Genomic DNA, 40539 nt, shown 5'->3' on the forward strand with positions numbered 1-40539 from the left:
TCTGAGCTGCTTCAATTTCCTTAATGTCAAGATTTTTCGAATTTTCAACAATATCTTTCTTTGTCGCTGTCAATCCTGCATCTTTCTTTAATTTAATAAAGCCTTCTGATTCCAGAAGCAACAATGCTCTTGCTTCATTTGTTGTATCATTTGGCACAACCACTGTCGCACCATTCTTCAGATCTTTTAAGCTCTTTGTCTTCCCAGGGAAAATTCCAAATGGCTCATAATGAATGGTAGCTGCTGCAACCAGCTTTGTTCCTTTTTCCTCATTGAAATTATCCATATAAGGTTTATGCTGGAAATAGTTTGCATCAAGATCTCCAGAATCCAGTGCCGTATTAGGCTGTACATAGTCTGAATATTCTTTAATTTCCAGTTCATATCCATCTTTTTTCAATTCCTTAGCAGCTACTTTTAAGATATCTGCATGAGGAGAAGGACTTGCTCCGATAACTATTTTTTTTGAGTCTTCTTTACTTTCGTCTTTTCCGCCACATCCGGTCAGGGCGCCCAGACATACTGCTGCAGAAAGAACGACTGCTAAAACTTTTTTTAACTTCATACTCTCTCCTTCTTTCGTCTGTTTTAACTTTATTAACAGTTTATACATATACTCAATATTTTACAATAATTTTCGAAAGATTTCAAATGCTGAAGGCAGTGCATAGACAGTTTTTAGTTCTTTTTTGGGTACCCAGCAGAATTTTTCTACAGAAACAGGCTGTTTTAAAGTTATCCGGACTCCTTCCATATGCCATTCTATATGACTAAAGATATGTTTTCCTTTACCTGCCATAGAAATCTTTCCCTGTGTTATATGCCAGCTTTCCATTTGTTTTCGAAGATCTTCCTCATCCATTCTTCCTGGAAGATTAGGAAATTCCCATAATCCGGCTAACAGCCCTTTTTCTTCTCGTTTATTTAAGGCAATCTGATCCTCTGTTTCCAATAGAAACACTGTTTTATATTCTATCTTTCTTGCTTTTTTAGGCTTTCTCACCGGAAGACAGTCAATCATATCTTCCTTATATGCTTTACATACCGTATCCCACGGACAATTCTGGCAATCAGGTTCTCCGTTAGGTATACAGACCGTTGCTCCCAGTTCAATTAACGCCTGATTGAAATCACCCGGTCTATCTTCTGGTATATATTCAAGGATTCTTTTTCCCATTTCCTTTTTGGTCTTTTCCTTTAAAATATCAGAGTCATCTCCCCACAATCTTGCAAGAACTCTAAGAACATTTCCATCCACCGCAGGCACCTGAAGATCAAATGCAATGGAACCTATAGCACCTGCAGTATACAAACCAATCCCTTTTAAAGATAACAGTTTTTCAAAATCTGCCGGCAGTTTTCCATCATATTCTTCCACTATTGTCTGAGCAGCCTTTTTTAAATTTCTGGCACGATTATAGTATCCAAGCCCTTCCCATAATTTCATCAGTCGATCATCATCTATTTTTGCCAGGTCTTCTACCGTTGGGATTTCCTCCATAAAACGATCGAAATATGGTTTTACCGCTTCAACTCTTGTCTGCTGAAGCATAATCTCAGAAATCCATATTCTATAGGGATCTTTATTCTCTCTCCACGGAAGCAGCCGTTTATTATAATCATACCAATTTAATAATGCTTCGCTTAAATCATATCGCTTTTCCATTTCAGGTCCTTTCTTAATGACTTTTATTTTAAGCCATTATAGCAGATGATTTGCCTAAATACCATAATGAAAGATTTTCCTTCTGTCTTTACGAGTTTCCCTCCCCGATAGCAATACAGAAAATATATACTTCTTTTACCCCCAGTGTCTTTAATGCTGCAGTTACACCTTGAGCTGTAGCACCTGTTGTATAAATATCATCTACCACCAGGATTTTTTTAGGACACCCTGCCTTTCTATACGCCTCTCTGTTCCCTGTAAAAGCTTCCATAAGATTTTTCTTTCTGCTTTCAGGATCAAGAATCTTTTGAGGTTTCGTATTGATTCTTCTTTTTACTATATTTTTTTCTACCGGACATCCCAGCATTTTCCCAATTCCTTCTGCAAAAATTTCCGCCTGATTAAAGCCTCTTTGTCTCTTCTTTCTATAGTAAAGAGGAACTGGTACCACCACATCTGCATGCAAAGCTTTTAATTCTCTTATCTTTCTCTTTCTTATCTCTTCTAAATAATATCGTGCAAATATTCTTTTGTTTTTATATTTTATAGCTGCCAGGGATTTCCTGACAGGGTCTTTATAAATACACAGACCAATAGATCCATTAAAATTTTTCGGATATTTTTTACAGTCATCACAATATTCACTTTCAGGTCTCTTTAACGGTTTTCCGCAGGAATAACAAACCGGTCCCGTAATAAATATTTTCTCTTTGCTGCATAAATCACATACCCTCTGTCCTTTTTCTAAAATAGTCTTACCACACAAAGGACATACAGGCGGGAACAGAAATGATAACATAGACATGCCTCCTTCAGAACAGAATCTTTCCTACGAAACAGAAAACACCTCACTAAACTGATTAATGAGGTGCTCTTTCTTTGTTTCCAAATTTAGTATATTGTCCCAGCCATACCAGTTCCACACTTCCGGTAGAACCATTACGCTGTTTATCAACGATAATCTCTGCAATCCCTTTCTTTTCAGAGTCTTCATTGTAATATTCATCTCGATATATAAACATTACAACATCGGCATCCTGTTCAATGGAACCGGATTCTCTTAAATCAGATAACATTGGTTTTGCAGGTTTTCTCTCTTCTACACGACGACTAAGCTGAGAAAGTGCAATAACCGGTGCATTCATCTCTCTTGCCAATGCTTTTAACGAACGGGAAATTTCCGAAATTTCCTGCTGTCTGGACTCTGAACGTTTTCCACCGGACATCAACTGCAGATAATCGATAATGATCAGTTCCAGACCATGTGTCTGTTTATATCTTCTGCATTTTGAACGCAGCTCAGAAATTGTAATACCCGGTGTATCATCGATGATCAGCGGTGAGCGTCCGATAGTTCCGGCACTCTCCATAATTTTTTCCCAATCAGTCTCCTGAAGATCACCGGTACGAATAGATTGCGAGTCTACCATAGCTTCCATAGCCATCATACGGGTAACTAGCTGTTCCTTTGACATTTCCAGGCTGAATATTGCCGTTGGAATATGATCTCTGACAGCTGCTCTTTGTGCAATATTTAAAACAAATGCTGTTTTCCCCATGGCAGGACGGGCGGCTACAATGATTAATTCTGATGGATGCAGACCAGACAGCTTATAATCCAGATCCGTAAATCCTGTTGCTATTCCGGTAACTCGTCCTTCTGAACTGGCCGCTTCTTCAATGGCATCCAATGTATTTAATACTACTTTATCAATCGGGACAAAGTCTTCTCTTCCACTGGCCTGCTGCAGCAGTCCAAATACATTTTTCTCTGTATTGTCAAGAATAACCGACACATCTTCTTTTCCAAGATAACATTCTGTTGTGATTTCTTCACTGACTTTAATCAATTTCCGAAGAGTTGATTTTTCTTTTACGATTCTTGCATACTGTTTTGCATTGGCAGAAGTAGGAACTGTCTCCAGGAGATCCCTGATAAATTCCATGCTCTTCATTGATTCCGGTACATCTTTTCCCTTCAACTTATTTTGTAAGGTAACCAGATCTACCGGCTTTCCTTCTTTATATAATTCTACCATTGCCTCAAAAAGAATTCCGTTTTGTTTCTGATAAAAATCTTCCTGATCTACAATATCAATCACATCTGCTATGGCATCTCGATCCATGATCATTGCACCAATAACAGACTGTTCTGCCTCTACACTATGGGGCTGTATTTTTTTTACAAACGCCTCATCCATAAGGACTCCTTTTTATGCTTCTTCTACTTTTACTCTCAAAGTTGCTGATACTTTTGGATGTACTTTTATAACTACATCATGGAATCCAAGATTCTTAATTGGTTCACAATGCATTTTCTTTTTATCCAGATCAAATCCCAGCTGTTTTTTGGCTTCTGCTGCAATTTCTTTTGTGGAAACGGATCCAAATGTTCTTCCGCCCTGTCCAACTTTCATTTTCAGCACCAGCTGTTTTCCTTCTATTTCTTTTGCCAGCACCTTTGCTGCTTCCAGTGCTTCTGCTGCCAGTTTATCATCATTGGCTTTTTTTAATTTTAAATCATTCAAAGCTTTTTTTGTTGCTTCGATTGCAAGACCTTTTCTAAACAGCACATTTCTTGCATAACCATTATTCACTTCTACTATCTCATCTTTTTTTCCAACAGATTTTACGTCTTCTAAAAGAATAACCTTCATAACTTATATATCTCCTTTTTGTTTCATGTATTTTAATGTTTCCGTTATAATTTCTTTTGCATCTTCCAGAGATACATCTACCAGCTGGGCACCGGCAACCGTCAGATGCCCGCCACCTCCAAATTGTTCCATGATTCTCTGGACATTAATTTCATCAATAGATCTTGCGCTGACATAAACTCTTTCTTCAATTCCTGTCAGTACAAAAGATGCCTGAATTCCATCAATATCCAGAAGTTCATTGGCAACCTGAGCACCAATAACTGTAGGACTGTCCACTCCGATTCCCACCAGAGTCGTAATAGCAAATTCTCCATATAATATATCTGCATTTCGTATTGCCTTGGAACGAATCCGATAAGTCTCCATACTTTCTCTGGACATCTTTCTTACCAAAGTAAGATCCGCACCACTTCGTTTCAGATATGCTGCTGCCTCGAAAGTTCTGACTCCTGTCTTGTTTACAAAATTATCCGTATCTACAAGTATACCAAAATACATTGCATTAGCCTCCATAGGCTCCAGTTTTGGTTTGGTATCAACATATTGAAGTATTTCTGCAACCATTTCACAAGTAGATGATGCATACGGTTCAATGTAAGATAACACCGGATTTTTTATGATATCCTTATTCTTTCGATGATGATCAAGAATAACTACGGTTTTTGTCTGATGCAATAGCTGTTCACATTCTGTATAATTGGAATGATTTACATCTACTACAATTAAAAGTGTATTTTCATCTGTAATCTCAATGGCAGTATCATTATCTATAAACATATCATCATCATACTGGCCACTATTCTGAAGTGCCTCTATAACCGGACGAACGGATATGGTGACTTCATTCATTACAATATGCGCTTTTCTTCCTAAAGATAATCCGAGACGATACAATCCTATGGCTGCTCCCATGGCATCCGGATCCGGAATTTTGTGAGCCATAATGACAACATTTTCCTTAGATTCCAAAAGTTCTTTTAATGCATGAGCCTTCACTCTTGCTTTCACGCGGGTATTTCGTTCTACAATCTCGCTATTGCCGCCATAATAAGAAATGTCTTCTCCATCTTTAATAACTGCTTGATCTCCACCTCGGCCCAGAGCCAGATCCATGCCTGCACAGGCATATTCATAACTTTCCTGATAGGTATTTCCATTAATTCCAAAACTGATACTCAAAGTCATATGCATGGAATTTCCAAGATTAATCGTCTTAATTTCATCTAAAATCGAAAACTTATTTTTCTTGATCTTTTCCAGATATTTCTGCTCAAACACAACAAAATATTTATCTTTTTCGGTACGTCTGATAATACCGGATACATTCTGGATAAATTTACTGATTTTTCTATCTGCAACGGCAATCAGCATAGAACGTTTCACTTCATCTATATCATCCATAAGCTCATCATAATTATCTATGTTGATTAAACCAATTACCATTCTCTGGTTTTCACTTTGCTCTCTGTATTTTTTTAACATTGTCTGATCAAAGAAATATACTGCTATAAGAGAATTCTCACGAAGCATCTGTTTAGAATAATTTACCTCATTCTCTTCTGAAAAATCGTCAATTCGAATTCTATTCATCTCCACTTTATAGAAATACGTCTCTTCTTTTTCATCTTCTTTTTTCACATAATCAATATATGAGATCATATGATTAACATCTGACGGAAGCAGCTTCTTATTCAGATTTGGAAATACATGTGACAGACACTCTCCCTTGCGATCTCCACAAATTTTGTTAAATGCCATATTTGACCACATAATATTACCTTTTCCATCAAGTAATGCGTATGGTATCGGCAGATCATGAATCAAATGATTCTGAATCTGTCCCTGTTCAAACACAAACTCCATACATTCCTTAACGATCTCATTCTTATTATGGCTATAGCCTAATGAATGTATTGCCAGGCACACCAGTATAAATGCACCCAGTATCAATCCACATCTAAAATCTAAAAGAATGAACAGAATATCCACCGGTATCAGCAACAGCGTCAGTTTAATGGGTCCCTGCAGATACTGGTCAATTCTTGTTTTTTTAATAATGTCCATGCCCTTCTCCTGCCTAACTTTAAAAGACTTATTTTATCCAATTTCATCCCAATGATATTATGCTATGATATTATGCAATTATCTTTCATTATAACTCCCCTAACACTTTTTGTACAGCAATTAGCCAGTATTTTGTCAGATAAACTTTCTCAATTTACAGTGTAAAAGAGCTTTCCTTTGCACATCCTCTCGGAGCATTTTTTATTACATAGGAAATTTCTTTGAATTTCCTATGTAATAAAAAAACGGGCCATCATACGATGACCCTTCTTTCCTCTATCCAGTTAACTGAATTATTCAGCTGTATATGGCATTAAAGCTAAATGTCTAGCTCTCTTAATAGCACCTGTAACAGCTCTCTGATGTTTTGCACATGTTCCTGTGATACGTCTAGGTAAGATTTTACCTCTTTCAGAAACATATTTCTTTAATGTTGCAACATCTTTATAATCAATTACAGCGTCAGCTTCTGTACAGAAAGCACATACTTTTCTTCTTCTACGTCCGCCTCTTCTTCTCATTGGAGAATCGCCTTTTGTATAAGCCATGATTTCTACCTCCTATTTAACTAAACGGCAGTTCTTCCTCTAAACCGTCCGGAATATTCATAAATCCATCGCTGGATGCTGCACTTGGCTGAGGCATACTTGGCTGTGGAGCACTTGCTGCCATATTCTGTGCTGCAGCGGCTTTGCTTTCTGCAAAATCCTGTTCTTCTATTACAACATCTGTTGTATATACTTTCATTCCGTCTTTATTAGTATAGCTGCCAGTCTGAATTCTTCCAGAAACAACAATCTTTGTACCCTGTTTCAGATACTTTTCTGCAAACTCACCTGCTCGTCCGAATGCCACGCAGTTAATAAAATCTGCATCTGGTTCATTGTCTCTCTTAAATCTACGATTTACTGCTAGTGTATATCTGGAAACTGCCAAAGGTCTGTCTCCCTGTGTATATCTCACATCAGGATCCCTTGTCAGTCTTCCCATTAATACTACTTTATTCATATTCGGATCCCTCCTGTCAATTATGCATCCTGTTTAACGCATAAGAAACGTAATACAGATTCCTCAATACGAAGCTTTTCTTCCAGTTCAGCTGGAACTGTTGTTTCTCCTTCGAATTGGATGAAATAGTAGTATGCTTCTCTCATCTTCTGAATTTCGTAAGCTAACTGTTTCTTACCCCATTCATCGACGTTAGTGATCGTAGCACCTGCTGTAGTAATCATTGCCTGAGCTTTTTCAACTAAAGCTGCACGTTCTTCGTCTTCGATCTTTGCACTTAAAACTAATGCTAATTCGTATTTCATCATTGCTTTTGCACCTCCTTTTGGTCTATTGGCTCTTAACTACACTGAAAAGAGCAAGGATATTTTTATATACCACGAGAAAATATGATATCATAAAATCCGCCTATTCGCAAGCATTTTTTATAAATCCTCTGAAATTTTTCTCTACCAGCTTTCTTGGCACCATGACCTGTCTGTCACATCCCTGACATCGAAGTCGAAAATCCATCCCAACCCGGAGTATTTCCCATTGGTTACTTCCACATGGATGCGCTTTTTTTAATTTAATAACATCTCCAACATGAAATTCCATTCCTAAACCTCCTTTACTTTGCCTTCATCATATCAAAACAGCTTTCGTTCGTCTACGTCTCATAATATTTTTTATCTTATAAATCTGCCGGAAGTAAAAAAAATCGGGAAAAATCCCGATTTTTTTTACTGTTGTTTTTAAGAAGAAGTCTCTTTTTAAATTATATTTCCGGTGCTGTGGCGTCAATATCCCCAAGTTTCATTGCTTCATACTGTTCTAAGATCAGTGTCTGAATCATATTTCTTGTATCGGAATTAATCGGATGAGCAATATCACGATATTCCCCATCTGCAGCCTTACGACTTGGCATTGCGATAAATAATCCTTTCTCACCTTCGATAACCTTAATATCATGAACAACAAATTCATTATCAATGGTAATGGACACTACAGCCTTCATCTTACCTTCTTTGGCTACTTTTCTAATACGTACATCTGTAATTTGCATGTTGTCTTCCTCCTAGTTTCATATAAAATATAGCTGAAATTCGCTCTCCGGACCATCATTTATGACTTCTTCCTTGACAATGGTCGCTAAATGCTAATTATCATTATATCATTTTCATGGGTAGATGTGAACAAATTATTAGAATTATTTTCTTTTTTTATTATTAATTTTTACTATATTTTTTAAATATTCTTATTTTAAAAATACTCATGTCATATTCTATCTGCTGCTCTTGCAAGATTACATAACCTGCCTTATAATAAGGAAAACAAAAAAACTTTTTTTATTATATTTTTAGAAAGGACCCATTAAACATGTATCAAATAGATTTTAATCAACCAATTCATATTCATTTTATGGGAATCGGAGGCATCAGTATGAGTGGACTTGCAGAAATTCTTCTCAAAGAAGGATTTACCATTTCCGGATCCGATATTCACTCTTCACCTATTACCGATCGTCTGGAAGCAAAAGGTGCTAAGATTTTCTTTCAGCAGACTGCTGATAATATTACTTCCGATATTGATCTGGTTGTATATACTGCTGCCATAAATTTTGAAACCAACGAAGAATACAAAGCTGCAATTTCCAAAGGAATACCTGTTATGAAACGTGCAACACTGCTAGGACAGCTGATGCATAATTATCAAAATGCTATTGCAGTTTCCGGAACTCACGGAAAAACAACCACTACATCTATGCTTTCCCACATCCTGCTGGCAGGTAATACAGATCCAACAATTAGTGTAGGAGGAATACTTGATGCAATTGGAGGTAATATCCGTGTAGGACATTCCGATATGTTTATCACAGAAGCCTGTGAATATACAAACAGCTTTTTAGAATTCTTTCCAAAAATCAGTATTATACTTAATATAGAAGAAGATCATATGGATTTCTTCAAAGACATTGACGATATACGTCATTCTTTCCGTGAGTTTGCTCATAAGCTGCCTGATTACGGATATCTGGTACTAAACGGACAGATTGACAACATTCCTTACATTGTAGAAGGTCTTTCTGCAGAATATGCAACTTTCGGAATTGATAATGACACTGACACATTTACTGCCAAAAATATCACCTATGATGCTTTCGGACATGCCGGCTTTGACTATTATAAAAAAGGCCAGTATATCGATCACATCCAGTTAAATGTAAACGGAGAACACAATGTACGAAATGCTCTTGCTGCCATCGCTGTTGCAGACCGTCTGAATCTCTCCATGGATGCTGTTAAAAAAGGTCTCCTGAGCTTCTCCGGTGCCAAACGTCGTTTTGAACTGAAAGGTACCTGCAATGATTTTACCATCGTAGATGATTATGCACATCACCCAACAGAAATCAAGGCAACACTTAATGCTTGTAAAAATTATCCTCACGAAGAACTATGGTGTATTTTCCAGCCGCATACTTATACCAGGACCCATGCATTTCTGAACGAGTTTGCCGAGGCACTCAGCTTAAGCGATCATGTTATCATCACTGATATATATGCAGCCCGGGAAAAAGACACAGGTCTTGTAAGTTCTAAAGACATTGTTGATAAAATGGCTGCATATGATGTTGATGTTCACTATATAAAAGACTTTGAAGATATTGAAAAATTTATTTTAAAAAATTGTAAAAAAAATGATCTGTTGATAACTATGGGGGCCGGAAACGTCGATTCTATCGGGGATTCTCTCATCAATAAATAGTTATCCACATTATCCACAGGATTATACACATTTGTGTGAAAATAATTCTGTGGATTTCTTTTTTTGTTTTCCACATTAATAAAATCGATGTAAATGGCTTACTTCCGTGTTTTGTATTTTATTATCCACATTATCCACATTATCCACAGGTTTTTCCACAAAATTAATGTGGATTCCCGTCCTATTTACTTTTTTTTCGTTCTGAGTTATAGTCAGTTTATATCAGAAAATTAAAGGGGAACAATGCGATGAATTACATAAAAGTCACAACTACATATCCGACGGGAGGAACACTTCTTCCAAATGCTTTTGTTGATAACTATATGATTCGTGCCAACGGAGAGTATATCAAAGTATACATTTATCTACTTCGTATGGTTTCTGATGGAGCCAATTTCAGCATTCCTTGTCTGGCTGATGTTTTGGAACTGACAGAACGCGATGTGACCCGTGCATTAAAATACTGGGAGAAAGAATCTCTTCTTCGTATGGAACTTGAGCAGGGTGAAATCAGTTATATTGAACTTCTTCCTGTATCAGGCAAAACAAAACTCCCTGCCGACTCACAGGCTGCTTCTCCTAAAAAAGAATCTGCCTCAAGTTTGGAATCACAGGGAACTGCCGCTATTCCTGCCATGAAGACTCTATCTCCTGCAGAATTAAAAAGAAAAAGTGAAGATGAACGCTTTTCTTACCTTTTATATGTTAGCGAAATGTTTTTAGGAAAACCTCTTACCTGTAATGATATGAATACACTATTATATTTATATGAAGATTTATCCATGTCATGTGAATTAATTGAATATCTTGTTGAACACTGTGTTTCTAACGGAAAGAAAAGCTTCCGGTATATGCAGTCTGTTGCAATTAACTGGTATGAAGAGAATATTACTACAGTTGATGAAGCAAAAGCCCACAGCAAGAATTTTAAAAAAGAATATTATTCTATCATGCGGGCTTTCGGACTGAATCAGAATCCTGCTCCTATCCAGGAACAGTATATGAAACGATGGTTGGAAACAGAAGGCTTTGATTTGTCTCTGATTCTCGAAGCCTGCAATCGGACTATCAATGCCATTAATAAACCAAGTTTTCCATATGCGGATACTATTTTAAAACATTGGAAAGATAATAATATAACAAGTCTGGAACAGGCAAAAAACTTTTATCAACATCAGAAAACACCTAAAACTTTTGTAAGTAACAATCAGCCGGTACATAATTTTCAACAGAGAGATTATGATTTTAATGCATTAGAAGAACAGCTTCTCCAAAAGCAATTTTCAGATGAAGTCAGGGAGAGATAATACATGCCACTATCCAAAAATGAATATCAGGAAATCAACCGGCTCTATGAAGATCGCCGCCTTTCCAATTTTCATATTCATGAACAACGAAAAAAAGAAATATATAACAAGATTCCAAGAGTCCGTGAACTGGAACAGGAAATTGCCCATAACTCTATTTCTCTAGGTAAAAAATTGATTATTACGGATCAGCCATCTGTTCGTGAAGAATACAAAAACAGAAATGCTATCCTTTTAGCCGAGAAACAGAAACTTCTTTCAGAGAATGGGTATCCTGCAGATTACCTTGAACCAGTTTACCATTGTAAACATTGTAAAGATACCGGTTATATCGGACAGGAACGCTGTCACTGTTTTCAGCAGGCTCTGATTCAGTTACTATATTCAAATTCCAACATGGAGAAAATCCTTGAAAGAGAAAATTTCAATACTTTTCGTGAGGATTATTATTCTGATCAGATGACACCAAAAGGACTTCCAAGCCCAAGAGCGAATATTCGAAAAGTCCTGCAGCACTGCCATAGATTTATTTCACGATTTCCTAATCATGAAAATATCCTGTTTCAGGGCTCAACAGGTGTCGGAAAAACCTTTCTGAGTCACTGTATTGCTAAAGAGATTATGGACAAAGGATATACCTGTATGTACATTACTTCTTTCGGGCTTTTTGATTTTCTGGCCGGGCAGACATTTCAAAAGGGCAGCGATCAAAGCACAAAATTATCCCTTGATTTGATCTTTCAATGTGACCTTCTGATCATCGATGACCTGGGTACTGAAATGATCAACAAGTTTGTTGTTTCGCAGTTATTTCAATGTTTAAATGAACGACTGATTCAAGAGAAATCAACTATTATTTCTACCAATCTTTCACTGGAAGAATTTCGTAATGCCTACTCTGAACGTATTTTTTCAAGAATAATCGAACATTATTCCTGGCACAAAATATATGGAGATGACATTCGTTTTCGGAAATCAAACTTGACGTAACCCGTCTGTAATGATATAAACAATTTATAGAACTATTATACGAAGGAGATTTATCATGAGAAGATCTGATCGCAACTTTACTAAGATTCCTGATGGAAAATTAGGAATTATTGCTCTTGAAGGATGTGAAGCCCTTGGAAAAGCAATAGACAACTACATCATCAAATGGCGTACAGAAACAAACGATACTTTTAAAGATTCTGTTGCCTGTGATGGTTATTTAAGAGACACCTACCTTCTGGAAACATCATGTCCAAGATTTGGATCCGGGGAAGCTAAAGGACTGATTCACGAATCTGTTCGAGGCATGGATCTCTACATTATTGTAGACGTATTAAATTACAGTATCACATATTCATTAAGCGGACATACAAACCATATGTCTCCAGATGATCATTATTCTGATTTAAAACGTATTATCAGTGCTGCTGCTGCAAAAGCTAAAAGTGTCAATGTTATTATGCCTTTCTTATATGAAGGTCGTCAGCACAAAAGAAGTACCAGAGAATCTCTCGACTGTGCATATATGCTTCAGGAACTGGTTGCTTTAGGAGTTGATAATATCATTACATTTGACGCTCATGATCCACGTGTACAGAATGCAATTCCTATTTCAGGCTTTGATAATGTAAAACCAACTTACCAGTTTGTAAAATCTCTGGCAGAGCAATGTGATGATGTATGCTTCGATAAAGATCAGCTGATGATTATCAGCCCTGATGAGGGAGCTATGCAGAGAGCAATTTATCTGGCAAACGTTATCGGTGTTGATGTAGGGATGTTCTACAAACGCCGTGACTATTCAACAATTGTAAATGGACGTAATCCTATTGTAGCGCATGAATTTTTAGGTGATTCTTTAGACGGAAAAGATGCTGTCGTTATTGACGACATGATTTCTTCTGGAGAAAGCATGATTGATGTAGCCAAAGAACTGAAACGCAGACATGCAAGACGTGTTTTCTGTTTATCAACTTTTGGTCTCTTTACAAATGGACTTTCTGTTTTTGATCAGGCAATTGAAGACGGTATTATCGAAAAAGTTATTACAACAAACTTAACTTATCAGACCCCTGAATTATTAAGCAGAGACTGGTATGCATCTGCTGATGTAAGCAAGTATGTTGCTCTTTTAATTGATACATTAAATCATGGAGCATCTATTAGCAGTCTTCTTGATCCAACAGAACGTATCAAAGAATATTTATTTAAACATTAATTATATTTTGTCCGCTTGATTCTTTTAATAATAGAATCAAGCGGACAAGTTTTTTCTAATGAAATAAAAAACAGACTCATTTTAATGAGCCTGTTTTTTTATATTACAGTCTTTATTCCTGCTGCTCCGTTGACTGAGCAGCTGTTGTTGATGCCGCTGTGGAAGCAGCTGTTGTTGGCGCTTCTGTTGACTGTTCCTGAGTTGCCTGCGTAGTTGTTTCACTTCTGGCCGTGGAAGCAGCTGTTGTTCCATTTGTTTTAGCTGTTGATGCCGGCTGTTCATCCACAGAATTATATCCTTCCAGACGTTTCTCTGTTGAGAACTCAGAATGAATAGCATTCATAAAATTACTCCAGATAGATTTTGGATAAGAACCTCCACTTAAAGCTGGCATAATCTTATTATCATCACGACCTACCCAAATAGCAGTCGTATAATATGGTGTGTAACCACAAAACCATCCATCACGATTGCTTGTTGTTGTACCTGTTTTACCTGCAGTATCAACATTTGGCACTTTAGCACCTACACCAGTACCTGATTTTACAACACTCTGCAATACATCTGTCATATAACTTGCAGCTGTACTTGAATATACCGTCTTTTTCTTTCCAGATGAAGACATAACTTCTTCTCCGTCAGACGTAGTAATTTTAGTAATACATGTTGGCTCACGATATACTCCATCATTTTGTAATGTTGCATAACCTGCAGCCATTTCTTCAGAAGTCGTTCCTTTTGTAAAACCACCAATACAAGTTGTATAGTATTTATAATCTTCCTCTGTCAGATATTTAAAATTCATTTTTTCCAGATAACGCAATGCTGTTTTTGGTCCAATCTGTTCATACAATCTCATGGAAACTACGTTACTTGATTTCTGAACAGCTCTTCTTAATGTAATCTGTCCAGAATAAGAACCTCCTGAGTTTCTGACTCTGTGCTCGTCTGTAGTCTTCATCGGATTATCATTAACAATGGACCCCGGTGTCCATCCTCTTTCCAGTGCCGGTGCAAATACAAGCAGCGGTTTAATGGAACTTCCTGGCTGTCTTGGACTCTGGTATGCTCTGTTCAAAGTATATCCGATATTTTTCTGGTGTCTTCCACCAACAATAGCCACAACTTTACCTGTATCATTATCAATACATGTTCCTGAAGCCTGAGCTTTATAGATTCCATTTTTATCTTTTTCTGTATATCCGCTTAAAGCATTGTCCACGCTTTTTTGAAGCTGATCTTGCACATCCGGATCAATAGAAGTATAAATATGGTAACCTGCGCTATAAAGTGTACGCTTACATTCAGCATACATCTTTTCATAATCATCCTGGTACTTATCCTTTTCAGAATCTGAATCAAAAGTACTTTTAAACTCAAACCCTTTTTGTTTCATAATCTCTTTGGTTGCACAATGAATGACATATGTTTCAATATAATTCTTTTTCTCGGTTTTTTTGGCTTGTTTTATAACAACTTCTTCTGCCATGGCCTCATCATACTGATCCTTTCGGATGAGCTTCTGTCCATACATATCTTTCAGAATCTTATTTCGTCTGGTCATGGTCTTTTCTTTATGGAGCAAAGGATCATACATAGTTGGTGCATTAGGAATCGCACACAGGAATGCAGCCTCAGACATAGTCAGATCTTTGGCATCTTTATTAAAATATCCTTTACTTGCTGCCTGAATTCCATAATACCCATTGGCAAAATATACGTTGTTAAGATAAAACTCTATAATCTGATCTTTCGTATATTTTTTTTCCAATTCCACTGCTACAAACATTTCTTTAACTTTTCGCTGCCAGGAAATCTCACGATTTAGAAATACTGTTCTGGCAAGCTGCTGAGTAATGGTACTTCCTCCCTGCGTTACAGTTCCTTTCTTTGCAACGAATGATACTGCCGCTCTTAAAATACCCTTATAATCTACTCCGCTATGCTTATAAAAATTTCTGTCCTCAACTGAAATCATAGAAGCAACTGCATATACCGGAAGATCTTTATACTTCAGATAATATGCATCCTTCTCTCCCCGAAATTTTGTTAACTGTTTTCCATTGGTATCGTAAACAATACTTGTCTGCGACGCCTTGAAAGTTTCTTCGGTGGCATCTGCAACAAGTTGTTTAGCTTCACTACGAAGCTTTAAAACTTTCATTCCAAAAGTAAACCAGCCTATTACTACTAAAAACAAAAAGACAATAGAAATTTTCAAAAGAATTTTTCTTTTTTTCTTCTTCTTTTTAACTTTTTTCTCTTTGCCGGGAATAACCTTTTTTGTTTCCTTTGTTTCTTCAGCCATATTCCTTTCACCTTTCGCTTGCTTTTCTTTACATATCTCAAATGCAATCATAAAAATTACACTTTGTGCCTATTATATCATAAAATATAAGCTTGCCCAAATTTTTACTTCGACATAGTTCGTTTTACTTAGCATAACTGTAAAAAATATTTCCAGCTGCCTTAAACTCTTTTTCCATTGCACTTCTTTCTGCCTGGACAGATTCTCCTGTTAAAGAATCGAAATATCGAAGTTTTGTCTGGTTATAACTGATGAGTAATACATATGTGCCATTCTTTCTTCTTGCCATTACAGATCTGCCTTTACTGATAGAATACAATACATCCTCAAGGTTACAATCCGAATAATTGACTCCCTGTTTATCAAATGCATTAAACAATTTATCAAAAGTATTTCCTTTCAGTTTCTTAATCTTGTCATATGACAAATCCTTGCCTTCAGAATCTACCATCATCTTAATGCATGCCACATCTGTCTCACTCTTGTTTTTAGCCTTTGTTATGGAAATATTTGCAACCTTTCCATAACTCTTCGCAATTCCTTTTTCCCACAGATATAACTGACCATAATTTACTACAACTCCACCTCCCTGTTTTGCTTCTTTAATTGCATCTTTCATACTGCTGTATGTTCCTGAAAGTTTTCCTCCCGTATAAACATATGCATCTTTATACTTGTATACATTATTTGCAAAATCAATCTTCAGTTCATCATTTTTTTCTTCAACATTCGTAGACAAATAACTTGGTCGTGTCTGTATATATATATTTTCCGGGAATGAAAGATACAATTGGTTAAATCTTGTGCCTGTATATCCATATTCAAAGACAACTTTATCCTCTGTCTTATTTTTGAATCTGATATAGCTGCTATCTGTCTTTTTATAACTGTTTCCATTCTTTTTGGAATAGGTAAGAACAACCGTTGTCCCGTCTATTTTGGCATCCGTAATATATAATCCAGTTTTTCCATATTCATTTACATTTTTATTATCACTTCTAATAAAAACCTTATTAAGAGGATACATATAAGTTCCATCTTTTTGGCGGACAATCTGATCTTCGTCACATGTTCCATAAACAAAATCCTTCTGAATAAATCCAATTGGTTTTAAAAGCTGTCCTTTTTCACCTGAAATGATCCATTCTTTACCAGATGATAGATTTACCACTTTAATTTTGTTTTTAGACTGATTCAGTGCCAGCATTCCATTTTCTGATACTACTGCCAAATCATCTGTTATATTTTGCGCAAGGATACTGCTCTGTTCTTTATCAAGATCCACATGATAAATAGAACTGTCCAGATAAAAATAGAACTGATTATTCTTACTTAAAAATGCTCCTTTTTCCAGATCATTTTTCATTGTGTCATACTGGACTTTTACTGGAATAAATGCCAGTTCTTCAATCTTCTGTTCTTCAGCATAGAAGCGATATACTGATATTCCATTTTTACCTTCATGCTTTCCTCGGTTCATATATCCATACACCAGGAAAGAAATATCACCATTGGACTTCATCTGCATAATCTGGATTCCATGTTTTGGATAATTATTTCTGCTTTCTCTGTAATCTTCCCCCATAAATGAAAATACCTTATACATGTCCGAATTCTGATAATCATAGTACCATAATTCATTCTGAACCACAAAAGCAGCTTTCTTTCCGTTATCCTTACTGATCAGCTGTTTATCACTTCCGCCAATTCCGATAAGAATACGATTATTCACACGATCAATGGTATCATAGCGCATATAACTTTCTAATTTTCTTTCATAATTCAAAAGATACATTCTATCTTTTGAATAACGAACCCTGAAGTATTCATTTGCCTGATAGTATTGTTTTACGCCTTCACTATTTTCTGCAGATAAAATATACCGAAATTCCATAGAGGTAACATTCTGAGAAATTTCTTTAATGGTTGCCGGATACATTCTTTCAACCTGTGGTGAAAGATTTGCATAACAAATAGCCTCCTGACTTGATTTTAAATCTACATATGACAAATTATTGGATATTGTACCTTCTTCTGTCTCCAGATATTGACTGATAAACTCTGTATTACCTTCCTTCAAAGTTGAATCATGGAACTTCATGGCAAATTCCATACACTCTTTTAAATGAAATCCTGTTCCATAAACAACTCTGGTATAGTATTTAACATCTTTATTATCTTTTGTAACAGACAATTCCATCAGATACGTTCTTCCAGATTCCAGTCTCTTTGATATATTAATATCTGCCAGACTCTGGTCTCCTTCTTTCTGAAATGCTGCATCTCCTCGATCCAAAATAGTTTTATTGTCAGAATCATAAATTTTGTATGTTACTGCTTCAATTCCTTCTTTATTGCCGCTTATAGAAACTTTCAGAGAATTTTTATCCAGAGGGGTTGTACTGTCACGAAGCATGGAAGCATCTACATCTCCCTGATATCCATGCAGCTGATTGATTTCCTGCTCATCTGAAATCAGAACCAGCAGCGGTAAAGTTGCCTGCGTTGTCTCCCGAACGCCATGATTATAACGCCCAACAAGCATATAATTCCACAGAATCAATGATATGATAAATATGAAACCAAAAATTATTATTTGTATTGCTTTTGTATGCCTCATTTGTTTCTCCTTTTTGTACACCTTCTATGGTTCATTTTATCCGTTTTCTGCTGTTTATACAACCATTTTAAGGAATCTTTAAGATGTGCCGTCTGAATTCAAACGGCACATCCCCTATGAAAACATTCTTTTTTTCATTCTGTATCTGCAACGCCTATGACACATCTCTCCTCCAAGAAGAGCCAATATCATCTGATATAGCATGCGATCTCTTTTAGGACCGTCTTCTTTTTCATGATATTTTATTTTATCATAAATCTTATCCGCCATTGCCATTACACCAACTCTATCCATATATTGATCAAACATCATACTGCCTTCATACTCCAGCTGGTCACAGGCATCTTCAATAAATTCCAGGATTTCCCTGGAAAGTGCAGAGTACATTTTTGTAATATACTGATAATCCTTTTCATCCTGTTCCTCCTGAAGAATTTCCATTTTTCCTGGCATTTCATCCATATCAAATCTAGGTAAATCTCCTAATCCTTCTATTGGAATCATTGTGAGACTCCTTTTCCTCTATTGATAATATCCTATGCCTTAATAATAAAAAGGTGAATTTTATTTTCTATAACAAATTCTTTCCTCATGAAAGAAAAAAGAATCCTCCTCATGGAAGATTCTTTTTCAAAATCATAAGTCTTCTTTTTTAATACTTCTTACTTCTTCATTGATTGCCAGCATCTTGCTATCCAGAAATGCAATCATGTCTGCACATTCTTTTAACTCTGTGCGGATATAATCCGGGGCATTTCCTTCGTATTTATAATAAATCTTATGCTCCAATGATGCCCAGAAATCCATAGCTACTGTGCGAATCTGTATTTCTACCTTTGTTGGTACAACTCTATCTGACAAAAAAATCGGTACTTTAACTATCAAATGATAGCTTCGATATCCATTTGGTTTTGGATTAACCATATAATCCTTTGTCTTTAACACCTCAATATCATCCTGATTGGAAATCATATCAACAATACGATAAATATCTGGTGTAAACGAACAAATAACCCTGATTCCAGCAATATCATCGATATATTTCTGTATATTCTCTACAGTTACATCGACTCCCTTTCGCAAAAGCTTTCGCATAATGCTTTCTTCACTTTTTAGTCTTGACTCAATATGTTCAATCGGATTATATTTATGTACAAACTTAAATTCATCATTTAAAATTTCCAGTTTTGTACCAATTTCTTTCAATGCCGAACGATATAAAAGCTGCATCTGCTTATATTCTATCAATACATCCTTTACATCAGGTAATTCCAATTCTCTCATTATGATCACTCCTCACCGTTATTTTTAAAAATAATACACAAGGTATTTCATCCTGATGTTATTATTTTATCACTCTGTGAGGATGTATTCAATTTTATACACAAATTTTTAAGAATTTCCATGAAATAAAAAAATCCGTGCGGTTTGCGTTGTGCCTAATTCCACAGACGTTACCTCTACAGTTAACTCAACCCAGGCACCCTTACGGCACATAGGAGGTTCTGCTTAGTGCTGCTTCGTTCCCGACCTGACACGGTTCACAGATTCCTATTGCGTAAGACCCAGATATCAACGCCACTTATAAAGGGCAGCTCTACAGAAAGAAGCCCGAAACAAACCATCACCTCTGCTATAGCGGATTGCAGAAATAGGGTGCCGCTACCTCCCCGGTTGCACGGAAGCTTTATGACATAATCTGGTGCATCATTTCAGATGCAGACTCCATTATACTAGATAGATTCCTTTTGGTCAATAGATGGATTTATTTTACTTTTACAGTTTTTGTTTTGCTGTAAGATCCGTAATATCTTTTTCCATCAGATGTTTTATATGCTCTTACCTTAATATAATACTTTTTCTTATTTGACAATTTTTTAATTGTTTTTGTTGTTGACTTTGTATACAAATTCTTATATTTTGATGTTCCTTTTTTCTTGTAGGAAATCTGGTATCCGCTGACACCACTGATTCTTTTGAAGCTTACAGTAATTGTTTTTTTACTTCTGCTTTTTGCGGATGTAATGCTTTCTTTTTTAGGAACAATATAATAGTAAACTTTTCTGGTTCCTCTATATTTTCCTTTTCCTTTAAAAATGACATAAGATCGTCCCATACTTTTACGCTTCTTTACAGAAACTGTATAGTCTTTGTTTTTCTTTAAAGCTTTCCCATTGTAGTACAATTTGATATTTGGCTTCTGTGTTTTTCCTGTATAAATTCTCTTAACAGAAGAAGTCCTGCAATATCTTAAATGCACCTGTGATGTAGGTTCCCCAACTGTATATGCTTTGATTCTTACAGAAGCTCTGCTATTAGGGGCATAATCTTCATGCAGATCTATCCAATGATCATTCACATTAATAAAACTCTGTCCCTTGGCAGTTTTATTTACAAATTTTATTATACTATTGCTATTATCATAGTTTATATCAACTCCAATTCGACTATATGTTTTTAAAGTTATTACAACAGAAAACCGATCTCCTCTTATCATTTCAACCTTAGGTACATCTATGGTATGAGTTCCCTGATAGGAAATCTTACCATCTTTTCTTGATACTTCTTGCCCACTATCTGGCTTATTGCCGGAAGGATTCCTAAAAATCTGGATCCGATATGCAACGTTATTAGAAAATGTGGTTAAATTAACTGCTTTTACGATTTCTTTGCGACTTCCACTTCCTTTTTTTGCCGTAAAAATATTTGCAACTTTTTCTCCTGAATACAAATCTAATGCACCAGGACAAGTCGATCCATCATAAAAATAATTATAATGATATTCTGATGTATTGGTAAAATCAGCTGAAATATATTCTTCTAATGATTTATCTTCGTATGAAATATAAAGATAACCATTGTCTCCTTCTTGCTGTCCCCAGCTATTTTTTATGATCCAGGCTCCTTTGTTATTTGGTCTTGCCTTTTCATTGAAATTGGAAATATCGTAATTATCATCCCATCCAACAATCGTAACCGCATGGTTAGCTGTCCTTGCCTTTTTGTTACTCTCATCATAAGTATCATTACAATAATATGCTCCTGTTTTATCGTTATAAAATATATCCTGATCAGTTAAAGATTCAGGTGCGTAATATGATACTCCTACAGCTCCATATTTTTCTATTTGGGATTTAACCAGCATTACGCTTGGCGTATTCCCCAAAAAGTTACTGTCTTTTAAAATCGCTTCATCTTTCTGTATTAAAGAAGAAGGTAAAAACCATGATCCATTATTAAACGGAGAAATACTCTCACTGGCTAATCCCTGCCATCCGGATAATGATAATAAGCCTAATATTCCATTTCCACCAACCTGTTTCCAATCACCAGATTTTAATTTTGTCATATCTCCCTTTGTATTATTTAACGTATCATTTGTTCTATTATATATAAAAAATGCCAAATGCTTCTCGGACAAATCCAGGGAAGTATTATTTTTTTGAGTTTTATGATTTTGGAGCATAGAAGTTTCCCCTAATGCACTTAATGAAAATGCCCAGCATAAACCTGTATTTCCCTGATTTCTAACCGGTGTCACAATTCCCTTGTCCATTGAATTATAATATGAAGCTGAAGCTCTGCTATTTTTCATATCCTTTTGCTGTTGTTTTGACAATTGGGGAGACTCTATTTCTACATCTATAGGAAAGTACCCTGTCCCATTTTCATCTGCAAATACATTGATTGCATGAAAAGATAATATAAGAATAAAATTTATCAACATAACAGAAACTTTTTTATACATTTTCATTCACTCCTTTTTTTCTTCCTTAAATTCCTGAAAAAATCTGTCATCATGTTGCTGCATTCCTCTTCCAATATTCCTTTTTCAATTTCAACCTGGTGATTAAAAGCATCCACCTGAAGAATATTTAAAACCGATCCCGCACATCCTGCTTTTGGATTCATTGCACCAATAACTACTTTAGGAATTCTTGCCTGTACGATTGCCCCTGCACACATCTGACAAGGTTCCAATGTTATATACATAGTACACTGCTCCAGTCTCCAGTCTCCTGTTTTTTTACTTGCTTTCTGAATTGCCAGAAGTTCTGCATGTGCCAAAGTTGTTTTCTTTTTATTTCTCTGATTATAGGCCCTTGCAATAATCTTATCATCTGCTACGATCACACACCCGATAGGAACATCTCCAATTGCTGCTGCCTTTTTCGCCTGTTTGATTGCTTCTTTCATATATTTTTCCTGCTGAGTCATACGTCCCTCCCTCTATTCAAGACTCGCTCGCGAGTCTTGGCGCGGAATTCGGGTCTGCATAGCAGACATACTTCCAATCCGAATTCCTGCGCATCCTCGCGGAGCGTATATCGGATGGGGGATTGAAACCCGCCACTGATACATAATTGTTGCTCACTGCCTACAGAGGCGGGAGTCATCCCTCATCTGATATAATATATTCTATACTCATGTCATATTCCAATTATTACACTCATAAAATGAATCAAAAAAAGAGAGTACTTCATTGTCTGATTATCAACGTATCGTATCTTATTTGTATGAATATCATCATGGAATCAAAGGCTCAAATGTCGGCTTTGCAAAAATTGAGAAGCGACAGAAACAACTAAAATTATATTTCCATGTAAAAACAAATGACAAAGCACTGGAATATAACATCTATTTTTACCGTTTCCATCAGGGAACGATGGAAGGAATCCTTTTGGATACCATAAAACGTAACGATACCATTGTGGAATTTAAAAACACATATCCTTTAGTGGTAGATCTTGATAAAATAGATGGATTTCTTATTTATCATTCCAATGAACACTTTTTTGGTTCTGAATGGAAAGATCGTCCTATTATCATCCGAAATTTTCTTCCACTGAAACAATCATCGCCTGAAGAATCTGTTTCCACCCCAGAACCTGAAGAAATAAAAACTGAAAAAGCAGTACCTGCAGAAACAACTCCTGTGGAAACGAATCCTCCAGAAACAAATTCTGCCACAGAAGAACCTAAAATAAAAAATCCTGATACACAAAAAAATAAAACCATCATTCCAGAAACCAAAAATCCTGAAATAAAACAAACTGTGCCTAATAATGCCACTTCAAAACTGGTGGAATATATCGAGGCACTTCAACTTGAAAAAGAAGCCAAAGAACAGGAAACTTCTTATGAAAATCCTGACTTTGACTGGAAGGAGTATCCCACCCTGCCTCTTCCTGATATTTATTGCCTTTCTCCTAGCATCAAAATCCAGATAGAGGATCTGCCAAAAATTCCTGATCTGCCAAAAGATATTAAAACCAATGGTTTTCTACTGCTTAATTATGGTAATTTCGGCCACTTATGTCTGGCTTGGAATTCCGAACATAAACGGCGCTACTTAGGCGTTCCTGGTATTTTCGATAATGAGAAATCTTTTATTTCAAAGTTATTTGGATTTCAGAATTTTATTACTGTTCCACCAAAAAAACATAAAACCGGTAATTTTGGTTATTTTATTTTACCCGTCTAATAAATTACTTAATTGTGCAAATTGCTGCAGAGTTAATGCTTCTCCACGAATAGTCGGTGAAACTCCCATTTTCTCCAGAGCTTCTATCACCTGCTCTTTGGAGAAGTTTAACTCGCTGAAATTTTTAATTCCGTTCTGAAGAGTTTTTCTTCTCTGATTAAAAGAAGCCCGAATCAATTGAAATAACAGTTTTTCATTTGTTACGTCCATCGGAGGTTCTTTATATTTTGTTAAACGAATTACTGCTGATCCGACTTTTGGTCTTGGCATAAAACAATTTGGCGGTACATTTGCTACAATATATGGTTCTGCATAATACTGAACAGCCAATGACAAAGCTCCATAATCTTTCGTTCCAGGTCCTGCCTGCATACGGTCTGCTACTTCCTTCTGTACCATAACAGTAATACTGTCAATTGGCACATGACTCTCAAATAGTCCCATAATAATCGGAGTAGTAATATAGTATGGGAGATTCGCTACAACCTTAATAGGCTTTCCATGATTTTTTTCTTCTGCAATTTTCCCAATATCCACCTTTAAAATATCTTCATTCAAAATACTGATATTATCATAGGCAGATAACGTATCGGAAAGAATTGGTATAAGGTTCTTATCAATTTCTACTGCCATAACTTCTCTGGCACTTTCTGCAAGATACTGTGTCATTGTTCCAATTCCAGGTCCGATTTCCAATACAAAATCTTCTTTTGTAATATTGGCTGCTTCAATAATCTTATCTAATACACGACTATCAATTAAAAAATTCTGTCCAAATTTCTTCTGAAAATCAAAATTATATTTCTGAATGACTTCTATTGTTTTTTGGGGATTGCTTAACTTTTCCATTTAAACCTCTTTCATTTTATATAATCTTCTTGCATTCTCTTCGGTAATATCAATTACCTTTTGTGCAGAAATACCTTTTAACTGTGCAATGGTTTCTGCCACATAAATTAAGTTCAACGAAGAATTTCTCTTTCCTCTGTTTGGCTCCGGTGCCAGATACGGGCAATCAGTCTCTAAAACAATACGATCCAAAGGTGCATAAACAACAGTCTCTTTTAGATTCTTTGCATTCTTGAATGTAACTACACCGCCAACTCCAATATAAAATCCCATATTTAAAAAATTCTTTGCCATTTCTCTGGAATAGGAATAACAATGAATTACTCCACCTATATTTTCTGCATGAGCAGCTTTCATCATATCAAATGTATCCTTTGCTGCATCTCTGCTGTGAATGATCATCGGGAGATTTACCTGTCCGGCAAGATCCATCTGTGCTTCAAACCATTGTTTCTGAATATCTCTTTCCGGTTCATCCCAATAATAATCCAATCCGATTTCACCAATAGCTACGATCTTTTCCTGACTGCTGTACTCTTTAAGTTTTTGTATATCATCATCTGTCATTCCTTTTGTTTCACTTGGATGAACACCTACAGCCCCATACATCATAGGATATTTTTTTACTGCCTTCGCCGTCCATTCTGAAGTTTCCATATCAGATCCAACATTTACAATAGTTCCTACTCCATTTTCTTTCATAGAAGCTATTAAACTTTCTCTATCTTTATCGAATTTTTTATCGTCATAATGAGCATGTGTCTCAAAAATCATAATTCGCTCTTTCCTTCCTTATTTTTACTCTGCTCTTTGGCATATTATATCAAAAATAGCGTTTCATGCGAAGTAGGAATTATATTAGAACAAAGAGTTTTTTCATAAAAAGAAAAAAGGATATATTCTCTAAGAATATACCCTTTCATATCCAAAGCGGGTGATGGGAATCGAACCCACGTGATCAGCTTGGAAGGCTGGAGTTCTACCATTGAACTACACCCGCATATTTATTTGTCTTACCCGACAACAATTGATATTCTACTATTACTTTTAATAAATGTCAATAGTTTTTTTAAATTTTTTTAATTTTCTTTTTTATCTCATTTCTGCTAATAAAGTCATAATTCTCTTATCTAAGAATAAACTATACAAAAAGAAGTGGGATTCTTCTATGATCAATTATATTTGGAGTTTTTTGATTATCCTTGGTTTTATGGTAGGAAGCTTTAATGGAAAAATCTTAACAATGTCTGACAGTATTCTATCTTCTTCAAAGGAGGCTATTGAATTATGCATTTTAATGTTTGGTATTGTTGGTCTCTGGTCAGGTATTATGAATGTTGCTGTATCCCTAGGCCTTACAGATAAACTACAACAGATTTTGACACCCTTTCTGAACTTTCTTTTTCCAAATCTAAAAAATGCTAAAGCAAAAGAATATATTAGCACTAATATTGCTGCCAATATTTTAGGCCTGGGATGGGCCTCAACTCCTTCTGGCTTAAAAGCAATGGAAGAACTTCAAAAGGATAATCCAATAAAAGATACAGCTACCAATGAAATGTGTTCTTTTCTTATTCTAAATATTTCTTCTCTGCAGCTGATCCCAATTAATATCATTGCTTACCGAAGTCAATATGGAGCTGTTCATCCGTCTGATGTTATCGTACCCGGTATTATTGCCACCTGCTGTTCAACTTTATCTGCAATCATCTATATTAAATGGAAGGATAGAAAACAATGATTTCAGCAATTGCAAACTTAATGATTCCCTTTTTGATTTTTTCTATTATCTTATATGGATTATTTACTAAAAAAAACATGTATGATTCTTTTTTAAAAGGAGTTCAAGATGGTTTTAAGATTGTACTTGATGTAGCACCAACATTAATTGCTTTATTTTTTTCTATTCAGATTTTTCGCTCTTCAGGTGCTTTAGACCTCCTCACCAGTCTTCTAAGTCCTCTGGGAAATCTTTTGAATATACCAAAAGAAGTTTTTCCTGTTATATTTGCCAAACTGTTTTCAGCCTCTGCTGCCACAGGTTTTCTTCTGGATATATTTAAAACCAGCGGTCCCGATTCCTTACCTGGTTTTATGGCTTCCGTTATTCTAAGCTCCACAGAAACCTGTTTTTATGTTTTATCTGTTTATTACAGCTCCATAAAAATCAGTAAAATCCGTTATACACTAAAAGGAGCTCTTTTTACAACATTCACCGGAATTGCTGTTTCTATTTTTTTATGCTCCCTTTTTATTTCTTCTAAATAAAAGAAGGTTTTTGAAAAATTCAAAAACCTTCTTTGCTTATTTTTTTTTCTTGTAATAATCATGAAAATACTGCATGACCCGTATCAGCATCTTTTCTTCCTCTTCATTTAAAGGTTCCAGCAGGCCTCTTATCATTTCCCGATGAAAATCCTGATGATGTTTATAGGCCCTTCTTCCTTTTTCTGAAAGGGAAATATATACAACTCTCCGATCCTTTTCTCCACGCTTTCTTTTAACATAACCCTTTTTCAAAAGATTATTAATAGCAATAGTCAGTGTTCCTACAGTAATATTTAAATCTTTTGCTATGGAAGACATGTTTTTTGGCTGCTTTATTCCAATTACATCAATAATATGCAGATCTTTATTGGAAATATCTTTAAATTCTTCTGTAATTACAGCTTTTTCTTCTTCATATGAAATACCATGAAATAAGTCAACTACCATATCATTTAAAAGATCCTTATCCATAAGACACCTCCTTTGCCTCTTATTTTTTAATATTTTTTATTTTACATGATTATGAGCTTCACTGATAACTTTTGCCAATGCCTCTTTAGCCTGTGTAGGAAGAGCATTATATCCTCCATCTTCTGTATCTTTTTCAAATACATAGTTCAGACGATCTGTCATTCTTGCTTTCAGTTTATTTACATAATCCTCATCTTCAAAATCCGGAATATATCCTTCTACTTCTAATATTTCCATGTTACTGAAAGGACCCCAAGGTTTAAATTCCGCTGTTCCTTCAACAATCTGTTCAATTCCTGAAAGAGTTACATTTGGCTTGATATCCTTTCCCATAAAATCTCCGGTATTTAAGATATAACAATCTACATTTCTTTCTTTTACCAGATCACGGAATTTTTTATAATCATTTACCAGAGGATATGTACGGAATGGATTTGCATATGGTTCTACAACCAGACGATCCGGATCAACTCCTGGTGCCAGACGTTCTGCACTGCTTCGTTTTGTTGCAAGTGTTGCTCCCATAACAGATGCCAGGGATGCTCCATTTACCTTAACAACAGGTGGAATTGTTGGATCTTTCATAATCCAGAAAATAGCATTTACCGGTGATTTGATTTTATCTACACGGTTTGGTGACCATAATTTGGATTTAATCGCACGGCCATTTCCATTTCTTATATCTTCTGTTACAAGTACGATTTTTCCTTCTTCATCCATTGTTGCAGAACAGTTCTGAGCTGTCAGAAGATACTTATTATCTGGACAACCTGTTGGATAATCTGCAGTTTTATCAAAATATGTTGGTTCCAGAGCAATAGAAGAACCTGTTTCTGTATTAATAATAAATGCATCATCATGCAGTACCACTACTTCCGGATACTTATTATTATGTTTTGCATGTGTTAATGTGGATTTTCCTGATCCTGATAATCCAAAGAAAGAAGCAACATAATGACGGTCTTTTAAACGGAATTCTTTCTGTCCTCCATGACAGGATGCATATCCATTACGATTTGCAATTGCCCATGCGATTGTCAAAGTACCTTTTTTATGCTCTCCAAAATATTTCATTCCCAGTAAAGCAGCACAGTTTGTATCTGTATTAAAGTATGTCAGTCCTAATGGATGCTCTTCATGACTCCATTGAGGATCAGAGAAAATATAAATATCTGTTTCATTGCCAATAGGCTGTGATTCTTTATACATTTTAATATATTCCTCAGACTGATACTGGAAATTCAGCATCCATGAATATAAAATATTTTCTTCACCTTCCGGAATCAGCAGATGAGCTTTTACCATAAATTCAGGATCCAGCCCGATGAATACCTGTGCATGATACATTGTTGACCATCTTGTATCATATACTGCATCCATTACTTTTAAATCCAGATCATTGGTATCAACACCAGGTTCACTGGAAATTCTTCTTGCTGCTGCACAACGTCCTGTAACAGATCCATCATTAAATAATAAAACTTTTGTTCCTTCTTCCAAACCGATTTCTTCTGGTTTATAAACAGGCATATCTGTTACGATTGTTCCAGGAGAATTCTTGGCTAATTCATAAGCCTGTTTTAAATCTTTTACCTCAATTACATTATTACCATAAAAGGCAGCTTCAATAATTGATCTTGTTTTTGAAAAACCTGGTTTCCCTTTTCCAATTTCATCATGTGTGTAGTACGCTTTTGTTGACATAAAGTTACTCCTCCATTCATAGGTTTTCGTCGATGCGCTTCTTCAAAATGTTAAAACTGCATGGTCCGGCATCTAAAATAATTTTGTGAAAAGTTTTTAAGTTATATTTTTTACCTGCTCTTTTTTTATAGTAGCTCCTGAGTTCCATAAACTCTTTATAACCAATATAGTAAGAAAGATAATTTGCTGGTTCGCATACAATCATTGCAAATATATGATTTCCTGCGTTTTTACTGATTCCATACGTCTGAAGATATTTTAATGTCTCCTGTCGGCTCCATCCTTCATAATGAATCCCAATATCTATACGTGAACATAAGGCAAGATTAAATTCCATTCCTGCTACATTGAGCCTGGAAAGAGGAATACTATTTTTCCCTGCCTCTATTGTACCATAACTCCATCCTTCAACATAAGTGGCCCATCCTTCTGTATAACCTGGATAATCCAGAATATATCTGACAGGATCATCTTTTTTTGAAGCATAATAAATATTCTGATACATATGTCCCGGGTATCCTTCATGGGCAAGTGTGGAATACAACTGCACATACTCCTTTACCTGTGACCGGTTAATGTAAATGACATTTTCTTTATATGAATCTATCGAAGGTATCATATAAAATGCCGGACTTGCACTTTCCTCCATAGATGAATGAACATACTTAATCTTACAGTTAACCTTTGGTGCTTTGGGATAATATTTCTTTGTCTTTTTTTTCAGCTGATTTATGATATTTTCAGGATTGGATCCTGTATATGGCTTAATATTTAAATTATTATATTCTTCATAGATTTCGGGAAACTTTCTACAAAGATCTGATGTTTGTAAAATACATTCTTCTATATTTTTTTCTGTCAATGATATCATTTCTGGAATTGACTTTGATGATCCGGTTTTTTTCTTTACCAGTAATCTATAATAATTCTTTCCTGATTGAAAAAAGGCCATACCACCTTTGTTTTTCCCATTATTTTTCCATATCTTTAATTGCTCAGCAAGCATCTCATATGCTGGAATTATCTGCTTTATGACAATATTTCTATTACTTTTTTTATATTTTTTCTTCTGGTTTTCTGTTAATTCTTCAATATTATCCAGTCTGCTTTGAAATGATTCAATTAAAATATTATTCTCTTTTCTTTTTGTAAATTCTTCTATCTGTCCGACAATCAAATCCACTGATTCATCTGACATAAAAAGCCCCTTTTTAATTCTTTCTTTTTCATAAGAAAGAACAGATCGGAAATATTCTCTAATCTGGGATATCAGCCTTAAATACGATTCTATGTCCTCTTCAGATTCCAAACGGTATTCACCAAAAGTTACCGGAATCTGAACCTGTACACCTGAAACAGGACTTAATATTTCCTGATAATAAGAATACTTTGACAGATTTTTTTGATTTATAAAATATTCTGATAAAACATCATATGTATGCTGCTGTTGCTTTGAAAGTTTTTTGTATTCAAACTTTTTTATAATATTAAGTTCTTTTTGCATATTTTTCTCTTCGTTAATGATCTGCTCTTTTTTGATCATACCAAGAGTACTTTTCTGGTTTTTGATTTGGTATTTTTCTGGTTCTTTCAAAGTATAATGAAGATTAATTCCATCTTCTGTAACTGTTTCCCTGAAAACTTTCATCAGATAATTTTCAAATTCTTCCTGCTGGGAAGCAGTTTTTGTTTTTTCTGATGCTGGCTTCTGAGAAACATTATTATTCATCAAGCATCCTGAAAGTACGATTAGAAAGATAAAACAAATAGCAAATAACCTTCTCGGTATTTGGCTTTTCATATATTGTTCCTTTCCTTTGAATAAATCAAATATCCAGACTACTATTATACTATTTTTTAAAGAAAAAAAATAGACTATCTTTCAAAGATGTACTATAATTAACAAATAATAGAAACAAAATCGGAGGAAAACTATGAGTAAAAAACCATATTATATTACAACAGCAATTACTTATACTTCTGGAAAACCTCATATTGGAAACACTTATGAAATTATTCTGGCAGATAGTATTGCAAGATATAAAAGAATGGAAGGATATGATGTATTTTTCCAGACTGGAACTGATGAACATGGTCAGAAAGTTGAATTAAAAGCAGAAGAAAAAGGCGTAACTCCAAAAGAATTTGTTGATGACGTTGCTGGTGAAATTAAACGCATCTGGGACTTAATGAATACATCCTATGACAAGTTTATTCGAACAACTGATGAAGATCATGAAAAGCAGGTTCAGAAGATTTTCAAAAAATTATATGAACAGGGAGACATCTATAAAGGTCATTATGAAGGACTTTATTGTACCCCTTGTGAGTCTTTCTTTACAGAAAGCCAGTTAGTTGATGGAAAATGTCCTGACTGTGGACGTGAAGTTCAGCCTGCAAAAGAAGAAGCATATTTTCTTAAATTAAGTAAATATGCAGACCGTTTAATTGAACATATCAATACTCATCCTGAATTTATTCAGCCAGAATCCCGTAAGAATGAAATGATGAACAACTTCCTTCTTCCAGGTCTGCAGGATTTATGTGTATCCAGAACATCTTTCAAATGGGGAATTCCTGTGGATTTTGATGAAGGTCATATTGTTTATGTATGGTTAGATGCATTAACAAACTATATCACTGGTATCGGATATGACTGTGATGGTAACAGCACAGACCAGTTTAATAAGTTCTGGCCTGCTGATCTTCACCTGATCGGTAAGGATATCATCCGCTTCCATACTATTTACTGGCCTATTATTTTAATGGCTTTAGATCTTCCACTTCCAAAACAGGTATTTGGACACCCTTGGCTTCTTCAGGGAGACGGTAAGATGAGTAAGTCTAAAGGTAATGTTTTATATGCCGATGATCTTGTAGACTTCTTTGGTGTAGATGCAGTCCGCTACTTTGTTCTTCATGAAATGCCATTTGAACGTGATGGTGTTATTACCTGGGAACTAATGGTTGAACGAATGAATTCCGATCTTGCTAATATTTTAGGTAACCTTGTAAACCGCACCATTTCCATGTCCAATAAATATTTTGGAGGAATTGTTGAAAATAAAAATGTTCAGGGAGATTTTGATGATGATCTGAAAGCTGTAGTAACAGGAACAAAACAAAAAGTTGCTGATAAAATGGCTAATCTTCGTGTTGCAGATTCTATAACAGAAATTTTCAATCTGTTCCGCAGATGTAATCGCTATATTGATGAAACCATGCCTTGGATCCTTGCGAAAGATGAAGCTCAAAAAGACCGTCTTGCTACAGTCCTGTACAACCTTGTAGAAGGAATTGTAATCGGAGCAAGCTTGCTTGAACCATATATGCCAGAAACTTCTCAGAAAATTATGGATCAGTTAAATACAACAACTGTACCATTTGACAAGATGGATACTTTTGGAAACTATATAAGTGGAACAAAAGTAACAGAAAAACCTGAAATTCTTTTTGCAAGACTAGATGAAGCCGAAGTCCTTGAAAAAGCAAAAGAATTAATGGATGCTCAGGCTGCCGCTGGGGAACCAGTGATTGACATTGAACCTAAAGATGAGATTACTTTTGATGATTTTATGAAAATGCAGTTCCAGGTTGGTGAAATTATTGCCTGTGAACCTGTTAAAAAATCAAAAAAACTGTTGTGTTCACAGGTTAAAATCGGAAGCCAGGTTAAGCAGATTGTATCAGGTATCAAGGCTCATTATACTCCAGAAGAAATGGTCGGAAAAAAAGTTATGGTACTTGTGAATCTAAAACCTGCAAAACTGGCAGGTGTACTTTCTGAAGGTATGCTTTTATGTGCTGAAAACGAGAAAGGTGAACTTGCACTTGTAACCCCTGAAAAAGACATGCCGGCTGGTGCTGAGATATGCTAATATAATTTTTTACTTTCATTATGGGTAAAATAACTAAATTATTTGACAACCATTATTTGGTATGCTATGGTTAATCTGTATAATGGTTGATTAAATAAACAAGGAGGTACACATGAAAAGTACAGGCATTGTCAGAAAGCTTGATGAGCTTGGTAGAATTACGTTACCTATTGAATTACGTCGTAGTTTTGATGTAAATGAACGTGATCCTCTTGAAATATTTGTAGATGACGATAAAATTATTTTGAAAAAATATAATCCTACAGATATTTTCACTGGTGAAATGGATGATTTAGTAGAGTATAAAGGAAAAAAAGTTTCTAAGAATTCCATCAAAGAACTTGCTCGAATTGCTGGACTTAAAATTTCAGAATAGTACATTATAATTATTATATAAAAATAAAAAGTTCCTCAATCAAGAGGAACTTTTTTTATTCTTCTTCCAGAAGTTGTTGGTATATATCCCTTTTTCCAACACCCCTATCTTTGGCAACCATTTTCATTGCTTCTTTTTTTGAATAACCCTGATCCATATAGATATTCATATGATCACTTAATGACATTTCCAAAAAAGATTTTTGGTTTTCTTCTTTAATTTCCTGAAAAGATTTTCCCTGAATAATCAAAACACATTCTCCTTTGGGAGGATTTTCTTTATGATATTCCAGAATACTTTCCATATCAGATAAAAAAACAGATTCGTGCTTTTTTGTTAGTTCTCTGCATAATGTCATTTTCCTGTTTCCAAGCAGTTCTAAGAGTTCTTCCAATGTTCGTACTAAACGATGAGGCGCTTCATAAATAATAATTGTCCTGGTCTCATTCTTCAATTGTTCTAATATATCTTTTCTTTCTTTTTTATCTGTAGGAAGAAATGCTTCAAAACAAAACCTTCTTGTTGGCTGTCCTGAAATGATCAGTGCATTGACAAGTGCACAGGCTCCTGGAAGTGCTGTTACCTGAATTCCTGCTTCGTGGCATTGTTTTACCAATTCTTCTCCCGGATCTGATATTCCCGGAGTTCCTGCATCTGTAATTAATGCAATATTTTTTCCTTCTTTTAATTTTTCCACAAGAACTTTTGCTTTCTCAACTCTGTTATACTCATGATAACTTGTCATTTTAGTCCTTATTTCAAAATGATTTAACAGTTTTATACTATGTCTGGTATCCTCAGCTGCTATTAAGTCAACTTCTTTTAATGTTCTGACCACACGAAATGTAATATCTTCAAGATTTCCTATAGGTGTCGCACATAAATATAAAATTCCTGCCATTATTTCTCCTCCGAATCCATCCCATAGATTTTATATATTTCTTTTGTATATTTGTTTTGCTGCTCATATACGATCAATGGCGGTTCAACAATCATCCTTGGTTTACCACCTTTTACTGCCTCCAACAAAAAGATATTAGATTCTTTTTCTTTATAGGGATGAACAAATCGGATTCTTTTTGGTTCAAGTCCATCCATTGACAACTGATTTAATATTTCAGCTAACCGGAAACTTCTATGAACAAGAAACAATGTGCCTCTGTTTTTCAATAATTTTCTGGCAGCCTGAGAAATATCCGCAAAAGTACATAATACTTCATGTCTTGCTATGGCCTTTGCTTCCTTTGGATTCTTTAATCCATGATTTCCAATCATATATGGTGGATTTGATGTTATCACATCAAAACTGTCATGAGAAAAAATCGTAGAAGCTTCTTTTATATCCCCTTCCACGATTTCAATTTTCTCCTCAAGCTGATTTAGTTTTACACTTCGTTTTGCCATTTCAACCATATCAGGTTGTATTTCCAGTCCGGCAAAATAAGAACCCTCTGTCTTGGCTTCCATTAAAATGGGAAGAATTCCTGTACCTGTTCCCAAATCCAGGACTTTTCCTCCTCTTTTTACAGATGCAAAATCTGACAACAGAACAGCATCCATTCCAAAACAAAATCCATCTTCCTTTTGAATAATTTTATATCCTCTTATTCCAAGATCATCAATTCTTTCTTTTACCATTTCCTTTACAACCCGGGCATCCCTGTTTCTTTCTCTTCATTAATAAATCATCTATTTTATATTCTTGAATATCTTTATCTCCATTTTCATCTTCAACGATTAATTTAACCTTCTGACGAAGAACATCAACTCGTTGTACTTCTCCTGTAATTCCATCTTTCGCTTTGACTATCTCCCCAATTTTAGGAAGTTTACTATTAAGATATTCATAGGTTTCCTGCTCATTTTTCAAGCAGCACATCAATCTTCCGCATACACCTGAAATCTTGGTAGGATTCAGAGAAAGATTCTGCTCTTTTGCCATTTTAATTGAAACCGGTGCAAACTCAGAAAGAAATGTATTGCAACAAAGTTTTCTTCCGCAAATACCTATTCCTCCAAGCATTTTTGCTTCATCTCTAACTCCTATCTGACGAAGTTCAATTCGTGTCCTAAATACCGAAGCAAGATCTTTTACAAGTTCCCTAAAGTCTACTCTTCCATCTGCTGTAAAATAAAACAATACTTTATTATTATCAAAAGTATATTCTGTTGAAACCAGTTTCATTTCAAGATTATGCTCTTTAATTTTTTCCTGACAAATCTTATATGCTTCCTTTTCTTTTTCTCGATTTTCTATTGCTTTCTGATCGTCTTCCGGAGTAGCAATTCTTAAAACCGGTTTCAATTCTTCTCTAACGCATTTTTCTTTTACCATTCTGCGTTCTGAAACAACCTTTCCATATTCAATTCCTCTGGATGTTTCTACTATTACATGTTCTCCCATTTTAACCTGAAAATCTCTGGGATCAAAGAAATATATTTTACCGGCAGTACGAAAACGTACTCCTATTACTTCTACCATACTTTACCATTCTCCTTTATCGTCAAAAGCAGCATTTCCATTGCTACTTCAAAATTAACATTTGCAACCAGTCTTCTTCTAGCTTTTTGTATCTCATCTAATATATGACTGATTCCTTCGAAAGAAATATATATTTCCTGTTCTTTTATCTGCCGATACTTATCTTTATAAATTAAATGATTTAAAGAACCTGTTGTTTTCAGCATAAGCATGTCCCTATACCATACCATTAATATATCCAGAAAATCAAATATTTCATTCTTATATGTAGTCAGAGTTTTTAAATATGAAATAACTTCATTAACTTCCATGCTTTGAATATGAACCAGAATATTCATGGATTCCTGAAACATTTCTTTAAATTCTTCAGTATTTACCACATGTAATGCTTTTCCAATATTTCCCAGTGCAAAAGATGCTGCAAAACGAATATCCTGATCCTTTGCCTCTGTCTTTTCCTCCAGATATTTTACAATTTCTTCTTCCCTTACAGAGCCCAGTGTCAATGTTACACATCTGGATAAAATTGTATCCAATAAACGATCTTTATTATTGGTCAGCAATAATATTATGGCATATGCAGGAGGCTCTTCCAGTGTCTTTAACAGAGCATTCTGCGCACCTTGATTCATTCTGTCTGCATCATCAATAATATATATTTTGTAATTGCTGCTGTATGGCTTAATATCAATTGTTTCATTGATTCCTTTTCGAATCTCATCAACTCTGATTTCATACTTTTCATGAGTAATATAAATCAAATCAGGATGATTATCAGAATCTATCTGCTTACATGAAATACACTCTCCACAACCTTCCTGTTTTTCACACAAAAGAGCTTTGGCAAATGCCTTAGCAAGAGTCATCTTGCCGCTTCCGTCCTCACCACTTAATAAATAAGCATGGGAAACTTTTCCCATCTTTATTGCTTCTTCAAAATGAGAAATTATTTTTTTATGTCCTATTACTGATTCAAAACTCTTCATATACGTCACCTTCATCATGAAATTATTTTATCTGCCTCTGTTATAATTTGTCTATGTATTTCTTCGATAGATAAATTGCCATCTATTCTATGAATCCTGTCTGAATTCATGGCAGCAAGTGTTCTATATCCCTCAACTACTTTAATATGGAAATCTAAGGCTTCTCTTTCCATACGATCTAATTCTGCCTGCTTCTTCTTTCTTGCAATGCCTGTCTGGGCATCAACATCAATAAAAAATGTTATATCTGGCATTGTATCGCCAATGGCAAACCTGTTAACATCATATACCAGATCTATACCCATTCCTCTTGCAATTCCTTGATACACTACGGAAGATTCCACAAACCGATCACAAATTACAACTTTTCCTGCATTTATTGCCGGACGGATAACCTCCTCGACAAGCTGAGCTCTTGCAGATGCATATAATAGTAATTCTGTCATGTTCCCCATTTCAGTAAAATCTTTATTGAGAATTACCTGTCTTACAGCTTCGCTTATAGGCGTCCCTCCTGGTTCTCTGCATACTATTATATCATAACCTTTATGAGATAAATAGTCTCTTAATAATTCAATTTGCGTAGATTTTCCTGAACCATCTGGTCCTTCCATTGTTATAAATAATCCCATATTTATATCCTCTCATAAATAATATTTATTTGATTTTTATTGCATCCAACAATCTTCATATGATTAGTTTTATATTCTTTTATCTTTTCTATTACACCTGCAGAAATTTTTTCTCCTGGAACGACCAGAGGAATCCCCGGTGGATATAGATAAATAAAATCAGCACTTATCTTTCCCTCAGCTTCCTGAAAATTTACCGCTTTTCTTTCCTTTGCTCCTGCTTCTTTTGGAATCATTACTTTTCTATTAGGAATATTTGAAAACCGTATTATTCTATTATCTTTTATCTGTAGATCTGAGTCAATTTCAATTAATGCATCATACAGTCTCTCCAATCCTTCTTTAGAATCGCAAACACTTGTCATTGCTATAACATAATATAATTCTGCCATTTCCAGTTCCAGATTATATTCTTCTCTTAGCTTTTGAAATAATTGCTGACCTGTTATATTGGTATTTATTGTTGAAATTACTATTTTACCTATGTCATCTGTTTTTACTATTGATAAATGCTTTAATGATTCCAGTTTTCTTCTTAAAATGTTTATATTTTGAACATATTGTTGAAAACTTTTTTTATCTTCACAGCACTTGTGGACACAATAGTCAATAGAGGACATTAAGATATATGATGGACTGCTACTTTGAAATATAGACAACTCTTTCTGCATTTTTTCTTTTGAAACACAATTACTACATAAATGAAGTAATCCTGTTTGAGTTAGAGAAGGTAATGTTTTATGAAGACTTTGTATAACAATATCCGCACCTAGTGATACTGCACTGTCTGGAAAAGCTTCATTATAAATGAAGTGTGCTCCATGAGCTTCATCTACTACCAAAGGAATTTTCTTTTCATGTAAATAATCTGAAATTAAAGATATTTCTGATGTTCTTCCCTCATATGTTGGGGATACAATCATTACCATTTTTATATCTTTTTCTTCTTCAATAATCTTTTGAATCTGATTTACCGTAATTCCCTCACATATTCCTTTTGAATCTATTTTGGGATATACATATACCGGATTGAGGCCCAAAAGCTCGACACCATTGTACACTGATTTATGACAATTTCTTGAAACAAGAATTTTATCTCCTATATTACATAATGCTGATATTGCTGCGAGATTTCCAGCAGTACTGCTATTTATAAGATAATAACTTTCTTTCGTCCCATAAACCTGCTTTATATAATCCATGGATTTTCTAATCATACCTTCAGGCTGATGCAAATCATCATATCCGGTTATTTCAGTAATATCTAATTGAAATATATTATCGCCCTGGAATATATCCTTAAAATTTCTTTTATGACCTGGCATATGAAAAGGATATTTTCCTTCTATATTCAATCTTTTTAATTCTTCATAAATTGACATTTCTATTATAATTCCTTTATTTTTTTCATATTTTATCATATCTGTCAAAAGAAAAAAAGTGTACTATCGATGAAACGATAATACACTTTATCTGCAAATGTCTTTCCATAGAATAAAAAAAGATGCCCAGAGCCGGAATCGAACCAGCGACACGAGGATTTTCAGTCCTCTGCTCTACCGACTGAGCTATCTGGGCAAATTATATATGAAACACGATTTTATTATATATCCGTGTGTACTCCAACACAACGCGGAAATTGCGGGAGCCGGATTTGAACCAACGACCTTCGGGTTATGAGCCCGACGAGCTACCAGACTGCTCCATCCCGCGATATTAGTTAAATGGTGGGAGAAGGATTCGAACCTTCGAAGGCGTTGCCAACAGATTTACAGTCTGCCCCCTTTGGCCACTCGGGAATCCCACCATATATATTTAAAACACCTCAATTATCAGAAATCTGATAATCAGGTGTGAAGCCGTTGACCGGACTTGAACCGGTAACCTGCTGATTACAAATCAGCTGCTCTGCCAATTGAGCCACAACGGCATATAAAATTATTCAATAAAAATGGGACCAACAGGGCTCGAACCTGTGACCCCCTGCTTGTAAGGCAGGTGCTCTCCCAGCTGAGCTATGATCCCACAGCATAAAAACGACCCGGATGGGAATCGAACCCACGACCTCCGCCGTGACAGGGCGGCGCTCTAACCGGCTGAGCCACCGGGCCATAATAGAATTATATAATCAAAAACTAAAGATGTCAACCATTTTGCTTCATATCTCTTAGTCTCTGGTATAAAATTTCAATGTACCTTCAAAACATCATACAAGATCTCTTACAAGTCATCCCTCACTCTGCCTTCTCTGGTTAAAGCCTCGACCGATTAGTAACAGTCAGCTCCATGTATTGCTACACTTCCACCTCTGCCCTATCAACCTCGTAGTCTTCAAGGGGTCTTACTACCTTATGGTATGGGAAATCTTATCTTTAGGGGGGCTTCACGCTTAGATGCCTTCAGCGTTTATCCCTTCCAGACTTGGCTACTCTGCCATGCACTTGGCAGTACAACAGATACACCAGCGGTCCGTCCATCCCGGTCCTCTCGTACTAAGGACAGCTCCTATCAAATTTCCTCCGCCTGCGCCGGATAGGGACCGAACTGTCTCACGACGTTCTGAACCCAGCTCGCGTACCGCTTTAATGGGCGAACAGCCCAACCCTTGGAACCTGCTACAGCTCCAGGATGCGATGAGCCGACATCGAGGTGCCAAACCACTCCGTCGATGTGAACTCTTGGGAGTGATAAGCCTGTTATCCCCAGGGTAGCTTTTATCCGTTGAGCGATGGCAATCCCACGTTATACCACCGGATCACTAAGTCCTACTTTCGTACCTGCTCCACCCGTCGGTGTCACAGTCAAGCTCCCTTCTGCCTTT

At 35.5% G+C, this 40539-nt stretch carries 36 protein-coding genes, 7 tRNA genes, 1 rRNA gene, 1 other RNA gene and 1 pseudogene (2 of these 46 only partly in view); 9 read left to right on the forward strand and 37 right to left on the reverse strand.

The window, feature by feature from the left end:
- From BHF70_RS07620 to spoVG, 11 genes are all read right to left on the reverse strand, one after another.
- Nucleotides 1–565 carry the 5' portion of a MetQ/NlpA family ABC transporter substrate-binding protein gene (locus BHF70_RS07620; protein WP_075759677.1) on the reverse strand. It extends 263 nt beyond the left edge of the window, so only the first 565 of its 828 coding nucleotides appear in the window; its start codon is at nt 563–565; the stop codon falls past the left edge of the window.
- Between the two features lie 60 nt (nt 566–625).
- Complete coding sequence (gene mutY / locus BHF70_RS07625) at nt 626–1666, reverse strand: A/G-specific adenine glycosylase (protein ID WP_075759678.1); 1041 nt, start codon at nt 1664–1666, stop codon at nt 626–628.
- Nucleotides 1667–1754: 88 nt separating this feature from the next.
- Nucleotides 1755–2465 (reverse strand): ComF family protein, encoded by a 711-nt coding sequence (locus tag BHF70_RS07630; RefSeq protein ID WP_075759679.1) that lies wholly within the window; start codon nt 2463–2465, stop codon nt 1755–1757.
- Between the two features lie 61 nt (nt 2466–2526).
- Nucleotides 2527–3867: a replicative DNA helicase gene (gene dnaB, locus BHF70_RS07635; protein WP_075759680.1), complete on the reverse strand. Its 1341-nt coding sequence runs from the start codon at nt 3865–3867 to the stop codon at nt 2527–2529.
- A 12-nt stretch (nt 3868–3879) separates the two neighbouring features.
- Complete coding sequence (rplI, locus tag BHF70_RS07640) at nt 3880–4323, reverse strand: 50S ribosomal protein L9 (protein WP_075759681.1); 444 nt, start codon at nt 4321–4323, stop codon at nt 3880–3882.
- 3 nt (nt 4324–4326) lie between these two features.
- A complete protein-coding gene (locus tag BHF70_RS07645; protein WP_075759682.1) occupies nt 4327–6390 on the reverse strand; it encodes a DHH family phosphoesterase in 2064 nt (687 codons plus the stop codon).
- Nucleotides 6391–6683: 293 nt separating this feature from the next.
- Nucleotides 6684–6938: a 30S ribosomal protein S18 gene (rpsR, locus tag BHF70_RS07650; RefSeq protein ID WP_008392249.1), complete on the reverse strand. Its 255-nt coding sequence runs from the start codon at nt 6936–6938 to the stop codon at nt 6684–6686.
- A gap of 16 nt (nt 6939–6954) precedes the next feature.
- Entirely contained in the window at nt 6955–7398 is a 444-nt protein-coding gene (locus BHF70_RS07655) for a single-stranded DNA-binding protein (RefSeq protein ID WP_075759683.1), read from the reverse strand.
- A gap of 20 nt (nt 7399–7418) precedes the next feature.
- Nucleotides 7419–7706, reverse strand: a complete 288-nt coding sequence (gene rpsF, locus BHF70_RS07660; RefSeq protein WP_075759684.1) for a 30S ribosomal protein S6 — start codon at nt 7704–7706, stop codon at nt 7419–7421.
- Nucleotides 7707–7806: 100 nt separating this feature from the next.
- A complete protein-coding gene (locus BHF70_RS07665; protein ID WP_075759685.1) occupies nt 7807–7995 on the reverse strand; it encodes a DUF951 domain-containing protein in 189 nt (62 codons plus the stop codon).
- Nucleotides 7996–8155: 160 nt separating this feature from the next.
- On the reverse strand, nt 8156–8443 hold the full coding sequence (gene spoVG / locus BHF70_RS07670) for a septation regulator SpoVG (protein WP_075759686.1): 288 nt from the start codon (nt 8441–8443) through the stop codon (nt 8156–8158).
- A 314-nt stretch (nt 8444–8757) separates the two neighbouring features.
- Here spoVG and murC point away from each other — a divergent pair, with 314 nt between their 5' ends.
- The 4 genes from murC (at nt 8758) to BHF70_RS07695 (ending at nt 13659) form a co-directional block, all read left to right on the forward strand.
- Nucleotides 8758–10143 carry a UDP-N-acetylmuramate--L-alanine ligase gene (murC, locus tag BHF70_RS07675; RefSeq protein WP_075759687.1) on the forward strand — a complete coding sequence of 462 codons (1386 nt, stop codon included), beginning with the start codon at nt 8758–8760 and terminating at the stop codon, nt 10141–10143.
- A 248-nt stretch (nt 10144–10391) separates the two neighbouring features.
- The gene (locus BHF70_RS07685; protein WP_075759688.1) at nt 10392–11450 is read left to right on the forward strand and encodes a DnaD domain protein; all 1059 of its coding nucleotides are present in this window, start codon (nt 10392–10394) and stop codon (nt 11448–11450) included.
- Between the two features lie 3 nt (nt 11451–11453).
- On the forward strand, nt 11454–12440 hold the full coding sequence (locus BHF70_RS07690) for an ATP-binding protein (RefSeq protein ID WP_075759689.1): 987 nt from the start codon (nt 11454–11456) through the stop codon (nt 12438–12440).
- A gap of 55 nt (nt 12441–12495) precedes the next feature.
- The gene (locus BHF70_RS07695) at nt 12496–13659 is read left to right on the forward strand and encodes a ribose-phosphate pyrophosphokinase (protein WP_083638370.1); all 1164 of its coding nucleotides are present in this window, start codon (nt 12496–12498) and stop codon (nt 13657–13659) included.
- Nucleotides 13660–13771: 112 nt separating this feature from the next.
- On the opposite strand, the gene BHF70_RS07700 is transcribed toward BHF70_RS07695, so the two are convergent.
- From BHF70_RS07700 to tadA, 7 genes are all read right to left on the reverse strand, one after another.
- Complete coding sequence (locus BHF70_RS07700; protein ID WP_075760561.1) at nt 13772–15967, reverse strand: transglycosylase domain-containing protein; 2196 nt, start codon at nt 15965–15967, stop codon at nt 13772–13774.
- Nucleotides 15968–16091: 124 nt separating this feature from the next.
- Nucleotides 16092–18587, reverse strand: coding sequence for a hypothetical protein (locus BHF70_RS07705; protein ID WP_075759691.1), 2496 nt, complete (start codon nt 18585–18587; stop codon nt 16092–16094).
- A 114-nt stretch (nt 18588–18701) separates the two neighbouring features.
- The gene (locus BHF70_RS07710; RefSeq protein WP_075759692.1) at nt 18702–19091 is read right to left on the reverse strand and encodes a hypothetical protein; all 390 of its coding nucleotides are present in this window, start codon (nt 19089–19091) and stop codon (nt 18702–18704) included.
- Between the two features lie 132 nt (nt 19092–19223).
- Nucleotides 19224–19871: a GTP pyrophosphokinase gene (locus BHF70_RS07715; RefSeq protein ID WP_075759693.1), complete on the reverse strand. Its 648-nt coding sequence runs from the start codon at nt 19869–19871 to the stop codon at nt 19224–19226.
- A 135-nt stretch (nt 19872–20006) separates the two neighbouring features.
- An RNA gene (gene ffs / locus BHF70_RS07720) (signal recognition particle sRNA large type) lies at nt 20007–20269 on the reverse strand.
- An 83-nt stretch (nt 20270–20352) separates the two neighbouring features.
- Nucleotides 20353–22335, reverse strand: coding sequence for a C1 family peptidase (locus tag BHF70_RS07725; RefSeq protein ID WP_075759694.1), 1983 nt, complete (start codon nt 22333–22335; stop codon nt 20353–20355).
- Between the two features lie 2 nt (nt 22336–22337).
- Nucleotides 22338–22805 carry a tRNA adenosine(34) deaminase TadA gene (gene tadA / locus BHF70_RS07730; RefSeq protein WP_075759695.1) on the reverse strand — a complete coding sequence of 156 codons (468 nt, stop codon included), beginning with the start codon at nt 22803–22805 and terminating at the stop codon, nt 22338–22340.
- Nucleotides 22806–23268: 463 nt separating this feature from the next.
- Here tadA and BHF70_RS07735 point away from each other — a divergent pair, with 463 nt between their 5' ends.
- Entirely contained in the window at nt 23269–24072 is an 804-nt protein-coding gene (locus BHF70_RS07735) for a DUF6128 domain-containing protein (protein ID WP_242946348.1), read from the forward strand.
- On the opposite strand, the gene rsmA is transcribed toward BHF70_RS07735, so the two are convergent.
- The 3 genes from rsmA to BHF70_RS07750 all read right to left on the reverse strand — a co-directional run bounded on the left by rsmA (nt 24061) and on the right by BHF70_RS07750 (nt 25921).
- Complete coding sequence (gene rsmA / locus BHF70_RS07740; RefSeq protein ID WP_075759697.1) at nt 24061–24921, reverse strand: 16S rRNA (adenine(1518)-N(6)/adenine(1519)-N(6))-dimethyltransferase RsmA; 861 nt, start codon at nt 24919–24921, stop codon at nt 24061–24063. The genes BHF70_RS07735 and rsmA overlap by 12 nt on opposite strands.
- Nucleotides 24922–25695, reverse strand: coding sequence for a TatD family hydrolase (locus tag BHF70_RS07745; protein WP_075759698.1), 774 nt, complete (start codon nt 25693–25695; stop codon nt 24922–24924). It lies immediately after the preceding gene.
- Between the two features lie 155 nt (nt 25696–25850).
- Nucleotides 25851–25921 (reverse strand) — tRNA-Gly (locus BHF70_RS07750).
- Nucleotides 25922–26089: 168 nt separating this feature from the next.
- Between BHF70_RS07750 and BHF70_RS07755 the strand changes: the two genes are divergently transcribed.
- Together BHF70_RS07755 and BHF70_RS07760 are read left to right on the forward strand one after the other, a co-directional pair.
- Nucleotides 26090–26662, forward strand: coding sequence for a hypothetical protein (locus BHF70_RS07755; protein ID WP_075759699.1), 573 nt, complete (start codon nt 26090–26092; stop codon nt 26660–26662).
- Entirely contained in the window at nt 26659–27189 is a 531-nt protein-coding gene (locus BHF70_RS07760) for a spore maturation protein (RefSeq protein ID WP_075759700.1), read from the forward strand. The genes BHF70_RS07755 and BHF70_RS07760 overlap by 4 nt, the downstream gene beginning before the upstream one ends.
- A 36-nt stretch (nt 27190–27225) precedes the next feature.
- On the opposite strand, the gene BHF70_RS07765 is transcribed toward BHF70_RS07760, so the two are convergent.
- Genes BHF70_RS07765 through BHF70_RS07775 form a run of 3 tightly spaced genes read right to left on the reverse strand, consistent with a single transcriptional unit; the run spans nt 27226 to nt 31093 of the window.
- Nucleotides 27226–27660: a MarR family winged helix-turn-helix transcriptional regulator gene (locus BHF70_RS07765; RefSeq protein WP_075759701.1), complete on the reverse strand. Its 435-nt coding sequence runs from the start codon at nt 27658–27660 to the stop codon at nt 27226–27228.
- A gap of 36 nt (nt 27661–27696) precedes the next feature.
- Entirely contained in the window at nt 27697–29364 is a 1668-nt protein-coding gene (locus BHF70_RS07770; RefSeq protein WP_075759702.1) for a phosphoenolpyruvate carboxykinase (ATP), read from the reverse strand.
- 16 nt (nt 29365–29380) lie between these two features.
- Complete coding sequence (locus tag BHF70_RS07775) at nt 29381–31093, reverse strand: DUF885 domain-containing protein (RefSeq protein WP_158024883.1); 1713 nt, start codon at nt 31091–31093, stop codon at nt 29381–29383.
- Between the two features lie 202 nt (nt 31094–31295).
- Here BHF70_RS07775 and metG point away from each other — a divergent pair.
- Both metG and BHF70_RS07785 read left to right on the forward strand, forming a co-directional pair.
- Nucleotides 31296–33242, forward strand: a pseudogene (gene metG, locus BHF70_RS07780) (methionine--tRNA ligase); the annotation flags it as partial.
- A gap of 112 nt (nt 33243–33354) precedes the next feature.
- On the forward strand, nt 33355–33618 hold the full coding sequence (locus BHF70_RS07785; RefSeq protein ID WP_075759704.1) for an AbrB/MazE/SpoVT family DNA-binding domain-containing protein: 264 nt from the start codon (nt 33355–33357) through the stop codon (nt 33616–33618).
- 55 nt (nt 33619–33673) lie between these two features.
- On the opposite strand, the gene rsmI is transcribed toward BHF70_RS07785, so the two are convergent.
- From rsmI to BHF70_RS07850, 13 genes are all read right to left on the reverse strand, one after another.
- Nucleotides 33674–34519 (reverse strand): 16S rRNA (cytidine(1402)-2'-O)-methyltransferase, encoded by an 846-nt coding sequence (rsmI, locus tag BHF70_RS07790; protein ID WP_075759705.1) that lies wholly within the window; start codon nt 34517–34519, stop codon nt 33674–33676.
- Nucleotides 34519–35256, reverse strand: coding sequence for a tRNA1(Val) (adenine(37)-N6)-methyltransferase (locus tag BHF70_RS07795; RefSeq protein ID WP_075759706.1), 738 nt, complete (start codon nt 35254–35256; stop codon nt 34519–34521). Before BHF70_RS07795 ends, rsmI begins: the two co-directional genes overlap by 1 nt.
- Nucleotides 35237–36100, reverse strand: coding sequence for a PSP1 domain-containing protein (locus BHF70_RS07800; RefSeq protein WP_075759707.1), 864 nt, complete (start codon nt 36098–36100; stop codon nt 35237–35239). Before BHF70_RS07800 ends, BHF70_RS07795 begins: the two co-directional genes overlap by 20 nt.
- Nucleotides 36094–37086, reverse strand: coding sequence for a DNA polymerase III subunit delta' (gene holB, locus BHF70_RS07805; RefSeq protein ID WP_075759708.1), 993 nt, complete (start codon nt 37084–37086; stop codon nt 36094–36096). The genes BHF70_RS07800 and holB overlap by 7 nt, the downstream gene beginning before the upstream one ends.
- A gap of 14 nt (nt 37087–37100) precedes the next feature.
- Nucleotides 37101–37718, reverse strand: a complete 618-nt coding sequence (tmk, locus tag BHF70_RS07810; RefSeq protein ID WP_075759709.1) for a dTMP kinase — start codon at nt 37716–37718, stop codon at nt 37101–37103.
- A 2-nt stretch (nt 37719–37720) separates the two neighbouring features.
- Nucleotides 37721–39100, reverse strand: a complete 1380-nt coding sequence (locus tag BHF70_RS07815; protein WP_192846103.1) for an aminotransferase class I/II-fold pyridoxal phosphate-dependent enzyme — start codon at nt 39098–39100, stop codon at nt 37721–37723.
- 123 nt (nt 39101–39223) lie between these two features.
- Nucleotides 39224–39296, reverse strand: a tRNA-Phe gene (locus tag BHF70_RS07820).
- A gap of 61 nt (nt 39297–39357) precedes the next feature.
- Nucleotides 39358–39431, reverse strand: a tRNA-Met gene (locus tag BHF70_RS07825).
- A gap of 12 nt (nt 39432–39443) precedes the next feature.
- A tRNA-Tyr gene (locus BHF70_RS07830) sits at nt 39444–39525 on the reverse strand.
- A gap of 50 nt (nt 39526–39575) precedes the next feature.
- A tRNA-Thr gene (locus tag BHF70_RS07835) sits at nt 39576–39648 on the reverse strand.
- 22 nt (nt 39649–39670) lie between these two features.
- Nucleotides 39671–39743: transfer RNA gene (locus BHF70_RS07840), tRNA-Val, on the reverse strand.
- A 12-nt stretch (nt 39744–39755) separates the two neighbouring features.
- Nucleotides 39756–39829: transfer RNA gene (locus BHF70_RS07845), tRNA-Asp, on the reverse strand.
- A gap of 137 nt (nt 39830–39966) precedes the next feature.
- A 23S ribosomal RNA gene (locus BHF70_RS07850) occupies nt 39967–40539 on the reverse strand; it runs 2312 nt beyond the window's last position.

The sequence above is a fragment of the Anaerostipes sp. 494a genome, assembly GCF_001940315.1.
GTDB lineage: Bacteria > Bacillota > Clostridia > Lachnospirales > Lachnospiraceae > Anaerostipes > Anaerostipes faecalis.

Excerpts from the sequence above, each read along its gene's own strand:
- mutY (WP_075759678.1), bottom strand. The coding sequence starts at position 1,666 with ATGGAAAAGCGATATGATTTAAGCGAAGCATTATTAAATTGGTATGAT.
- BHF70_RS07630 (WP_075759679.1), bottom strand. The coding sequence starts at position 2,465 with ATGTTATCATTTCTGTTCCCGCCTGTATGTCCTTTGTGTGGTAAGACT.
- dnaB (WP_075759680.1), bottom strand. The coding sequence starts at position 3,867 with ATGGATGAGGCGTTTGTAAAAAAAATACAGCCCCATAGTGTAGAGGCA.
- rplI (WP_075759681.1), bottom strand. The coding sequence starts at position 4,323 with ATGAAGGTTATTCTTTTAGAAGACGTAAAATCTGTTGGAAAAAAAGAT.
- BHF70_RS07645 (WP_075759682.1), bottom strand. The coding sequence starts at position 6,390 with ATGGACATTATTAAAAAAACAAGAATTGACCAGTATCTGCAGGGACCC.
- rpsR (WP_008392249.1), bottom strand. The coding sequence starts at position 6,938 with ATGGCTTATACAAAAGGCGATTCTCCAATGAGAAGAAGAGGCGGACGT.
- BHF70_RS07655 (WP_075759683.1), bottom strand. The coding sequence starts at position 7,398 with ATGAATAAAGTAGTATTAATGGGAAGACTGACAAGGGATCCTGATGTG.
- rpsF (WP_075759684.1), bottom strand. The coding sequence starts at position 7,706 with ATGATGAAATACGAATTAGCATTAGTTTTAAGTGCAAAGATCGAAGAC.
- BHF70_RS07665 (WP_075759685.1), bottom strand. The coding sequence starts at position 7,995 with ATGGAATTTCATGTTGGAGATGTTATTAAATTAAAAAAAGCGCATCCA.
- spoVG (WP_075759686.1), bottom strand. The coding sequence starts at position 8,443 with ATGCAAATTACAGATGTACGTATTAGAAAAGTAGCCAAAGAAGGTAAG.
- murC (WP_075759687.1), top strand. The coding sequence starts at position 8,758 with ATGTATCAAATAGATTTTAATCAACCAATTCATATTCATTTTATGGGA.
- BHF70_RS07685 (WP_075759688.1), top strand. The coding sequence starts at position 10,392 with ATGAATTACATAAAAGTCACAACTACATATCCGACGGGAGGAACACTT.
- BHF70_RS07690 (WP_075759689.1), top strand. The coding sequence starts at position 11,454 with ATGCCACTATCCAAAAATGAATATCAGGAAATCAACCGGCTCTATGAA.
- BHF70_RS07695 (WP_083638370.1), top strand. The coding sequence starts at position 12,496 with ATGAGAAGATCTGATCGCAACTTTACTAAGATTCCTGATGGAAAATTA.
- BHF70_RS07700 (WP_075760561.1), bottom strand. The coding sequence starts at position 15,967 with ATGGCTGAAGAAACAAAGGAAACAAAAAAGGTTATTCCCGGCAAAGAG.
- BHF70_RS07705 (WP_075759691.1), bottom strand. The coding sequence starts at position 18,587 with ATGAGGCATACAAAAGCAATACAAATAATAATTTTTGGTTTCATATTT.
- BHF70_RS07710 (WP_075759692.1), bottom strand. The coding sequence starts at position 19,091 with ATGATTCCAATAGAAGGATTAGGAGATTTACCTAGATTTGATATGGAT.
- BHF70_RS07715 (WP_075759693.1), bottom strand. The coding sequence starts at position 19,871 with ATGAGAGAATTGGAATTACCTGATGTAAAGGATGTATTGATAGAATAT.
- BHF70_RS07725 (WP_075759694.1), bottom strand. The coding sequence starts at position 22,335 with ATGTATAAAAAAGTTTCTGTTATGTTGATAAATTTTATTCTTATATTA.
- tadA (WP_075759695.1), bottom strand. The coding sequence starts at position 22,805 with ATGACTCAGCAGGAAAAATATATGAAAGAAGCAATCAAACAGGCGAAA.
- rsmA (WP_075759697.1), bottom strand. The coding sequence starts at position 24,921 with ATGGAAAAGTTAAGCAATCCCCAAAAAACAATAGAAGTCATTCAGAAA.
- BHF70_RS07745 (WP_075759698.1), bottom strand. The coding sequence starts at position 25,695 with ATGATTTTTGAGACACATGCTCATTATGACGATAAAAAATTCGATAAA.
- BHF70_RS07755 (WP_075759699.1), top strand. The coding sequence starts at position 26,090 with ATGATCAATTATATTTGGAGTTTTTTGATTATCCTTGGTTTTATGGTA.
- BHF70_RS07760 (WP_075759700.1), top strand. The coding sequence starts at position 26,659 with ATGATTTCAGCAATTGCAAACTTAATGATTCCCTTTTTGATTTTTTCT.
- BHF70_RS07765 (WP_075759701.1), bottom strand. The coding sequence starts at position 27,660 with ATGGATAAGGATCTTTTAAATGATATGGTAGTTGACTTATTTCATGGT.
- BHF70_RS07770 (WP_075759702.1), bottom strand. The coding sequence starts at position 29,364 with ATGTCAACAAAAGCGTACTACACACATGATGAAATTGGAAAAGGGAAA.
- BHF70_RS07775 (WP_158024883.1), bottom strand. The coding sequence starts at position 31,093 with ATGAATAATAATGTTTCTCAGAAGCCAGCATCAGAAAAAACAAAAACT.
- BHF70_RS07785 (WP_075759704.1), top strand. The coding sequence starts at position 33,355 with ATGAAAAGTACAGGCATTGTCAGAAAGCTTGATGAGCTTGGTAGAATT.
- rsmI (WP_075759705.1), bottom strand. The coding sequence starts at position 34,519 with ATGGCAGGAATTTTATATTTATGTGCGACACCTATAGGAAATCTTGAA.
- BHF70_RS07795 (WP_075759706.1), bottom strand. The coding sequence starts at position 35,256 with ATGGTAAAAGAAAGAATTGATGATCTTGGAATAAGAGGATATAAAATT.
- BHF70_RS07800 (WP_075759707.1), bottom strand. The coding sequence starts at position 36,100 with ATGGTAGAAGTAATAGGAGTACGTTTTCGTACTGCCGGTAAAATATAT.
- holB (WP_075759708.1), bottom strand. The coding sequence starts at position 37,086 with ATGAAGAGTTTTGAATCAGTAATAGGACATAAAAAAATAATTTCTCAT.
- tmk (WP_075759709.1), bottom strand. The coding sequence starts at position 37,718 with ATGGGATTATTTATAACAATGGAAGGACCAGATGGTTCAGGAAAATCT.
- BHF70_RS07815 (WP_192846103.1), bottom strand. The coding sequence starts at position 39,100 with ATGTCAATTTATGAAGAATTAAAAAGATTGAATATAGAAGGAAAATAT.